We start from the raw sequence: 56,525 nt of genomic DNA, 5'->3' as shown, positions 1-56,525 counted from the left end.
AATATGACGCCATCATCAACGTATACACGTTTTTATCTGGTTCGCCATACTGCAATGCGGCTTCGGCAAAAGGAATCACTTTAGCGAACTCTTTCATCTGGTAATAGGCGTTTGCCATATACAAGAATACTTGAGGATCTTTTTCGCCTGTGAATTGAACCCAGTTACGAAGGTACTCTATCGACTGCTCGTATTTTTCTTCCTGAAGGCTGATTTGACCAACAAGTTTCATCGCTGCAGCCTGATCACTCCAACCGAGAACATCTTGATCAACCGCACTTTTTAAAACGCTCAAGGCGTCTGACATACGCTCGTCAGCAGCATAGAGATTACCAAGGAAGCGACCTAAATACGCGGAATCGTAACCAGGATCTGGCTCTTGCTCTTCCAATACTACAATCGCTTCTTTGATTTTATCCTCTTCGTAAAGCTCGAACGCATCCATAATGGCGCGACCAATACTTTGTGAAGCGGCTTGGTTTTTTCGAGCTTTCTTCTGCGCCTCAACGGTCTCTTTATCCGGAATGCTGAAGCCAAGATCCTGAGCCGAAGCCTGGACCATGGTCAACGACATAGCCGCGACAAAAGCCAGGGCACTAACAAATGTTTTTGTTAAATAATTCATTTCTTAGTTCCCATCCATTGTGAAATCGAGCTGTACAGTCATTCCCGGTTGACGAACCGGCTTGCCGTCAACAACCTTCGGCTTGTACTTCCAGCGCAACAATGCGCGACGAGCTTCACGGTCAAATACTCGACGAGGTTCAGAGTCAATGACTTCAACGTCAGTCACACCACCTTGTTCATCGATAGTGAACCGCAATTGAACCCAACCTTCTGTGCCATTACGCGCCGCTTGAGGCGGGTAGCGTGGTTCGATACGAACGATAGGCGTTGCATCACCATCGCTGCTCAAACCTCCACCTGGACCAGACAGCCCGGTATCAGCTCCACCAACATCCACATCAAAACCCATATTCATATTCAGACTGGAATCTGAAGTATCAGGCTGAGACTGTGGAGTCTCAGGTGGCTGCTCAGGTGGCGGCGGTGGCGGCGGCGGAGTACGCCGACGCTCTTGCACGTCAGACTCAGGTGGCGACGTTACGATGTCAATGACCGGTGTTGGAGGCGGAGCTTCATTGCTTTTCGCCCCCCACCGATTAAGTAAGCCATGAAAGCAAACGTAACGGCCGCACCTAGTAGTAAAGATACTAAAAAGCGCACCATATTAGTTAGTCTCCGCTGCTATGGATATCTTATCGATACCCGCTTCCTTAATTTGGTCCATAACTTCAACGACGCGACCATGTTCAGCTTCTTTATCGGCCTGAATAACCACTAAGTCCGTTGGTTGCTCTGCTAGCATACGTTCTAAGTTTGCTGCAACGCGCTTAACGTCGACTTGGCGTTTATCCATCCAGATTTCGCCTGTATCACGAATTGCGATAAAGATGTTTGCTGAAGGCTCCTTGTTCGCCTGATTAGCTTCAGGTTTATTTACCTGAATACCAGCTTCTTTAACGAATGAAGTCGTTACGATAAAGAAGATCAACATGATGAAGACGATGTCGAGCATCGGCGTCATATCGATAGACGCATCTTCTTCTTCTCGATTACGATTACGTGCCATAGTTTTACTCTCTTAGTGATGTGGCAAACTGTCAACCAGGCCTTCTTTCGCACGACGAACCTTACTTTCCAGTCGAGTTGCGAAAAACATGCCGGATAAAGCTGCAACCATACCCGCCATCGTTGGGATAGTTGCCATCGAAATACCCGATGCCATTAGACGAGGGTTACCCGTCCCTTGTACTGCCATGATTTCGAAGACCGTAATCATACCGGTTACGGTTCCCAACAGTCCGACCAGCGGACATAAGGCAACACAAGTTTTAATTAACAGAATACGAGCATTCAGTTTATCGTTCGCTTCGGAAATCCATGCTTCACGGATTCTATGGGCGTACCATGAGGTGGTGTCCTTACGGGCATCCCACTTCGCAATAATGTCGTTGCGAAGCTTAGGGAATGCGCCGGTAAGGTACCAATAACGCTCAATCATCAGTACCCACATTAGAAAGAGCACCCCCATGACGATGTACAGGACATCGCCACCGGTAGCCAGAAAATCCCTGATAGATTCCCAAAGTTCCATCAGGTAAAGCATGGGTTACTCCTTCTCCGAGTGCGCAGCTACGATTCCCGCTGCCTGCTCGTCCAGAATGTGAACGATAGACTTAGCGCGAGATGCCACAATACTGTGAGCCAAAATCAATGGAATAGCCGCGATAAGACCCATAGCCGTTGTTACCAACGCCATTGAAATATCGCCCGCCATGATCTTCGGATCACCGGTACCAAACAGTGTGATTGACTGGAACGTACCAATCATACCAACAACTGTACCTAATAGACCAAGCAGTGGTGCGATTGCTGCGAAGATCTTGATAACGTTTACGCCGCTGTCAATCTTCGGAGTTTCACGCAGAATCGCTTCGTCCAATTTCAGTTCTAAGTTTTCAGGATCTGCACTCTTGTTCTCCTGATACACTTTCAGGATACGACCTAAAGCGTTGCTGTCTTTAGGGCTTTCAGGATTTTTAAGCTGAGAACGGATTTTGCCTGCCGCGCCAGTTAACGTAATTAACTTATAAAGCGCGATTAATAAGCCAATAATCAGTACAACGGTAATAACATAACCAACTGTACCACCTTGGTGATAGCGCTCAGAAAGCGTTGCTTTTTGAGTTAACAGACCAAGAATCTGACCTTTAGATGGATCAAGGAACACACCTTCATAACCACTTTCAGTATTGAAGAACTCTTGTGCTTGTCCTGTCGCACCACCTTCTGGTTGACGACCTAATGGCTGAACTTGTTCAGTCGTGTCGTTATACACCAAGTATTGGTCACCAGAAATTAGGTTAAAAGTACCTAAGCGAACGACTTCGCGTTGCTCAGTACCACCGTCAAGTAAAGTCACTTCAGTATCAAACTTAACGACTTTACCAGACTGAACCATTTCAGTAAGAAGTGCTTGCCATAGTTCTTCTAGTTCTTCCAGAGTCGGAAGTTCTTTTGCTTCAGACAAGCTCTGAAGAACGTCTTCACGACCTGGGTACTGAGCACTAACTATTGACGTTGCGATGCGACCGATAGTTTCGGTTGCTGCACCACGAACAACACCGAACATTTCACCTAAGGTGCCTTTGGCGTTCTCAAGTTCCTGCTCTTTGTTCGCTAACGCGACTTCGTTTTCAGAGAATTCATTCTGTAAACGTTTACCTCGCGCTTTCTCGTCTTCAAGCTGTTGCTTAGCACGGTTTAGCATAGCTTGCTTGTCAGCGCGCGCAGCTGTGAATTCACGCTCACGCTCAGCATTTAATTCACGAGAAGAAACACGGTTTTTCTCAACTAGCTGTAACAACTCGTCAAGGTTCTTAGCGTCAGATGTATCCTGAGCTTGTGCAGCGAGAGTCGTACCGGCAGAAAGGGTGACTGCTGCTGCAATCATTAACGATTTTACTAATTTATTCATTCTGCACTCTCCGCTGCGAATACTGGAAGTTTCACCAGATCGTAAGCTGTTTGCTTACGTGACATACGAATCGCTTGGGTCAGAGGACGGATAAACTCGTCTTCCAAAGCAGTCCACTCATCAGTTTCGTTGTTGTAAATCCAAGCATTTCTCAAATCGAGAGACTGTGCCAGGAATGCAACACGACCCATGTGGAAATAATCAACAGCCACTTGCTCTCCGTCTACTTCCAAGTTGCCCTGGTAAGAGATCAAGCCTGAACCGTAGTCCATTTCTGTCTGGTACGCTTCAATGATTTGACGGAACTGCTCAGACGTTGAAACGTTAGCGCTGTCCATGATGTCGCGCAGACGCTCAACGCGTTCCATACGCTTTTCACGGTGAATTGGAATATCCAATTTCACAAATTGCTCTAGCGCATCGATCATTTCATACATAAGAGGAACGACGCCCTGCTTAGTACGCTCGATGCCGTCAATTTGCTTTTGCAAAGACGCTAGCGTTGCTTCTTGGTCATTAACCAAGCGCTGAACGTGGTCGTTGTAAACTTTCAAGTTCTCATACTCAGAGATTACTGAGCGATACTCGATAAGAAGATCCTGGCTTTGCTCAAACAGAGAGTTTACTTTCTCTTGAGACTGAGCGGCCGCATTAAGAATCTTTTTCTCTTCGTTTTGTAGCTTAGCTACATCGACTTGCTGTGCAGCGGCAACGCCAGTGCCAGCAAACGCCATCACACCCATCAGGGTTGCAGCGAGTTTGGTTCTTTTGATTACTTTGGTCATAGTTCCCAACCAATTTGACTTAACTTCCGCTTCAACGCCTAAGGCGCGAAACACCAGTTGTTTGAATGACGAAAAGATCTCGTTCTACGGTTTATAGTTATTGTCGACAAAAGTGACAATAACCAAGAATACTCCCACGATGACTATACGCTGTCAACCAAGTTACCTGAGTTAACCGCGCTATAGCTATCGTTTCAATTCTATACTGTAGAACACGGATCTGGACTCGTACAATCTCCAGATTTTAAGACAACATCCTGTCGTCAAATCATTTCATAGCTTCAAAAAAGTAAACGATACCTCTTTTTAGCTACTACTCCTGTCTTGAATAGTATCACTTTTTGATCCACGAACAACACTGCCTTATAAATTTCAACGTTTTTTATACAAGTAATTTTTTAGCCTATGTTTAATAGCTTAACCTCTTTTTCTGATTTGACCGTGTCATAAGAGAAAAATTCTTTTATTATGGGGTTATGAGACCAATAAATGACTTAACGTCAATTCAACATATTGAACGGTTGCTCAATGAGTTTTCCGAACAAGCCCTGCATATTGACGAAGACAATAGACGCCGCTCAAAGAAAGTCACAGAGCAGTGGTTCAGTCCTTCACTGTTCCAAACGCGATCATCCGTCGCTTTAGATTACGTTAAAGAAACAGAGCGTCTGTTAGCTCAACTCTTACAAACAACATCGAAAGAATCGCAACGTTATGTGGCCGAAAAGCTTTGTGCTCAAGTAGAAGCGCTAGCAACTGCACTGCGTTCGGGTAAGCTCCCGGAAAAGGGAGAAGAGCAGCGAGAAGTGAAGGCCAATAATTACCAAAAACTTCATGAACAATTAGTAACTTATAGAGGCTATGAGCGCCGCTTAACTGAAAACCTTGAAAATGCACAAAGCACGGGGGGGCAGGACGTAATTCAAGCCGCTCAAAAGCGATTAAACCGTTGCCAAATGGCAATTGATCAGTTAGAGCGACAGATTCAGCGTTATGACGAAGGTTAATATTCCCTTCATCTACTCTCCAATATACAGCCAACTGTCACTTCCTGAACGGCACCGCTACCCTATTGAAAAATATCGTTTATTGCATGATTGGGCCGTTAGCCGGGGGGCACACGCAAGTCAGTGGAAGGCGCCTGTAGCACTAACCTGGGAACAAGTTGAACAGACACACAGCGCTTCGTATATTGAAAAGCTAAAAGCCAACAGCTTTGAAAAAGCTGAATGGCGCAGAATTGGCTTTCCCTGGTCAGAGCAGCTACTTACGCGTTCTCTAACATCAGCCGGCGGAACGACCTTGGCTTTACAAATAGCACTAGACTCGTCCATTGCTATTCATTTTTCGGGCGGGTATCACCATGCTCATCAAGATTGGGGTAGCGGTTTTTGCTTGATTAACGACTTGGCTATCGCCTGTCATCAGTTACTTTTACAACATCCCAATTTAAAAATTGCTGTGCTGGACACGGACGTGCATCAGGGTGACGGTACAGCGACCATCTTCAAAAATGACCCTCGGGTCTTTACTTGCTCTATTCATGGTGAAAAGAACTTTCCATTCTCAAAATCATTGTCAGATTTAGATGTTCCGTTGCCCAAAGGAACGACTGATAAAAGTTACCTTCAGGCGTTGCAGAATGCACTTACCTCGATTGCGAGAAGCGTAAAGCCCGATATCATCCTTTACGATGCTGGCGTGGATATTTACACAAAAGATGAGCTAGGCCATTTTCACATTAGTTTGAACGGCCTATTCCAGCGTGACATGACGGTGCTTTCATTTTGTCGACAAAATAGCATTCCTGTCGCAGCGGTCATTGGGGGAGGTTATCAACGAAACCTGGAGCGACTGGTGCGGGGACACGCCCAATTACTCAGAGCCGCATATTATGTCTATACTGAAAGTCAGTATCTACCTGACACAGCGCTGAGGAGTCCGGAAAATGAAATTTGACGATGATATTCACAATTATTATGAGCGATTAGTTGCGGACAGAGTTGAGGAGCTAGAGCTCGATAAGCAATACGAGCAAGAGTTTCTAGCTGACTTATGCTGTTTGGTGTTGAACCAACTGCCGCCTCGCTATATTCGTCACGAGGTCGATATGGCCTTTTTCCTTCCGCCGTCAAAAAGACTGGATATGGAAATGCAGGTTCACAAAGCTATTACGGAAGCTTTAGAGTTTTTGAAAAATAGAAAGAGAGATGAAAGCATTTAAATAACAAGGATTGGGTGGCGACTCTACCAGCCACACCCCGGCACACACATCCCCAACTACGGCTGCTCCCTTCCGGGCCTGACCGGGTTCGCTGGTTAGCGTTGCGGGGGGACCCGCAGAGTCACCATTGACGCTTTATTCAAAGCAGGCGCATTATGACTTACTTGCCATGGGTAAACAACCCACCAATGGCCTTTCGCTTACTTTTTCTGCAGTTTACGAGCAATCGCTTGTTTTGCCTCGGGAGAGCTTAACGCTTTAGCAAAATATTCAGCTTCACGGCTTATTCGTGCAGCCGTTGATTCAATTGGGTGTTTAAGTAATTTCTTCGACACCCGCAAAGACTGCCCAGATTGAGCTCGTAGTTTACTCAACACCTCTTCTACTTTGCTTTCCAGCTGCTCGGCAGAAACAACATGATTCACAAAACCAAGCTCGAACGCAGTTTGTGCATCGAAGTTATCACCTAGCAATAATAATTCTGCCGCTTTCTGATAACCACAAATTTGCGGTAACAACAAACTTGAACCGGCTTCTGGTAGAAGACCCAATTGTACAAACGGCAGTGCGTATAGCGCTTCATTACTACTGATAACAATATCGCAGTGAAGTAACAAAGTGGTTCCAATACCGATGGCCAAACCGTTAACTGCAGCAACAACAGGTACTTCCACCTTGTTCAGGGTATGCAGAAAACGGAATGGCGGCGCTGATTCATCGAGATTTTCTATCGCCAGAAAGTCGTTTAAGTCATTACCGGCAGAAAAGCTGTCCCCTTCACTCTCAAATACAACGGCATTAATTGATTTGTCACTATCAGCTTCTTTTAGTGCTTTCTCACACAAGGTATACATTGCTTGCGTAAACGCATTTTTCTTTTCTGGACGGTTCAGGCGAATTCTAACAACACCGTTATCTTTTTTAACTATCACTGACTGTTCAGACATTGGCCCTACTCTCTTTATTGTTGGCGCTTTTTCCAAGCCTTAGCGGTTGCTTCATGCATTGGTACTATAATATCCAACGCTGTCTTATCGCCCGCTGGCAGTTCCATTTGGTTTGGCTTTTTAGGAGTAACGCGCTCCCCCCATTTAATAAGGCCAGCCCCGCACGTTAATCCACCACCAAACACCGCCGACATAATGCTATCGCCGGGCTTGATAATGCCGTTATCTGCCGCTTCCGCAAACGCAATAGGAAGCGTTGCGGAAGAGGTGTTGCCATACTTTTGAATATTGATAACCGTTTTCTCACTCGGCACTTTACACATCTTGCCCAGGAAGTCGATTAGCCGCTTGTTTGCCTGATGCGGTATAAGGGCATCGATGTCTTCCGTTGTCATTCCGGTTTGTTCAAAAACATTCTCAACAGCGGCACTCATACCTTTAACCGCTCGTTTGAAAATTTCCTGACCCACAAAGTCAAATTGCATAATGCCGTCAAAGTTGAATCGATCAAAATTGAGACCAAAATCAAGACTCAACACATCACGCGCATCGGCGTCACAACTAACGTGACTTGCCAACAACCCAACTTCATTGTCTGACGCTTCCAACACCATCGCACCAGCTCCATCTCCAAACAGCACGGCGCTTTCACGCTTTGTCCAGTCTAAAATACGCGTGAGGCACTCTGCACCTATCAACAATACTTTGCTGTGCGCCCCCGTTCTTATCGATTGAGTCGCGAAATGCATGGCATATAAAAAGCTGCTGCATGCGGCGTTCAAATCAAACGCCGCCGCATTTTTTGCGCCAAGACGTTGCTGAACCGCCGAAGCGACATTCGGAATAATTTCGTCTGCGGTACACGTTCCGACAATGATCAAGTCGATTTCATTAGGGTCTAAATCAGCCGCAGCCAATGCGTTGCGTGCAGCCACTGTAGCCAGCTCCGACGTACCCACGTGGCTAACTCGCCTTTCTGAAATACCGGTCCTCGAAACAATCCATTCATCGGAGGTTTCCAGGAAAGTGGCAAGATCATCGTTTGTCATAACGGCCGGCGGAAGGCATTTTCCCCAACCCGTGATTTCTGCATATTTTGTCACGGCAAAACCTTTTACTTCTGTCAGTCAATGCTATCTGCGTGCTAAGCTACGTCAAGACAGCAGTCATTGCTCGTATCATAGCACGAATATTTGTCAGGTGAATGTATCTGAGGAAAAAGGATAATGCTTATGCTTCGTTTAATTCTGGTACTTATTTTGGCTCCGATTTTAGCTGCCTGTTCCAGCCAGCCGGATCCACTTATTATTAGCACAACCCCGGTAAACGATACTTTTTCAATAAAAGTAAACGAGCTGGACGTTATTGATACGCGAACTCACTCCTATTTATACCGACACAAAAAAGGTGATGATAAAGCGACATTTGCCCCAACTCAGCAACCGTTGACCGACATCGTTAAAGAGTCGCTCAAGCCTTTAACCGCAAATGCACCAAAAGGACAAGGTTTAAAATGGTATGTGTCGATAGAAAAAGCGTTAATTGATGCAAAGGTCAGTGCTTTCAAATACGAGTTAGAACATCATGTCCGCATACGAGTGGAAGCCGTTAGAGATAACCGCCGTTATAGCAACTTTTATACCGGCAAAGCACAATCGAGTGGCGCGCTGAAGCCTGCTCAGGCAACTATTGAGCGTCAGTTCCGTGATCTCTTAAATAACGTATTGAACGATATTGCCAACGACCCTAAACTCCGATTGAGTGAGAGAGAGGTTTACTAATGAAGTTTTGGATTTTACTCGCCAGTTTTCTGGCCGCTTCTTTTGTTGCACCCGCCTGTGCCGAAATACAACCTGACAACCCATTTCCCAGAGTGAGAATGATCACTTCTATGGGAGATATCACTGTTGAATTGAATCGCGAAGCGGCGCCGTTAACTATCAAGAACTTTTTTCGTTATGTCAAAAAGGCACAGTACAACGACACGATTTTTCATCGGTTAGTGCCTGACTTTGTCATTCAAGGCGGCGGCTATGATAAAGACTTTCAGGGAAAACCCACTTTTGAACAGGTTGTCAATGAGTCAGGCAATGGTCTGCTCAATGAATACGGTACTATTGCAATGGCCCGAGAGCGAGGTCCACATACAGCAACTCGTCAGTTTTTCTTTAATCTCAACGACAATACATCTTTAAATCCCGACAAAGGCGACTGGGGGTATACCGTTTTTGGACGTATTGTGGGTGGCTTAGATGTGCTGGAAAAAATGGCAAAGCTCGAGTCAAAACCCTTTGATGATGCAACTGGTTGGCGAGATGTCCCTGAAAATCCGCCGGTTTTAAAGCGAATTGAAATAGTTCCTCAAAATTAATGGAAAAGCATATCCCCTTCTGGCAAGACATGGATGTTTATAAACAGTCGCGCGTCTGGGTTATTTTCGTGCTCGGCATCGCCAGCGGGTTTCCCTGGGTGATGATTGGCTCAGCGCTTTCCGCCTGGCTTCAGGAGGAAGGACTGACTCGCTCTGTTATCGGTTATTTCGGCGCCGTTTTTGGGGCTTACTCGATTAACTTTCTGTGGTCACCACTTATCGATAATGTGAGACTCCCCTTACTAACAAGGTGGTTGGGGCAACGTCGAAGTTGGATATTTTTGTGCCAGCTATTGATTGCTACTGGTTGCTTTGCGCTTGCTAGCCTAAATATCACTGACAATCTACACATCGCAGGTTTAACCGCATTAGCCATCGCCATAAGCTCAGCCACGCAAGACATTGCTATTGATGCTTACCGTATCGAATCATTCTCTGAGAGCGAAGGTCGTTTACAAAGTGCGGGAGCTGCCATGGCGACGGCAGGTTGGTGGACAGGTTATAGCGGCTTAGGCGCACTGCCCTTTTTTATCGTCGACGGCGTTAACTGGAACTGGCAACACGCCTATTTCGGTCTTGGTTGTGTCATGCTGTTTCTGGCCGTTATTGTACTGCTTGTTCGCCGCACGACTTATACCGCCGTTTCAGAGACAGCTGAGCCTATATCGAATTGGTTTAGCTTTTTCAAAGAGCGCATAAAGCACACCGTTGTTTCACCCATTGCTGAGTTTTTCACACGAAACGGCATAAAACTCGCGTTGTCACTTTTGGCATTTATTTTCTTGTTCAAAATTGGTGAAGCCTTTTTAGGCCGCATGTCTATTGTGTTTTATAAAGAAATTGGCTTTACCAACACAGAAATTGGCACCTATTCCAAACTTGTCACCTGGTGGGTGACTATTGTTTTTGCAGTGTTAGGCAGCGTTGTTAACCTAAGACTTGGCATTGTGAAAGGGCTGATTATTGGTGGTTTAGCCATGTCCGCTTCAAATCTTATGTTCTCCTGGATTGCATTAGTCGGTCCCAACACCAATTTGTTCTTAAGTGCCGTTCTTATTGATGGTTTTACCAGTGCCTGGTCCACTGTGGCTTTTGTTGCGTTCATTAGCTTGCTTTGCAACCGAACATTCACGGCAACACAGTATGCACTCATGGCGTCACTAGGGACTCTGGGAAAAACTGTGTTGGCGTCGTACAGCGGTGTGTTAGTCGATGCGATGAACGGCAACTGGGCGCTATTTTTCGTTTTAACGGCGATAATGGTCATTCCCAGCCTTTGTTTCCTTTGGTTTATTCGTAAGCCGCTGAAAAAGCTTGAGGAAGCAAGAGATGCAAGCTGACTATCATTGGTACGTGTTAGGTCCTGGTGCCATTAGCGGGCTCATCGCCTCCCATTTGCTTGAAGCTAAGCAGCAATGCTCGGCTTTAACTCGCAAAAAAGAATCTAAGCACGGTCAATTAACTTTAAAAGAAGGCACAATAAACAGCACTTATACATTACCTTTTCTACCGACACAGAAATGTCAGTTGGCCAAAGACGCGGTGTTTATTGTTGCAGTAAAAGCCTTTGATGTCGTAAATGCTTTGGAAAGTATCACTGCAATTCCCGGCTTTGACAAAGACATGCCAATAATTCTGAGTCACAATGGTATGCTTGAGTTGCCTAACTCACTAACCTCATTGAATATTTATCACCTAGTGACCACCCATGGTGCGGTGAAGCTTACTCAAGAGCCAACACATATTGTCATTGAGCACCGAGGAAAAGGTCGAAGCTGGCTGCAGCAGAAAGAAAATAAAGCAGACTTCGAGGCAATTTTAGCAAAGAGTTTTAAGCCCATTCTTTTTGAAAGCGATATTCAAACCCGCCGTTGGTCAAAGCTTTTAATTAATTGCGTAATAAACCCATTAACCGCCATTCATCAGTGTAACAATGGCGAACTGCTTAAAGCTGAGTGGCAGGAAGTTATTCAATCGTTGGTCGACGAAGCGGTCTGCGTTGCTCGCGTCGAACAGGTCAATTTAGATGCCAAGAGTGTTTACGAGGAAATACTAAGAGTCGCTGGCGAAACCCGAAACAACGAGTCTTCAATGAGACAAGATATACGTCATAATCGCCGTACAGAAATTGACTACCTGACGGGTTATATTATCAAAAGAGCGAAAAAAGCCGGCTTAAAAGTGCCGGCTCACGAAAAACTAATGAGCGACTTTATCAGTATCTATCCTCAATAAAGTCGACCACTTCTAAACCAAAGCCGGATAACGCTGAGTAACGCTTCGGCGAACTCATCAAGCGCATTTTATGAATGTTTAAATCCGCCAATATTTGCGAGCCTAAGCCCACATTACGTGACGCATTTGAAGCCGACGCCGTTGGTTTATGCTCACCATGGTCTTGTGCTTCAAACTCTTTTACCTGCGCAATAATATCTTCTGGCGTTTGCTGGCGGCCAATAATCACTAATACACCGTCATTCTCGGCAATGTAAGACATTGCTTTCTGAATTGGCCAACTGCGTTTTGCAGCTCGATCCGTCAGGAAAGTGTCATGGAAAGTGTCCTGTAAGTGCACGCGTACGTTGGTCACTTTATCTTCTGATAGGTCACCGTGCACAAGCGCCTGATGAACCTGTTTATCAATAGTGTCCTGATACGTCACTAAGTGAAATTCGCCAAACGCGGTTGGCAAGGAGCATTCGGCCACTCGCTCAATCGTTCTCTCCTGCGTTGAGCGGTATTCGATTAAATCGGCAATAGTCCCAACTTTAATATCATGCTGTTTTGCGAAGGCCTCAAGATCTGGGCGGCGTGCCATAGTACCGTCTTCATTCAGCACTTCTACAATAACAGAAGCAGGTTCGAACCCTGCTAAGCGCGCTAAGTCGCAGCCCGCTTCGGTATGACCTGCGCGGTTAAGTACACCGCCCGATTTTGCTTTCAATGGAAAAATGTGTCCCGGCATGACTAAATCTTCAGGCTTAGCATCTTTTTTCACCGCATCCAACACTGTTTTCGCGCGGTCGGCTGCCGAAATTCCTGTTGTAACGCCCTCTGCCGCTTCAATAGAAACGGTAAAGTTTGTTGCATAAGGCGCGTTATTTTTGTCCACCATCAGCGGTAAATTCAGTTGCTGGCAACGCTCTTCAGTTAAGGTTAAGCAGATAAGTCCTCGGCCATAACGCGCCATAAAGTTAATCGCTTCTGGCGTCGCGCATTCCGCAGCAATAATAAGGTCACCCTCATTTTCGCGATCTTCATCATCCATCAGGATAACCATTTTTCCCTGACGGATGTCTTCTATAATCTCTTCTGTGCTATGCAATGACATAACGCTTAACCTTTTCCTGTCATAAATTGGGGTACTGCGATAACTCGTTGGTCATCACCAACCTGACGCCTGTCAGTTATTTTAAAGCGTATCGCTTTGTCTAAAGTATTCGGTTCGTCAATATCAAAGAGTGAACGCGCCGCGTTGCCCAGTAGCTGACCTGAGCTATACATTATTAGCCGGTCACAATAACCCGCCTCTATAAGTGCTGCTGCTAAAGAGGCACCACATTCAGTCCAAACTTGATTCACTTCCCGTTTAGCCAGCTCAGTCATCAAAGCGCTCAGCTCAACTTTTCCGCTGGCTGCTTTATCAATTATAACCTCGTGGCAATGGGCATGGCGGATCGGTTTTCCCGGCTCGCATCTAACTAACCATACCGGTGCGGATGATTCAAAGATTTTAGCATCATCAGTCACTCGGTTTTGGCTGTCGATAACAATACGTATCGGCTGTTTTAACGGTTCAGGTAAAGACCTTGTCGCTGGCCACTGGCTCTGCCGAACCGTCAGCATGGGATCGTCTTTTAAAATGGTATCAGCACCAGTAAGGATCGCGTCGGACTGAGCTCGCCAATACTGAACATCGGCACGCGCATGGGAACCTGTTATCCATTGGCTGCGGCCATCCGATAACGCCGTTTTTCCATCCAGCGACGAGGCCATTTTGACAGTAATGAAAGGGCGGTTTTCTCGCATTCTGGACAAGAACCCTGGGTTCAGCTGTTCCGCGGATTTTTCCAACACGCCAACCAACACGTCAATATCCGCTTCGTGCAAACGCTTAATGCCATTACCACTCACCCGAGGGTTCGGATCATGCATAGCGACCACAACACGCGCAATGCCCGCTTCAATTAAAGCGTCCGCACAGGGCGGCGTGCGTCCCATGTGGCTGCACGGCTCTAAAGTCACATAAGCCGTTGCACCTTTTGCGTCAGCACCGGCCTGCTTTAATGCATGAATTTCCGCGTGCGGTTCGCCGGCTCGCTGATGCCAGCCTTCACCAATGACTTTATTGTCTTTGGTTATCACACAACCGACAGCAGGGTTAGGACGCGTTGTCATAATACCGCGCCGAGCCAACTCAATGGCACGATGCATCATTTCGTGATCAACTTTTAGCTGCGACAGTTTAATCATTCAGACGAGCGATTTCTTCGCCAAACTCTCGAATATCTTCGAACGAGCGATAAACGGAAGCAAACCTTACATAGGCCACTTTGTCGATTTGTTTCAGGTTTTCCATAACCAATCCGCCAATAAAATTACTGGTTATTTCACGCTCACCCGTCGCACGGATACTCGATTTAATTTTATTAATAGCCTGTTCCATAAGCTCCAGACTAACTGGCCGCTTTTCAAGTGCTCTTAACAACCCGTTACGTAGCTTATCTTCATTGAACGGTTCTCTCGAGCCATCGGTTTTAATAACCCGAGGCATGATGAGTTCAGCCGTTTCAAACGTCGTAAAACGCTCCTTGCAATGATTACACTCACGCCGGCGACGTACCGAGGCGCCATCCGCAACTAATCGCGAATCAATAACCTTGGTGTCTTGTGTGCCACAAAATGGACAATGCATTGCCTGACTCCTTTAAGTGCGCTTTACGACTCGAGTAACGATAGTGCGTAATTATCCGTATACTGGAAAATTAGCGCATAACGCTTTTACTTGTTCGCGAACTTCGCTGATTTTGCTCTCGTTCGAGATATCATCCAGAACGTCACAAATCCAGTTAGCAACTTGTTCAGCTTCCGCTTCTTTAAATCCACGGCGAGTAATTGCCGGTGTACCTAAACGCAAGCCAGAAGTCACAAAAGGTGAACGTGGGTCATTCGGAACCGCATTCTTATTAACCGTAATAAATGCATCACCTAAAGCCGCATCTGCGTCTTTACCGGTAATGTCTTTGTCAATTAGGTCAACCAGGAACAGGTGGTTCTGAGTGCCATTTGATACGATTTTATATCCGCGCGCCTGCATGGTTTTTACCATGGCGTTGGCGTTCACTAATACCTGCTTTTGATATTCTTTAAATTCCGGCTGCAAAGCTTCCTGGAATGCAACCGCTTTACCAGCAATAACATGGCAGAGTGGGCCACCTTGGTTACCCGGGAATACGGCGCTGTTCAGTTTCTTGTGTAGCTTTTCATCATCACTACCGGAAATAATCAAACCACCACGTGGGCCCGCCAGGGTTTTATGCGTGGTCGTCGTAACAACGTGCGCGTAAGGTACTGGGTTCGGGTATTCCCCCGCGGCAATCAAGCCCGCTACGTGCGCCATATCGACCATTAAGTAGGCGTCAACTTTATCCGCAATTTCACGGAATTTTTTCCAGTCAACGATACCAGAATAGGCTGAGAAGCCGGCAACAATCACTTTCGGCTTGTGTTCCAGCGCCAGCTTTTCAACTTCGGCATAGTCAATTTCACCAGTGGACTCGTCCAGGCCATACGAAACGGCGTTATAAAGCTTTCCTGAGAAGTTAACTCCAGAACCGTGAGTTAAGTGACCACCGTGAGCCAGGCTCATACCGAGGAACGTGTCCCCGGCTTCCATCAGCGCCATAAATGCCGCTGTATTTGCTTGCGAACCAGAATGTGGCTGTACGTTTGCGTATTTTGCACCGAATAACTCTTTGGCGCGCTCAATGGCTAAGTCTTCGACTTTATCGACAAACTCACAACCGCCATAATAGCGCTTATGTGGATAGCCTTCTGCGTACTTGTTGGTTAACTGAGAACCTTGCGCCTGCATGACTCGCGGACTCGTGTAGTTTTCTGATGCAATCAGTTCAATATGTTGTTCCTGACGCTCAACTTCGCCTTGCATTGCTTGCCATAAGTCCGCATCAAAGTCGGCAATGTTCATCTCAGATTTCAGCATTACAGCTCTCCAAATCATTAAATGGTCTTAATTTGTGGGGTATTTTACCTTAAAACACAAATGAGTGCCTAGTTCAGCACAACAAAGTTTGGGGATGTTCGTAAATAACAGTAAACTATGCAGTAACTTTTTTGTCGATAGGAAGGATTTTACGTCGCTATGGCGCAATATATCTATTCAATGTCTCAGGTGAGCAAAGTTGTGCCACCTAAGAAAACCATCTTAAAAGATATTTCTCTGTCGTTTTTTCCGGGGGCCAAAATTGGCGTTTTGGGTGTCAACGGTGCCGGTAAATCGACCCTGCTCCGCATCATGGCGGGTGTTGATACAGAGTACGAAGGCGAAGCTCGCGCATTATCAGGGACTCAAATTGGTTACCTGCCGCAGGAGCCTGAGCTCGATGAAAGCAAAACGGTAAAAGAAACGGTTGAAGAGGCTGTTACAGACGTCAAAGAAGCGCTGGCTCGCCTCGATGAAATTTACGCGGCCTACGCTGATGAGAATGCTGATTTCGATGCACTGTCGAAAGAACAAGGCGAGTTGGAAGCATTATTGCAAGCCAAAGACGGTCACAACATTGAAAATATTCTGGAGCGCGCAGCAGATGCTTTACGCCTTCCTGAATGGGATGCCAAAATCGGCAACTTGTCGGGTGGTGAGCGACGTCGTGTGGCTATTTGTCGCTTGCTGTTATCTAAGCCGGATATGCTGCTGTTAGATGAGCCTACCAACCACCTGGATGCGGAATCTGTCGCTTGGCTCGAACGTTTCCTGCACGATTACACAGGGACCGTCGTTGCCATTACCCACGACCGTTATTTCCTTGATAACGTTGCCGGTTGGATCCTTGAACTTGACCGTGGCTATGGTATTCCATGGGAGGGTAACTACTCGTCCTGGCTGGAACAGAAAGAGAAACGCCTGGAGCAGGAAGAACGTGCCGAGAAAGCTCGCCAGCGGACGATTAAACAAGAGCTTGAGTGGGTACGTACTAACCCGAAAGGTCGCCAGGCGAAAAGCAAAGCGCGTCTTAACCGCTTTGAAGAGCTGCAAAGTGGCGACTACCAGAAACGTAACGAAACCAACGAATTGTTTATTCCGCCTGGTCCTCGCCTGGGTGACAAGGTTATTGAAGTTAATAGTATTAGCAAAGCTTACGAGAAGCGCCAGCTTATCGACAATCTAAGCTTCAGTGTGCCTAAAGGCGCTATTGTCGGTATTATTGGTCCTAACGGTGCGGGTAAATCAACCTTGTTCCGTATGATCAGCGGCGAAGAAAAGCCTGACAGCGGCTCTATCGAATTGGGTGAAACTGTGCAACTGGCCAGTGTTGATCAGTTCCGCGACAACATGGATGACAAGAAAACCGTCTTTGAGGAAATTACAGACGGTAATGACATCCTGAAAATTGGTAACTTTGAAGTGAATGGCCGCGCTTATGTCGGTCGCTTTAACTTCCGCGGTACCGACCAACAAAAACGCATTGGCGAACTGTCGGGTGGTGAACGTAACCGGGTGCATTTGGCTAAGCTGTTAAAAGCCGGCGGTAACGTTCTGTTGCTCGATGAGCCAACCAACGACTTGGACGTTGAAACCTTGCGCGCACTTGAGGAAGCCATTCTGGAGTTCCCGGGCTCTGTCATGGTTATCTCGCACGATCGTTGGTTCCTTGACCGCATTGCTACCCACATTCTGGATTACCGTGACGAAGGCGAAGTGGTCTTCTACGAAGGTAACTACAGTGATTACGAAGCTTATATGAAGGACAAATTCGGTGAGCAGGCGATGGAGCCACACCGTATTAAATATAAGCCTATTGGCTAACAGCCGTTATAAGGGGCGAGGCTGCCAGGCTACGCCCCTTTTATTGCAAATCCAGTCCGCATGGATCCCGAAAGTGGCCGCCAAATTCTCTTTGGTTAACACCTCAAAGGGTTGTCCATGACAAACTAGCCGGCCTTTATCCAACAAGACTAATTCATCACAATACTCAGCCGCCTGTGGGATATCGTGAATGGCCATCATCACTAACCGACCCTGCTCACTTTGTTTTTTAAGTAGCTGCAACACATTCAGTTGATGGTAAATATCCAGAGCATTAGTCGGCTCATCACAAAGTAACAGCTCGGGCTCAGAAACGAGTGCCCTAGCCAGCAAAACCCGCTGTAACTCACCACGCGACAGCCGTTGGATCGAGTGACCAGTAAATTCAGAAAGATTAAGTGTTTCACTTGTTGTTTCAACACGCCGCTGCCGCTCTGAGCGAGAAAGTCGCTTCTTTAAAAGGCCAATATCGATAATATCTTCTATGGTCAAATCCCACTGTGGGGTATCGTCTTGAGCCATATACGACAACGTATTTGCCCTTTCATTATCATTCATGGCGGATAGCGACTGTCTATTCCATAAAAGCTTTCCCGAAGCTGCTTCAACCCCAGCTATTGCCTTTAGCAGAGAGCTTTTACCTGCGCCATTGGGACCTATCAAACCGATTAATTTGCCGCTATCAAGAGACAACCCGACGTTGCTCAGCCTTGGTCGATTAATCCCTTTCAAACTCACATTATCTATGGTTAGCACTGTATTTACCCTACCGCATGCCGAGCTTTCTGCCTTACCAGCAGAAAAATCAGTAAGGGCGCCCCAATAACCGCAGCAACTACCCCCAGTGGTAACTCTCGCCCCACACTCATTAGGCGCACAAAAATATCAATCGATAACACCAGCAAAGCTCCGGTTAACGCGCTCATAGACAAAACGTGTTTGGGGTGGTCAAGTCCCAAGAGCCTTACCACATGGGGTGCAAGCAGGCCCACAAAACCAATAATACCAACACTAACGACGCTACTTCCTGTCAGTAATGCCACAGCAATCAACACCAGATTGCGTCTTATCGGGTAGCTATATCCCATACTGACAACGGTTTCTTCGGAAAAAGTGAGTGCGGTTAAGAAACGCGTTTGAGTCAACACCAAGACTGCACCGACAAAGGCAAGTGGTAGCATCAACATGACGTGTGACCAGCCTCTGTTTGCCAGGCTTCCTAATGTCCACTGACTCCATTCCTGAAAAGCAAATGGGTTAGGGGCTAAATACAACAGCAGCGCCATTGCAGCACCCGCCAATGAGGAAATCGCAACCCCCGCTAAAATGACCCGGTTAACGTCGGCGTAGCCTCCCGCCATCATCACTACGACAATAATAGCGGCCAAGCCACCAGCCAATGCAATAAACGGTAACAACCAGGAAAACGTGGGCAGCAGACCAAAGTACAGTACAGCCACCGTTGTTAAAGCTGCGCCAGACGATACACCTGTCAGTCCAGGCTCTGCCAGTGGGTTTCTGAGTAACAACTGCATGGCTGCCCCTGCCAGCCCAAGCGCTGCGCCGTTGACAAGTGCAAGTACCAACCTTGGCAATCGAATGTCCACTAAAATGGTCTTTTGATAAACCGACAAAGTGCCACTATGCCACCAGTCCAAAAGCGTGATTCCGCTACTACCTTGCGATGCGTGCCACAACGAGAGTGCTATAATCCCGGTAGTGAGCACTAACATCCATTTCATTAACCTACTCACGGTTGCCTCTCCTGTGGCCAAGCGCTTCGACGTACTCAGCTGCATTCACGACCGGGCATGACGATGTTTCATGGGGAATGAAATGGACTTTGTCTTGTTCCTCCATCCATCTGCGTACTACAGGATGATGCCGCCAAATATTGGCCAGAGCGAAGTCAGCTGACTTGGCGTCATCGGCGAAACCTTCCATAATGACCGTGTCCGGCTGCCAGCTTATCAGCTGTTCTAAGTCGATCGATACTAAGTCATAGCCGGCTGTAGAGGCGAGATTTTGCCAGCCCATTTGGCTAAACATGCTATCCGTCCAGCTACCTTCTCCCCAGCTATACTGATTCGGCATAATAACAATTGCCGATCGGCTATCCGCTTGCGAATCAAGCGCAATTTGCAGCTTCGTTTTATGTTGGTCTACTTTTTCAGAATACCCCGTTTGAGCTGACATAATAGACAACCACTGTTCATAAATCTCCCAGCTCCGGGGTTGCGGCAAAACGACAACATCCACATAGTCCTTCAACGCCTCAATCAACCTCCGCTGGTTAAACTCCGTCGCAAAAACCGTCGTTGGTCTTAAGGACAAAATGCTTTCCAGAGTACCGTTGTGCCTTTCGATACCGGACAGTTCATTATCTTTATGCAATTTAGTAATACCGACCAGCTCACCGCGTTCACTCCAACGCGCCAGCGCAATATCGACACACTGGTTGAGGGAAACCCAGCGCTTTTTATTCTCAGCCTGAGCCGGTAGGGTTGTCAACGCAATCAGCAGAGCGCTTATGGTAGTAAATTTAAATAACATCCAACGCCTGCTGTAGATTTTTCACACCAATAACTTCCATACCTTCCGGCGCCATTTTAGGTTTATTGGCAATAGGCACCACGGCTTTTTTGAAGCCATGCTTGGCCGCTTCATTTAATCGCTCCAGCCCGTTTGGCACAGGACGGATTTCGCCAGCTAAGCCGACCTCACCGAAAGCCACCAACTCCCTGGGCAAAGGATCGCCTTTAAAGCTCGATACAATCGCCAGCAGTAACGCCAAATCGGCTGAGGTTTCTGCCACTTTTACCCCACCAACCACATTAACGAACACATCCTGGTCGGACACTTGCAAACCGCCATGACGATGCAAAACAGCGAGCAATAACGCCAACCGCGTTGCTTCTAAGCCCACCGCTACACGCCTTGGATTTGCTAATGCGGAATAGTCGACGAGTGCCTGTATTTCAACGAGTAATGGTCGAGTACCTTCCCAAACCACCATAACCACAGAGCCGTTGCCTTGTTCTTCAGCACGCTGTAAGAATATTGCGGAGGGGTTTGATACCTCTTTCAGGCCTCCTCCCGTCATAGCAAACACGCCTAACTCGTTTACCGCACCGAAGCGGTTTTTAGTGCCTCGGAGCGTTCGATAACGTGAATCTGAAGAGCCATCCAAAATAACGGAACAGTCAATACAGTGCTCCAGTACCTTAGGCCCTGCCAAGGAGCCCTCTTTGGTCACATGACCAACCATAATAATGGCAACATTCTTTTGCTTTGCGTAACGAGTTAAGTAAGCGGCCGCTTCCCGCACTTGAGATACGCTGCCTGGCGCCGACTGAATGTCCGCCAAGTGCATTACCTGTATTGAGTCGATAACCATAATGGCTGGTTTTTCTTTGTCAGCCAGCTGGCAAATGGTTTCCACAGAGGTTTCTGACAACATTCGTAATTTATCAGTCGGCAAGTTCAGGCGCTGTGCTCGCATGGCAACCTGCTGTAACGACTCTTCCCCGGTCACGTATAATGCAGGCATTTTCTCAGCGAGTTGGCAGAGCGTTTGCAATAATAGAGTACTTTTCCCGGCTCCGGGTGAGCCGCCAATTAAAATAGCCGAGCCCGGTACAACCCCACCGCCCAACACCCGATCAAACTCTTTAAAGCCAGAGCTAAAACGCGGCACTTCCTGCAGGTCCACTTCATTAAGCGTTTGCACTTTGCTTTCAGTCATTCCCGCAAACCCCTGGCGCGCGACTGCCGGAGAAGCTGGTTTTGATGCCAGACGAACTTCGGTTAAGGTATTCCATGCTTTACATTCTGTGCACTGCCCTAACCAACGTGGGAAGTCTGCTCCACAGTCGCTGCACACGTATGCCGTTTTTGCTTTTGCCATTAATCTGCTTCTCGTTTTAATATGAGGTAATATTCAAGAATAACGAATAAAAATGGATCTTGATGCCAAACTCTTATTTTGACCAATTAATTGATCAGTTGAAACCCGTTGTTTACGATTCTGATTTCGACGCTATTTTCCAGGCCTTAACCAAAGATCTGGACGGTCCCACTCGTTTCAAATTAAAAATGGAGCTTAACCGACTCGCCGCTCCTTGTCGTCGAACGGTTGACTTACGGAATCAAGTCGATGACAAATGCTTTCCTTATGAGCATCAAGGCCGTCGGCACCAGCTGGACAGCGTTGCTATCGAGATCTTTGAAAAAGGCCTGGAGACCTACAAAGGCGTATTTACTCAAGACACGTTTGAACAAATTCTTGACGCCGATAATCAACTCCGTCGTGCCCAGGAAGAAGAGCGAGCTTATGCACAAAGCCTTGCGTCTCAAAATGCTGAGCCGGTAAGCGGTCAGTCGCCATTTAGAAATGAGTCTAACGAGCCCTATTCCTATTTAGCGGAAACTTTCCATTTTGGTCGTTATCCGTATCGCTCAGAAGAGCGCATGAATTTTACCATAGATGTTCTGTTAACCGACGCTGGCAAGCAGCAGTTTAAAGGGATTACCGCCGACATATCCATTACCGGTATGCGCATAAGGCTGGACGAACCACGAGACATTAAGGCACAAGAACAACTCGAGCTGTCTTTTGTCGGCTTAGCCAAGGAGTTCACAGTCGACCCTGAAATGCGCATTCCCTATGTCGTCGTTGGCGTACAGCAAGTTGATGGAAAGCAGTACATTAATTTAAATCGAGCGTCAGAGTTTCGCTCCGACGAACTTGACCGTTTCTTCCAGCGTTTCATTAATGGCTACAAAAAACGTTACCGCGTTAATATTGATAACACCTATGACAGCGTCATTAATAAAGGACACGAGCAGTTCTTCTTACCGAGAACGCGGCAATTACCCGTTTACTTTTCAGAAGCAAACAAACGGCTCATTGCGGACTATGTGTTAACGACAGACAATAATCGGTTTGTTTTAGATACCTGGTTAAATGAGCTCAATCAAATTAGTTTCGGTTCAATATTTAATGTGCGGCGCAGTCAGCAGATTCTCGAACAATTAGAGTCAGCCGGTACGGCACAGCTGATTATTTTGAGCTTTTCGATAACAGCACGAGGCAAAATTTATCACTATTCAGCTACCGTCGATGAGTTAAAGCGATCCGGGCTTTGGGACACTTATATTGCCTTTGGTCGTCAAAAAGCTTCCTGGCGAGTGTTTCAAGTTGACGTTCGTTCTTGCAATAGCGAACTAGCCTGGCAACCACAAGCGGTTCCGGAGCATATAAAAGTTCCGTTTCGTATCAATCCTCCTTCAGTTGAGGTAAAACAGGCTGTTAAGCCGCTGAAATACCTGGCGGCGGTTTCCGATGTTACGGCTTACGTTAATGACTTAACCGTTGGAGAAGTTACTAAGTCGCAACTGCCTTCTTTAAAGGCCTTTGCTCATCCGCCGGCGGTACCGTTAAGAACCAAAGAAGCGCGGTTAGAGTTCGTTAACCTGCGCAAAGAGCGACGCTTTAACTACCGCAGTCGTTGCCGCGTGAAAGCTGGGAAGTTTGTCAGAGATGCGATGATTATCGATCTCTCAATTAGTGGCTTACAGGTACAAATGGATACTCCCGCTAGTATCTCTGCGGGCGATACCATTTATATTTCTATGACCGGCTTTTTAAAAACGTATAAAAAAGCCAAACTCAGCGAGCTGCCTTACCTTGTCGCATCAACCGACCGCGCAGGAACGACATTAAGGCTAAAAGCGGATACAACTGCGGATCCTCATCGGGGGTCTGACTTTATTCGCTTTCTGATACGTGAACAACGAGATGTATTAAAGCTACAAGTCGAAAACACATCCGTTAACGGTCTGCCGTTATGTTTAAGAAATTTATATTGTTATGCGCCAGCCGCGGTACCGGTGTTTTTTAATCGCTCAAAACAAAAAGCATTATCAACTCGCCGGGTTGGCGTTTCTTCGTGGACCTCCGGTTGGTTAAGTATTCTGAAACGTTTACCGGGTAGCCGCGACACTATTATTAACTTACAACCGCTGTTACGAGGACATTCAGTAACGGAGGTGTTTGAACCTAAGCTTAAGTCCATGGAGCGTGACGCGTTTCCGGAATCACTTCTGCTTCTTATTCGGCTTTATCGTCAAAATGGAGAGTACATTGTTCAGACTCAATGGTGTGAAACTCATGCGACCGACGATATCCATGGCTTTATTGATCAATGTCTGCCGAACTCGGTCTTTCGAGCTATTGCTGTCAATTTATCAAGAGCCGGCAAGCCGGATATCCAATTTATTCAGGCAGAACTCGCGTACATGAGCTACTACGCAGCCTATAAAGCAGAAGACTTAGAAGAAGAACTATGGAAAATTTTCGGCGTTGCCGAAACTATCGATGTTACGTCCAGCTTACTCAGCTTTACGCTGCCGGATTCGGCTTCCGTTAACGAACAAGAAGAGCGACTGGTTTCCTGGTTAGATAAGCTGTGAACTCTCTAAACAGAAAAGAACCTGGCGCAAGTCAGGTTCATCAATACAATAATCCGCAATACGTTTTAACGACGGTTTCGCCTGATAAGCAATACCGACGGCAGCCTGTTCGAGCATCATAGCATCGTTGGCCCCGTCACCGACAGCAACCGTTTTAGACATCGGAATATTCCACTTTTTTGCTAAGGCCTGCAGGGAGCTCGCTTTGATGCTGGCATCGACTATATCACCCAAAACGCGTCCTGTGAGAAGCCCGTCACTCACTTCTAGTTGGTTCGCGATAACGGCATCCGCCTGAAGTTCAGCAGAAAGCCTGTCGGCAAACCAAGTGAAGCCACCTGAAACAATAGCTCGCTGCCATCCTTTTTCTTTTAAGGTGGAGAACAATTCTTTTGCTCCTGGATGCAAAGGAATAGGGTTAAATAGCGCCTGAAGTGACGACTCACTAACGCCCTTAAGACAAGCCACCCTTTGGCGTAGCGACTCACTGAAATCCAGTTTTCCCTCCATCGCCGCTTTTGTTATTTCTGCAACTTTAGTATAACAATCATTGAGTCGAGCAATTTCATCGATACACTCAATACCAATTAAGGTAGAATCCATATCGAAAACGATTAAACCAGACGGATACTTCATGAATCAAAAACTCCTGAATCTGTGTTATGCGTACTCAACAAAATAATCTCTGGCAACCACTTAAAAGCTGGTTGTTGAAGGATACCACTCGCGCTTTTATGCACATTGCGACCAAACGCGCCTTGCGGCTGGGTGCTGCGGCAGGTTTGCTGTTTATTATTATTAACGTCTGGAATATTGCCAGTGTTCAGTCACAGCAGCAACTTTTTAACCAAACCCAGTCAATTACCGAGCTGCTAATGCAGCAAGTTGAGCACGAAGCACACCATTGGGTTGAACAGCAAGAAACCGACAAATTGCAGCAACTGGTTGACTATATAACCAGTCAGCCTCATGTGTTATCTGCGGTTATTCGCGATCGTTTTGGTGAAGATATGGTCGCCTCAGGGGCGGCAACGTCTATCATCGACTGGCCAGCGGCCAGTTTAAAGGCGGATCCCTGGATACTGATTGAAGAAATCAACGAAGAGCAACATATCAGCGGCTATATCCAGGTCGTTTTTGATAAAAGCACTTTGTTAGCCCAAAGCAGGCAGGCACACGACGGATTAATGCAGCAGGGCAAAGTACTGCTATTACTCGCCATGCTAGCGGGCGTGTTTATTATGCTGGGCTTTAACCGAATACGAGACCGCTACTGGCAGAAATAAGCGCTACGCTAGGTATTAACTAAACAACTCGACACTGTTTTTCCATAACTGTGACGCCAGCGCCTCCTTATCAGTGCTTTTTAATTCAGCTAAAGCATCTAACACAAGGGCCACTCGATAAGGCTCATTTCTCTGTCCTTGATACCCAGACAGCGGCATATCCGGTGAATCGGTTTCGAGTACCAGGCTTTCTATCGGTACTTCTTGGATAGCCTGCCTCGTTTTTTGTGCTCGGTCGTAAGTGATCACTCCCCCCACGCCGAGCTTATAGCCTTGTTCAACAAACTTCATCGCCTGTTGGTGGCTGCCGCTGAACGCATGAATAACACCTCGCTCAGGCCCGTACTTCTTAATATCGGCATGAGTACGGTCGAGCGTTTTACGGTGGTGAATAATAACCGGTAGTTTCAACTGCTTTGCCAGCTCAAGCTGGCGAATGAAAAGCGTATGTTGCTTGTCATAGTGCTGAAAGGTTTTATCAAGACCAATTTCTCCTACCGCTTTTACCTGCCCTTTTTGCTGCTCCAACGTCTGCTCAAGCGCTTCGATATCGCTGATGTCGTGCTCTTCAATAAACCAGGGATGCAAACCCAGTGCATAAGACCAACTAGTGTTCTTACTTGCTAAAGATGTCAGCTTCTCCCACTGGTTTCGTGTCACCCCTGGCACCATAAACCCTTCTACGCCGGCTTCATTCGCTCTTTCCAGCACCGCCTCTCTGTCCTTATCAAAGGCATCAAAGTCGAGGTGGCAGTGCGTATCAAAGAGCCGCATAATAAGCTAATGCTCGCGCGTATGGGTAAAGGTGATATCGGGGTAGCGCTCTTCAGCCAAACTTAAATTCACCATGGTCGGCGCTATGTAGGTCAGGTTGTCCCCGCCATCTAACGCTAAATTCGACTCTGCTTTTCGACGGAATTCATCCAGCTTTTTCTCGTCTTTCGACATAACCCAACGTGCTGTAGCGACATTAATGTTCTCGTAGATGGCTTCCACTTTGTATTCGGTTTTCAAGCGATGAACCACAACATCAAACTGCAGCACACCTACCGCCCCAACAATAAGATCATTGCTAATAAGCGGTCGAAATACCTGCACAGCACCTTCCTCTGACAGCTGAACCAAACCTTTTAGAAGTTGCTTTTGCTTAAGCGGATCTTTCAAGCGAATACGGCGGAACAGCTCCGGTGCAAAGTTTGGAATGCCACTAAATTTAAACTCTTCACCGGCGGTGAAGGTATCACCTATTTGGATAGTACCGTGGTTATGTAAACCAATAATATCACCTGGGAACGCTTCCTCAACATGCGAACGGTCGCCGGCCAGAAAGGTCAGTGCATCGCTGATTCTGACATCTTTACCGGTTCGCACTTGCCGCATTTTCATGCCTTTTTCATATTTACCCGACACAATTCGCAAAAACGCCACTCGGTCGCGGTGTTTCGGATCCATATTCGCCTGGATCTTAAAAATAAACCCTGAAAAGTTTTTATTATCAGCCTCGACAAAGCTGCCCTCATCTGTCTCGCGCGATTGCGGTTTAGGCGCCCAGTCCACAAGCCCATCGAGCATATGATCAACACCGAAGTTTCCAAGTGCGGTACCGAAAAACACCGGTGTTAATTCGCCTGCTAAGAACATTTCTAAGTCAAAAGGATTCGATGCTCCCTCAACCAGCTCAATTTGTTCCCGCAATTCTTCAGCCCACACGCCTAGACGTTCATCGAGCTCAGGGTTGTCGAGACCTTTTATAATGTCTTCTTCCTGAATTCGGTGTCCTTGGCCGGTTTTGTAGAGAATGACCTCGTCACGCAGTAAATGGTAAACGCCTTTGAAGTTTTTACCTGAGCCGATTGGCCAGGTGATCGGCGCACACATGATTTTCAGAACATCTTCCACTTCATCCAATAGCTCAAGTGGGTCGCGAATATCGCGGTCAAGCTTGTTCATAAACGTCAAAATAGGCGTATCTCTTAAGCGAGTGACTTCCATCAGCTTAATGGTTCGGTCCTCAACACCCTTCGCACCGTCGATAACCATTAAACAAGAATCCACCGCCGTTAGCGTTCGGTAAGTGTCCTCGGAGAAGTCGGCATGCCCTGGCGTATCCAGAAGGTTGACCAGCGCCTCGTTATACGGAAACTGCATAACCGAAGTCGTGACGGAAATACCCCGCTCCTGCTCCATTTCCATCCAGTCTGATTTTGCGTGCTGTCCGGACTTCTTTCCCTTTACTGTGCCCGCTTTTTGAATTTGATGACCGTGCAGAAGTACTTTTTCCGTAATGGTCGTTTTACCCGCATCGGGGTGAGAGATAATCGCGAATGTACGTCTTTTTTCAACTTCTTCGTGTAACTTTGCGTCAGACATTAACAGCACTCAATTTCAGTTATTAATTAATTGCCCTTATTTTCGCTTATCTGCTGCCGATACACAAATTAAGGATGACTAACACCAACTTAATAAGATTCCACAAACGTCTAACAGATAAGTTGTTTAGCTTGTACTAAACTAGACAAGTTAACGTCATAACCAAGGCTACGAAACTATGAGATTGACCATTAAAGCGAAAGTGTTCTCTCTGGCACTCATTCCACCACTGCTTATAGCCGTTTTCCTGACCTGGTACAACTTGTCGCAGTCGACACAAGTTGCGCAGAACGCAGTGTCAGACTTTAAGTCACAAATGCAAAAAGATGCCCGAGAGGAAGTCCGTAACTATCTGCAATTGGCTATGAGTTCAATTGAACATTTGGTTGAAGACGACTCATTAGGCTCTTTACCAGAGCGCCAAGAGCGTGCGAAACAAATTTTGCGCCAGCTTCGCTTTGATGATTCCGGCGACGTCGGTTACGTCTTTGTTTATGACGATAAAGGAAACAGCATCGCGCACGGTGTGAATCAGTCACTGGAAGGCAAGAACTTATACAACTTTAAAGATCCAAACGGCGTTCTTCTCATCCAAGAGCTGATCGAAGCGGCAGAGAGTGGCGGTGGTTTCGTCGAATACGACTGGGAGAACACCAGTGGTCAGGTCAATCCCAAATTAGGTTACGCGGATATGCTGTCAGAGTGGGGCTGGGTTGTTGGTACCGGCTTTTGGACAGCAGGTCTACAAGAGCAAACACAAGTTATTGAAGGTAATGTTGACGATGCCTTAGCAGAGTCCACTGCGAGTACCATCATCGCATCCATTATTGTGCTGCTTATCATCGCTGCCCTTGCCCTGTTTGTCGTGAAAGGAATTACAGGGCCGTTGAAGCGGGCATTAAATGCAATGGATCAAATAGCTAAGGGCGACGGTGACCTGACCCAACGTTTAGATACCGACAGCAATGACGAAATGTCTGAGCTCGGCCAGGCATTTAATAACTTTGCCGACCAAGTCTCTGATATGGTCGCCAATATACGGACGTCGGCGACATCGGTTACTCACTCGACTCAGCGTTTAGACGGTGTACTTACCGAAGCGCGTAATGGGGTTAACGAGCAGCAGGAAGAAAGCGAACAGATTGCGACCGCTATTAATGAACTGGCGACAGCGTCACAGGAAGTTGCCCGCAGCGCAAGTGAAGCATCAAGCGCTGCAGAGCAAGCAGAAGAGCTTGTGCACTCCGCTAACCATCTGTTAACTAAGGCCGTTAATGTCATCCATGGCCTTGCTGAGAAAGTAGAAGATGGCTCGTCTGAAGTAGAAAAGTTGAACGCGCACTCTGCTGAAATTGGCTCGGTATTGGATGTTATTCGTGCCATTGCTGAGCAAACCAATTTACTGGCTTTAAACGCGGCTATTGAGTCGGCCCGTGCCGGTGAAGCCGGCCGTGGATTCGCGGTTGTTGCTGACGAAGTTCGCACTCTGGCTAAGCGCACGCAAGACAGCACTCATGAAATTGAGAGTATGATTGAACAGCTGCAAAGCGGCAGTAAACAGGTCTCAGAAGTGATGTCAGCCATAAAGCAAGGCAGTGAAACCAGTGTTGCTGAGGCCGCAGAAGTCGAAACAGCGCTGGCTCAGGTACTTGAAGCCGTTAACACAATTAATAGCCAAAATGCCCAAATTGCCACGGCAGCAGAAGAGCAGACGTCGGTTTCAGAAACCATAAACGAAAACATGACAAAAATTGTCGATATCGCTAAGCAGACTGCCAGCGGCACTCAGCAAGCGGGTGAACACATGCGCGAGTTAACAGACACTGCTCACCAACTTGAAGATAACGTAAAACGCTATCGCATTGACTAAATGTCGATAGCTGTGCCCTCGTCCATAGGCGATAACCGAAACCAGCGGCAGAGTGTTTGACCTAAGTCGGCAAAGCTCTGTCGCTCGCCATGACTTTTAGCTGCTACTTTTCTCCCCGACAACAGCAACGGAACATACTCTCGAGTATGATCACTACCCGGCCATGTCGGGTCACAGCCATGATCCGCCGTTAGCACGAGCAAATCATCTTCTCTCATTGCGCTGATGACTTTCGGTAACCATTGGTCAAAATGTTCAAGTTCTTGCGCATACCCTTCTGCGTTTCGCCTGTGCCCATACAGTGTGTCAAAATCGACTAAATTGGTGAAAATAAGGGTATTGTCACCCGCGGTACCCATTGCTTTTAACGTTTTGTCCATTAGCTCAGATAAGTCTTTTCCTTTAAACGACTGACTGATGCCGCTATGTGCAAAGATATCTGAAATTTTACCAATGCCAATGACCTGTCCCCCAGCACTTTCTAATTTATTCAATACCGTCGGCTTAGGAGGCAATACCGAGTAATCTTTACGATTAGCCGTTCTGACATAATCATCGGGCGTTTCCCCGACAAACGGACGCGCTATAACACGGCCAATATTATAGTCGTCCAGCAACCCTCGCACTTGCTCACACAGTTTATAGAGGCGCTCAAGACCAAAATACTCTTCATGTGCGGCTATTTGAAACACTGAGTCTGCGGAGGTGTAAAATATGGGAGCGCCAGTCTCAATATGCTTTTGACCCAGCCGCTGAATAATTTCAGTGCCAGAAGCATGACAATTGCCCAAAATACCCGGTATACCCGATTGCGCTTGAATCCTTTGCAGTAAGTCTTTTGGAAAGCTGTTCTCTTTATCCGTAAAGTATCCCCAGTCAAAGTGGACCGGTACCCCCATCAACTCCCAATGACCTGACGGCGTGTCTTTACCGGATGACACCTCTGCCGCCCACGCAAATGCGCCTTCGGTTTCACATTCATGAATACCATCTGCGTAATGGCCAACAGCGCCTCGGTGAGCCTCACCAAGCCCTAACTTAAGCAAGTTCGGTATACTGAATGCGGCGCCTGATTGCTTACGTTTTTCGGCGATATGACCAAACGTATCGGCTCCTGAGTCACCAAATTTACCAGCGTCCGGAGCCGCTCCGATACCTAAAGAATCTAAAACAATCACGATTGCTCTGGCCATAAAGGTTACCTTGTCAGCCGTTCGTAAATTACTGGGTTCGGCGGCAGTGCAGTCTCAGTAAATGTCATAGCGGATAAAAACATCTCTCTAGCTATGTCGACTTTGCATCTGTCATTACCGCAAATCCAGGCTACCGGCCGCCCTTTACTTAGTTGAGTTCCCAGCGGAGTCATATGCTTAATACCAACACTTAAATCTAATGTATCATCCGCTTTACGACGACCACCTCCTAACTGCACTACCGCCATGCCTATCGACCTCGTATCATACTCGCTTAGGTACATGTCCAAATGTTTATCGGGGCATAAACAGGCTCTATAATTTTTGCCTCAGATAAGTAATGTTCAGGTCTCTCAATAAAATCCGCAGGACCGTTGAGTAACCGCACCATTTCAGCGAATCGCTCAGCTGCAGAGCCTGTATCCAACGCTTTAATGACCCGGTGTTTTGCATCGTCCAGGCTTTTTGCTATCCCCCCGGACAAAAGTGACTCAACAGCCAACGCCTGAGTGACCTCATGAAGCCGCGCATCTCGGTGCCGCCCCGTTAGATAATCAACCGCCAGTTTCACTTCCAGCGCATTGCCTGCCGTCGATGCTAACGGTTCATTCATATCGGTCACCAACGCGGATGTCGATACACCGAGTTGTCCGCCGACGCTGACAATTTTTCTGGCCAACTCCAGCGATTGCGCATGACTTGGCATGAAAGCACCGTTGCCCGACTTTACGTCCATGACCAACCCGTCAAGACCTTCAGATAGCTTCTTTGACAAAATGGAAGCAGTAATTAGCGGAATCGACTCAACGGTGGCCGTTATATCCCGGGTAGCATAAAATCGCCTGTCGGCTGGCGCCAAGTTACCGGTTTGTCCGATAATGGCGACGCCGGCTTTCTTCACGACGTTTTTAAACGTGTCATTATCCGGTGTCGATTGATAGCCCGGTATCGAATCGAGTTTGTCTAACGTGCCGCCGGTATGCCCTAAACCACGCCCCGAAATCATCGGCACATAACCGCCGCAAGCAGCAATAATAGGTCCCAACATTAAGCTGACAACATCACCAATCCCGCCAGTCGAGTGCTTATCCAAAATAGGACCATCAAACTCTGACTTCGGCCAACTCAGAACATCTCCGGAGTCTCGCATAGCCTGAGTCAGGCTTATTGTTTCATCAGCATTCATGCCATTAAAATAAATAGCCATTGCCAGAGCTGCGATTTGCCCTTCACTGACGCTATCGTCGCAAATGCCGTTAACGAACTGGTGAATCTCCCACTCAGTCAATTGAAGAGCATCACGCTTTTTTCGAATACTGTCTTGAGGCAAATACATGGTTAGTGATTATCCACAACCGCCTGGATATCCTTCAGTAGGCTGCTTGCACCAATTCGGAAATGACTCGGTGTCACCCAGTCCTTCCCCATAATTTCTTCAGCCAGATTAATATACTGCATAGCCTCTCCTACCGTGCGTATACCACCAGCCGCTTTAAAACCACAGTCGGTGCCGCTCGCCTTAATAACACCCAGCATCGTTTGAGCCGCCGATAAGGTCGCGTTAGTGTCCACTTTGCCTGTTGAGGTTTTAATAAAATCAGCGCCATTGGCAATAGCAATTTCACTTGCCGCCACAATAGCATCCTGTGTTTTAAGCTCACCCGATTCAATAATAACTTTTAATATTACTTCATCGCCGCAAACGTCCTTGCACTCACGGACTAATTCAGCTGGCGTGCTCTCATCGCCATTTAACAGCGCTCTATATGGCAAGACAACATCAATTTCGCGCGCCCCTGCCGCTATAGCTCGCTCAGTTTCCGAAACAGCTCTCTCAATATTTGTACTTCCGTCTGGAAAGTTAGTGACGGTTGCGATAGGAATGTTGAGGCTCTGCTCTTCGAAGTAAGTTTTCGCTGTCGCCACCCATTCCGGAAAAACACAAATAGCGGCTACCGACTGGCTACCAATTTCTACCTTCGTGCAGAGTGATTCAATAGTGGCTTTATCATCGTCATTGTTCAAAGACGTCAAATCGACATAGGATAATACCTGTAAAGCCTGTGCATGATTTTCCGATGGCATAAACTTCTCCTAATTCTGTTCGCTTTGCCACTTCATGACTAAAGCGTCTTCGTAACCGTTACGGGTTTTATAATAGTCAGCTCGTTTGGCCAACTCTCTAAACCCATACGTTTGATATAAGCTAATGGCTGGTGTATTAGATGCTCGTACTTCAAGGAAGACCAACATACCGTTGTTCGCCGCATAGTTTAAGGTGTCCTGCATTAAGTAATGCGAAAAACCCTGCCCCTGGTGCTTTGGATCAATAGCGATATTAAAAATGGTGAGTTCGTCCAGTACCTGCTGGCAAATAATATAACCGACTGTTTCTTCGTCAACGACTAACTGTCTATTATAGTAAGCTGGCCCATGACTTTGGCAAAAAACCGATAAGCTCCATGGGTGCGCGTGAGCTAGCCGCTCGATTTCATAAGAGCGACTGTCAGGAGTAAAGCATTGAATTTTTATGTCAGGCATGGCTTAGACGTTGCCAAAGCGCTTTTTTAAAGTCAGCCGTTGGTAGATTATCAAACCAGGTATCGTAATTGAGGCAATTATCTGATAGTTCAGTTATTTTAACCGCTACCGGTCGCTCACCGACACATAAGCAAAAGTCGTTAAACCACTGCGGTAACTCAACCGGTAATTGTGCCTCGCCAACTAAATGATAAGAGCCCAGCTTATAAAAATATTGACCTTTTGGCTCAGGCGCTTTTTCCCAAAGTGGGATATTCATAGCGGCTAATGCCTGCATTTGCTGAGAAGTCCACTGAGCATTCATAAAAGTTACCGTATAGCTGAATTACCAAAGTAAGTACTGAAAGATATGAATGTAGTGTAATTGAGCAGAATAAATAAGACTAGTGAAGAGTTGGCAGGGGCGGAGGGATTCGAACCCCCAACCGTCGGTTTTGGAGACCGCTGTTCTGCCAGTTGGAACTACGCCCCTAACTCTTGAGGCATGGATTATACCGACAACAAACCGCGGCACAAGTACTTATTGGCTCTAACTCTTTCGTTTGCAGATAATTTAACCAGCAAAACTAATGATCGGTATCGAACAGTTCTTCGTGAACTAGCTCAATAATTTCTTCCACTTTAAACTCATCGATTTGAAAGTGTTCCAGTACGCCGTCCTGCACTGACTGCCATTCATCTTGCCCTGCCAGGCTACGCGTTCTCAGGTCTATCGCATAACGGGATATTTTTAATATGCCTAATAAATCCAACGCAAGCTCCGACAGCTCACTCGATGTTAAAAAAACAGAGCTGTCATCAAATAAGTAATAAATAACTTCGACGACAATTTTGGGGAGCTTCCACTGCTGAGCGAGTAACGCACCCATTGTTGTGTGGGTCGTATTAAACTTGCGCTGCTCTTGTTCAATAATTTCAGGCCATGGTTGGCTACTTGAAGCATTCAATAGTTCTGAATATTCTTCATCAAACTCTGACAACATGACGGGAATACCAGAACTCTGAAACAGACCAAGCATGTAAGCATGATCACGCAGCTCCGGCTTACCGACAGCTTCGGAAACCATCACACAAGCACTCGCCACCCATTCGTTATAACGCCAAAACTCATTGAGATCATAGTCCGACTTCAGCGCTGACTTTAATGCAACCGCTTTTACAATCGGAAAGACGCGTCGAAAGCCCAGCGTCATGACCGCTTGCTGAATTGAGTCAATTTCTTTTGCACGCCGGTAAGCAGCCGAGTTCACAACTTGTAGAACCGCAGCAGCAATCCCCATATCCGATGCGATAGCATCAGCAATAACAGATACATCGGGTTCCTCTTTTTTGGCTTCACTACTAACAGTTAACAGAGTCTGTGGTCGTGGCGGTATACTAACCTTTTGTAATAGCCGTTTCTCTGCTGTTGTAATTTCTATCGCCATAATGTCTCCAAGTTGAACCCGATGGGTGACACAGAGTCTCAAACAATGAGATTATGTTGTCATCTTTTTTATGGTAAAACACGTCAATGCTTTACATTCGCTGTATTCTAATTGCTGGTAGCTTATTTTTCAGTTGTCTGACTTTTGCTTCTGTCGAAGTAAGAGTATCGGGTGTCGAAGGTAAAGCGTATGACAATGTCATGACGCTACTACAGATAGCCCGACTGAATGGCAGCAACACTTACGCTGATTATCGAATCCAGTATCTACATCGACAAGCGCCCAACGACATTCAAAAAGCATTGCGCCCTTATGGATATTATCAGGTTGAAGTGAATGCTCAACTAGAAAGTGTTGAAGATGGGTGGATAGCGTCTTACGACATTGTCTTAAATGAACCAGTGCGCATTGCCACAAATAAATGGGCGATAAAAGGAGATGCTGAAGACGATGTTCGCTTTCAGTCTTTGTTAGATGGAAGCAAACTAAAGCCTGAACATCGCTTTATTCATCAAGAATATGAGGAATTAAAGTCTCGCTTATTGTCACTAGCAAGCCGCCGCGGTTACCACGATGCCCGATTTGAAAAACACGACGTCATTATTGATGTCGACCAGAATACAGCTAATATCGATGTTGTTTTTGAGTCTGGGCAGCGATATCAGTTTGGTGCTGTTAACTTTGAGCAAGACATTCTCAATGACGAACTACTGCAACGATATGTTCCATTTAAGCAAGGGGAAGGCTACACCAGTCAGGAACTCAGCAATTTGCAGGTCGGGTTACTCGACAGTGGCTACTTTTCTCAAGTGCAAGTCAGTCCTCAGTGGGATGAATCGGAAAATCTGCAGGTGCCTATAGAGGTAAAATCTAGCGCAAATTACAGAAACCAGTATCAATATGGTATCGGTTATGGAACCGATACCGGAGCGCGAGTGAGTGCCAGTCTAAACAGGCGCTGGGTCAACGAAGATGGCCACCAATTTCGGGGATTGACTCAAGTATCTCAAATTGAAAGCCGTGTTAGTGCTAACTACATCGTACCCGGGAAAAAACCGCAGTCTGACTACTATCGATTTAACGCAGAGGTATCGGATAAAAATAATGAGGGTCAAGAAAACCGCTTATACCGCATCGGTGCGTCCAGTACCGTTACAATGAATCAGTGGCAACATGAGTTTGGCTTAAGCTGGCAAAGAGATGACTTTCAGATTGGTGAAACAGAAGGTACCAGTCAATTTCTTATTCCACGATCGAGCTGGACCTACATGACAGCCGACGGGCGCTTGAATATTGATAAAGGATTTCGCTTTGATGCTACGCTTAAAGCGGCAAATGATACGCTTTTATCAGACGCGAACATGGCCAGTTTGAAACTGGGGTTCAAAGCCGTCGTACCGTTAACTGAGCGCGTCAGAATACTCACGCGTGCTGATATAGGCGCCACCTATATTGATAACTTCGATACCCTGCCTCCATCACTGCGCTTTTTCGCTGGTGGCGACCACAGTGTTCGTGGTTATGCCTATGAACAGCTCGGTCCTGAGGACGAAACCGGAACGGTTATTGGGGGTCGTTACTTAGCAACAGCTAGTGCTGAAATTGACTATCGGTTTAAGGAACACTGGCGGATTGCACTGTTTACGGACATCGGGAATGCGATGATCGAACCTAATGAGCCATTAAAGCAAAGTATTGGCTTTGGTGTGCGCTGGATATCGCCTATCGGCTCAATTCGGCTTGACTTAGCTCAAGCAATTGATGAACCCGATAAGCCTTGGAGACTGCACTTAACCCTGGGGCCTGATCTATGACGATTTATCGTTGGTTGGCAAGCATCATATTGGGCATTTTTTTTGTAATACCATCGGTTGCGATCGCATTGTTCGGTACCGAAACGGGCAGCCGTTGGGTAGTCGATAAGGCCATTCATTACTCCCCAATAGATATTCGTTACGATCAGTTTCGAGGCAAGCTACTAACCGAGTTTAGCTTTAATAACTTACGTGTTGAGTCCGAGTCATTTGCTTACCAAACCGAAGCATTAAAAATCCATTGGCAGCCGTTAGCGTTATTATCAGGCTCTATTACGGCAGAGCGTATTAAGAGTGATCACGGCGAAGTCCGGTTACGCTCTACAGAGGCTACCCCCAACAACGATAACCAAGCAAACGCTCTCAATGAGATAAAAATAGAACTTCCGTTATCCATTGATATTCAGAGGCTAACAGTGTCTGACACGTTATTCTTTTTCTTTGAGGCTCCAGCTCAAAAGCTTGATGTAAATCTTTCTGCTAAAGCAAACACGCGTGGTCGAGTCACTCTGAGAAACTTAGATATTTCGCACCAGTATGTAACAGCATCCGTTCGAGGGCAGTCGTTACTGTCATATCCTTTTAAAAGCTCACTGAATACTAAAATTGAGCTGCATTCGCCGGATTATCCCGCTCTCACTATCAACAGCCTATTTAAAGGGGATATAAGAAAGCTCGTCACTGAGACGAAACTTAGTGACAGTCTGAATGCTTCCCTTGAAGCTACTCTGCATCAACCAGCCAAAGCGCTGAGCTGGTCTGTTACCAGTCAATGGAATGAAAGCAACCTTACCCCATGGTTAAAGGCTTTTGACTTAGGAGACCTGAGCCTTGTGTTTAACGGAGCCGTTGCAGGGGAAGGGAGTTTAAACAGCGCCATTCTTAGTCCGGACCTATCGGTTACCGTAAACCAAAGAAATGCAGCAATATCTGGACGCTTAACGTACGAGTCTAATGCATTAACAATTAACTCTCTTAACGTGAGTTCAGATAACGATATTCGTGGTGAATTGCTCATTAGCGGAAGTATTGTTCACCTTGATTCCGTCCCTGTTATTGATGTCACTTCGCAATGGGATACTGTTTTATACAAACCCAGCGATATTATTAGTGAATGCGGTAAATTAACAGTTAGTGGAGCTATCGATAATTTATCCGCTCGTTTATCGAGCGATATTAACGGCTTGTTACCACAACCATTTAAGCTAACCAGTGAGGCTAAGCTTGCTTCCAAGTCGCTCAATCTAACCACATTAAAGCTCAGTCAAAATAACAACATGATAGCTGCAGAGGCAACTATTGATTGGAGCCGTGATATCTCTTTAAATGCCAATGTGACTGGTACTTACGAAGGTCATGACGTCAATAGCAAAGTTTCAATGAGCTACGCCGCCCCCTATCTATTTGTCGAAAGCATGGAAGGAAATTGGGGAGCTCAATCGTTTAACATTAACGGAGCATTGAGCTCAGGCCGAACATTGAACTGGGAGCTTCAATCTGACCAATTAAGCCAGGTATCAGAATTACAAGGAACTGCTTTAGCGCGCGGAACCATTAATGGTGTGTTAAACCAACCCGAGTTTACGATAGGGCTCGATTCCGCCGAATTAAAGCAAACAGGTTATAAGAAAGTTTATTTAACCCAGCCTACCGATTTAACACTCAGTTCTAAAAACGCTAATTTTAGAATACACGACCTGTGCATTGGTTATGCGGAGATCAGCTCCCCTTTATGTATTCAGTTAGACAAAGATAAAAGCTGGCTGTCTTTTAAAGCTAACGCTCAATCTGCTCCTATAAATGCATTGCAAGCTTTAGTCATACCTTCGGCATTGTACAAACTGCAAGGCGATCTGGAGCTCGACATCGAAGGTTCAGTAGATATTGAAACAAAGACATTCAGCCAGTTAAATGCATCAATAAATGCCAATAACACAAAAGTTTCGACTGCAGAAGAAACCGTAACCTTAGAGAAATTACAGTTCGTTGCGAAAACTAAAGAGCAAGGATTACAAGCCAATGTAATCGCTCAAGCTAATGAGCTTGGACTAAACCTAAATGGTTACGTCGAGACAGGCAGCTTGGAAGCAGGTAGTAAGCTATCCGGCACTTTAGACTTTGACTCAGACAGCCTGGAGTTGGCTAACCTATTGCTTCCACAAGTCAGTATTGGTAACGGAAAGGCTTCTGCTCGCATAGCAATAGATGGAACAGTGGATACCCCTCTAGCATCGGGAAAAGTTCAACTCAATGCGAATCAGATAGTGGTGCTGCAATCTGGCACCATGCTAAACGACGTTACTGGGACTCTGCAAGCAGATGCAAACTCAGGTCAGTTTAAGGTGGAGGCTGACGGAAAAGTGGGTTCCGGAAAATTGCAAATTACTGGCCACTTGGATGCATTTAAGCAGCTCGGCAAGTTAGACATTAATGGAAGCAATCTGCTTATTATCGATACGCCGGATTTGCTTATAGAAGCCTCACCGGAACTAACCGTAAGCCTAGATAAAAAGCTGATAAGCTTAAATGGAAAATTAAATATCCCTAAAGCCCGCATAACCCCCATAGAGCTTAACCAAGCCACAACAGAATCTGCTGATGTTCGGTTGAAAAATGAAGAGAAAAAAACGTCTGTATTCAAAACCCAAACTGACTTAACCGTCTCTTTGGGAGAAAACGTAAGAGTTAAGGCGCTTGGCTTTGCTGGTCAGATTCAAGGAAGCCTTAACATTACTCAACAACCTAACTCTCCGGCAAGAGGGAACGGAACTATAGGTGTCACGTCCGGGCAATATGAAATTTATGGACAAAAACTAACGATAGAGCGCGGTGACTTGCTATTTAACGACGTTCCTTTAAGCAGCCCTTCATTAAACCTCAGGGTTACTAGAAATATCAGCTCCTCGACAAGTAATCAAAAACCACCTGAGGAAATAGGGGCACGCGTTACTGGCAGTATTGAGCAGCCCGAGCTTAGCCTATTTTCTACACCACCAATGAGTGATAGCACAATACTGTCCTACCTTCTTTTCGGAAAACCACCTACCAGCCAAGGCGACGTGAACAATCTGGAACTCCAAGCCGCTTTATTGGTAGGCGGCCGTAGTACCGAGTTTTTAACCGATGGATTGAAAGAAACTTTTGACTTAGACGAAGTCTCTCTCGATTCACGAACCAGTGATGTTAACGACACATCTTTGTATATCGGCAAGCATTTATCCCCAGACTTATATATTAAGTACGGAATCGGTTTAATAGAGCCAACCTCAACTTTCATCTTACGTTATAGCCTTACCGACAAATTGATTTTCGAATCTGTTTCTAATGCGGAAGGTCAAGGTGGAGACCTGATATACACCATCGAGAAATAGTTATGGTTTAATGCCATTACATTAATTGAGTTGGTTAAGGTTTTCAGCATGAGCAAGCCATTGGGCTGGCTTAGCATTGCGGGTGAGGTGGTCGCCTCAGGCTACCGAGAGGCAGAGGAGCAGGCATAAAAAAAGCCCCCAGCGTCAGCTGAGGGCTTCTTCGATTTGAAGTCTGGACAAGGTTTCGCAGAGCTCAACCTGTTCAGCGGGGTAAAGCCAAATTGTTGGCTTTACCGGGGACCCGCTTCACCCTACTCTCAGTAGGCCACCACCAGAAATAAAAAACCCCGATGCATCTGCACCGGGGTTATTTATTTGAAGTCTGGCGGTGACCTACTCTCACATGGGGAGACCCCACACTACCATCGGCGCTGGTGTGTTTCACTTCTGAGTTCGGGATGGATTCAGGTGGTGCCACACCGCTATGGCCGCCAGACATAAACTGTCACAACATAAAAAACTGATTCTAACTAATTTGCCACTCTCTTGCCGCTTAGCAGAGTCGCTCGCTTGTGCGTAACGTCTCAAACAACTTCGGTGTTGTATGGTTAAGTCTCACGGGCAATTAGTACGGGTTAGCTCAACGCATTACTACGCTTCCACACCCCGCCTATCAACGTCGTAGTCTTCAACGACCCTTCAGAGCACTCTAAGTGCTAGTGAGAGCTTATCTCGAGGCTCGCTTCCCGCTTAGATGCTTTCAGCGGTTATCGATTCCGAACATAGCTACCGGGCAGTGCCACTGGCGTGACAACCCGAACACCAGAGGTTCGTCCACTCCGGTCCTCTCGTACTAGGAGCAGCTCCTCTCAACTCTCAAACGCCCACGGCAGATAGGGACCGAACTGTCTCACGACGTTCTAAACCCAGCTCGCGTACCACTTTAAATGGCGAACAGCCATACCCTTGGGACCGACTTCAGCCCCAGGATGTGATGAGCCGACATCGAGGTGCCAAACACCGCCGTCGATATGAACTCTTGGGCGGTATCAGCCTGTTATCCCCGGAGTACCTTTTATCCGTTGAGCGATGGCCCTTCCATTCAGAACCACCGGATCACTATGACCTACTTTCGTATCTGCTCGACGTGTCTGTCTCGCAGTTAAGCTGGCTTCTGCCATTGCACTAACCGTACGATGTCCGACCGTACTTAGCCAACCTTCGTGCTCCTCCGTTACTCTTTGGGAGGAGACCGCCCCAGTCAAACTACCCACCAGGCACTGTCCACAACCCCGATAAGGGGCCTATGTTAGAACATCAAACATACAAGGGTGGTATTTCAAGGATGGCTCCACACCAACTAGCGCCAGTGCTTCTAAGCCTCCCACCTATCCTACACATGTAGGTTCAATGTTCAGTGCCAAGCTGTAGTAAAGGTTCACGGGGTCTTTCCGTCTAGCCGCGGGTACACAGCATCTTCACTGCGATTTCAATTTCACTGAGTCTCGGGTGGAGACAGCGTGGCCATGGTTACACCATTCGTGCAGGTCGGAACTTACCCGACAAGGAATTTCGCTACCTTAGGACCGTTATAGTTACGGCCGCCGTTTACCGGGGCTTCGATCAAGAGCTTCGCCTAAGCTAACCCCATCAATTAACCTTCCGGCACCGGGCAGGTGTCACACCCTATACGTCCTCTTTCGAGTTAGCAGAGTGCTGTGTTTTTAATAAACAGTCCCAGCCACCTGGTCACTGCGACCGCCAGCAGCTTATGACGCGAAGTCAATCACCACCAGCGGCGTACCTTCTCCCGAAGTTACGGTACTATTTTGCCTAGTTCCTTCACCCGAGTTCTCTCAAGCGCCTTAGTATTCTCTACCTGACCACCTGTGTCGGTTTCGGGTACGGTCGATGTTCATCTGAAGCTTAGAGGCTTTTCCCGGAAGCAGGGCACCAGCAACTTCACACCCGTAGGTGCTCGTCTCGTGTCTCAGCCTTAGCGACCCGGATTTGCCTAAGTCACCAGCCTACGCACTTTCACGCGGACAACCAACGCCGCGCTTGCCTAGCCTTCTCCGTCCCCCCATCGCAATGAACATCGGTACAGGAATATTAACCTGTTTCCCATCGACTACGCGTTTCCGCCTCGCCTTAGGGGCCGACTTACCCTACCCTGATTAGCATGGGATAGGAAACCTTGGTCTTCCGGCGTGCGGGTTTTTCACCCGCATTATCGTTACTCATGTCAGCATTCGCACTTCTGATACGTCCAGCAAACCTCTCGATTCACCTTCATCCGCTTACAGAACGCTCCCCTACCCAGTAGTAAACTACTGCCGCAGCTTCGGTGTATGGCTTAGCCCCGTTACATCTTCCGCGCAGGCCGACTCGACTAGTGAGCTATTACGCTTTCTTTAAAGGGTGGCTGCTTCTAAGCCAACCTCCTAGCTGTCTGTGCCTTCCCACATCGTTTCCCACTGAGCCATAACTTTGGGACCTTAGCTGGCGGTCTGGGTTGTTTCCCTCTCCACGACGGACGTTAGCACCCGCCGTGTGTCTCCCGGATAGTACTCATTGGTATTCGGAGTTTGCATGGGGTTGGTAAGTCGGGATGACCCCCTAGCCCAAACAGTGCTCTACCCCCAATGGTATTCGTCCGAGGCTCTACCTAAATAGATTTCGGGGAGAACCAGCTATCTCCGGGCTTGATTAGCCTTTCACTCCTAGCCACAAGTCATCCCCTAATTTTTCAACATTAGTGGGTTCGGTCCTCCAATTGATGTTACTCAATCTTCAACCTGCTCATGGTTAGATCGCCCGGTTTCGGGTCTATACCCTGCAACTCAACGCCCAGTTAAGACTCGGTTTCCCTACGGCTACCCTATACGGTTAACCTTGCTACAAAATATAAGTCGCTGACCCATTATACAAAAGGTACGCAGTCACGGAACAAGTCCGCTCCTACTGCTTGTACGTACACGGTTTCAGGTTCTGTTTCACTCCCCTCGCCGGGGTTCTTTTCGCCTTTCCCTCACGGTACTGGTTCACTATCGGTCAGTTGGGAGTATTTAGCCTTGGAGGATGGTCCCCCCATATTCAGTCAAGATAACACGTGTCCCGACCTACTCGTTTTCACTTTTCATGCACCTTCACATACCGGGCTATCACCGTCTATGGCTCTGCTTCCCAACAGATTCTGTTAGCACATGTAAAGCTTAAGGGCTGCTTCCCGTTCGCTCGCCGCTACTAGGGAAATCTCGGTTGATTTCTTTTCCTCCGGGTACTTAGATGTTTCAGTTCTCCGGGTTCGCCTCCTGGCACCTATTTTATTCAGTGCCGGATACTGAGCAAGCTCAGTGGGTTGCCCCATTCGGAAATCCATGACTCAAGTGGCTCTTACTGCCTCGTCATGGCTTATCGCAAGTTAGTACGTCCTTCATCGCCTCCAACTGCCTAGGCATCCACCGTGTACGCTTAGTCACTTAACCATACAACCCGAAGGTGTCTGGAATACATGACCAAGATTGTTTGTTCTCGCTGTACACAAGTTCGATACGCCTCTACCTTACGGTTTGTTCAAGTAGAGTGGCATTTCTTACTTTATTTACAATCAGCTTTCCATGTTGTTAAAGAGCGTGTAACACAAAGTTACCGGTAAACATTCTTAACCAAGAACACTTAACGCTAACGGTTACAAGAGAAGAAGTGGTGGAGCCAAGCGGGATCGAACCGCTGACCTCCTGCGTGCAAGGCAGGCGCTCTCCCAGCTGAGCTATGGCCCCGTTGTGGGCTTTCGACCACCCCCGACAAGGGGTTTTGAGTGACTGGCAAGACGGGAAGGCACGACGCATAGCCTGCTATGCAAGTGGCTTTCCAACGCAGCCCAGACGCTCAAAATGGTGGGTCTGGGCAGACTTGAACTGCCGACCTCACCCTTATCAGGGGTGCGCTCTAACCAGCTGAGCTACAGACCCAGTTTCTTCTCTTTTAATATCAAGCCTGCAAACTGTGTGAGCACTCACGTCCGTTCGCAATAATGTAAGGAGGTGATCCAGCCGCAGGTTCCCCTACGGCTACCTTGTTACGACTTCACCCCAGTCATGAACCACACCGTGGTGATCGTTCTCCCGAAGGTTAAACTAACCACTTCTGGTGCAGCCCACTCCCATGGTGTGACGGGCGGTGTGTACAAGGCCCGGGAACGTATTCACCGTGGCATTCTGATCCACGATTACTAGCGATTCCGACTTCATGGAGTCGAGTTGCAGACTCCAATCCGGACTACGACGCGCTTTATGAGATTCGCTTACCCTCGCAGGTTCGCTGCCCTTTGTACGCGCCATTGTAGCACGTGTGTAGCCCATCCCGTAAGGGCCATGATGACTTGACGTCGTCCCCACCTTCCTCCGGTTTATCACCGGCAGTCTCCCCAGAGTTCCCGGCCGAACCGCTGGCAACTAAGGATAAGGGTTGCGCTCGTTGCGGGACTTAACCCAACATCTCACAACACGAGCTGACGACAGCCATGCAGCACCTGTCTCAGTGTTCCCGAAGGCACTAATCCATCTCTGGAAAATTCACTGGATGTCAAGGGATGGTAAGGTTCTTCGCGTTGCATCGAATTAAACCACATGCTCCACCGCTTGTGCGGGCCCCCGTCAATTCATTTGAGTTTTAACCTTGCGGCCGTACTCCCCAGGCGGTCAACTTAGTGCGTTAGCTGCGTTACTCACGTCTTAATGACACGAACAACTAGTTGACATCGTTTACGGCGTGGACTACCAGGGTATCTAATCCTGTTTGCTCCCCACGCTTTCGTACCTCAGCGTCAGTCTCTGACCAGGTGGCCGCCTTCGCCACCGGTATTCCTTCCAATATCTACGCATTTCACCGCTACACTGGAAATTCTACCACCCTCTTCAGGACTCTAGCGTGCCAGTTCTAAATGCAATTCCCAGGTTGAGCCCGGGGCTTTCACATCTAGCTTAACACACCGCCTACGTACGCTTTACGCCCAGTAATTCCGATTAACGCTTGCACCCTCCGTATTACCGCGGCTGCTGGCACGGAGTTAGCCGGTGCTTCTTCTGTGGCTAACGTCAACTGTGATAGCTATTAACTATCACCCTTTCCTCACCACTGAAAGTGCTTTACAACCCGAAGGCCTTCTTCACACACGCGGCATGGCTGCATCAGGCTTGCGCCCATTGTGCAATATTCCCCACTGCTGCCTCCCGTAGGAGTCTGGGCCGTGTCTCAGTCCCAGTGTGGCTGATCATCCTCTCAGAACAGCTAGGGATCGTCGCCTTGGTGAGCCTTTACCTCACCAACTAGCTAATCCCGCTTGGGCTCATCTTTAGGTGTGAGGCCCGAAGGTCCCCCACTTTGGTCCGTAGACATTATGCGGTATTAGCCACCGTTTCCAGTGGTTGTCCCCCGCCTAAAGGCAAATTCCCAAGTATTACTCACCCGTCCGCCGCTCGTCAGCAGAGAAGCAAGCTTCTCTCTGTTACCGCTCGACTTGCATGTGTTAGGCCTGCCGCCAGCGTTCAATCTGAGCCATGATCAAACTCTTCAATTAAAAGTAGTTCAATCAACTCAATGAATTACGCGTTTTGCTACTTAATGTAGCTGAACACTCATTCAAAAGTTGCAATACATATTTCTGTTTTGCGTAACTTCTGCAAGTGCCCACACAGTTTGCTTGGCTTGATAGTATTGTTAAAGAGCGTTGCTTCTTCCGAAGCAGGGAGGCGTATTCTACACTTCCCGATGATTTCGTCAACCTCTTTTTCTGGACTTTTTGTCCGACTGACAAAACCGCCGTTGCCCGACTCAACTCAGTGAGTATCTCGTGACAACGGCGGCGAATTATAGAGATCTTTTTGGACCTTTCAAGATCTTTTTCACATGAACCGGAAAAAAGATATAAATGGTGTTTTTTTAATCTCTTATGTTAATGATTATTTGAACTATCGCTACGTTTATGATTCAAATGATAGACGTGTTAGTGGATTAGGAGGGGAATAACTAGCTATGCGCCGTAACTACTATAACTATATTCTTGCGCTAAGTATTATGGGGATATCCCTAACCGGCTTTCCGTCATTATCAATTGCCGAACCTAATTCAGAACAGTCATCGACAATAAAAGAAGCTAAGCTTTTAAAAACCTATTCGTCGATAATTGAAAACCATCTTAATAAAAATTTATCGATAATGCGGACGGTACGAATACTCATTAATAACTACCCGGAACACGCCGCCTATATTGTGTCAGCTGCATTTGATACTGAGCCAAACCGGAAAAAGGCTATTATAAAAGCTGCTATTCAAGCTGAACCGGCTGTCACCTATATCGTAGTCGAAACAGCATTGGAATATTTTCCTGAGAGTGTGGAAATGATAGTTCAAACCGCGATCGAAACAGAACCGGCGTATATTGATGATATTCTACCCTTGGCTATGAAACATTCACCGGAAAAAGCCGACAGTTTAATAACCCTAACTCTCCAAAATTATCCTTCTTATTCAGAATCAATAATAAGAACGGCTCACGAGAGTTCATCAGAAAACTTACTCTCATCAGTTATAGGTACACTGAGATTATTACCTGAATCTGCTGACTATGTCCTGGAAGGTATTAAGAACTTTTTTAATAGCTTAGGAAATAATGACGATAAAACGTCTATCTCTAAGGAACAATGGCGATTACTTGCTTTGGAAGCGAAAAGCTCTGGACTTGAACAGGAAAAGTTACAATGGCTTGTTGAAAAAGGACACTTGGATAAAGGGGAATTAACCGCAATCTATAATAATAAGTAGCTACAAGCTTTTTAAAACGAATTAAAAAGAAAAAGGCCAGCTTTAAGCTGGCCTTTTTAATGAGTTTACTCGGCAGTTTCTTCAACTACTTCTTCAACTTCTTCCACTTCTGGTCTATCAACTAACTCAATGTAAGCCATAGGTGCGTTATCACCCGCTCGGAAGCCACACTTCATAATGCGAGTGTAACCACCAGCGCGCTCTTCATAACGCGGGCCTAATTCATTAAACAGTTTACCAACGATTTCTTTGTCACGTGTACGAGCGAAAGCTAATCGACGATTAGCGACGCTGTCTTGTTTTGCCAATGTAATCAATGGCTCTACCACGCGACGTAGCTCTTTAGCTTTTGGCAACGTCGTTTTGATAATTTCATGGCGAACTAGCGAACTTGCCATGTTACGGAACATCGCCTGACGATGGCTACTGTTTCGATTTAGTTGACGACCACTCTTACGATGGCGCATACCTATACCCTTCTCAGTAAATCTATTACTAAGGTGACCTTAGTCGTTCTCAATTAAGCTAGCTGGTGGCCAATTCTCCAGGCGCATACCCAGAGACAAGCCACGTGATGCCAACACATCTTTAATCTCAGTTAACGACTTTTTACCTAGGTTAGGTGTTTTCAACAACTCAACCTCGGTACGTTGTACTAAGTCACCAATGTACTGAATCGCTTCTGCCTTCAAGCAGTTCGCAGACCGAACAGTCAATTCCAAGTCGTCGACCGGACGAAGAAGAATCGGATCAAACTCCGGCTTCTCTTCTTTTTGTTCCGGCTCGCTGATGTCTCGAAGTTCAACGAAAGCGTCTAGCTGCTCTGCTAAAATTGTGGCAGAACGTCTAATCGCTTCTTCTGGATCCAACGTACCATTGGTTTCCATTTCGATAACCAGCTTGTCTAAGTCAGTACGCTGTTCAACCCGAGCTGCGTCAACAGAATATGCGATGCGCTCTACTGGGCTGAACGAAGCGTCTACTAATAGACGACCGATTGGACGCTCATCATCGTCAGCTGACTGACGTGATGCCGCAGGAACGTATCCGCGACCACGCTCGACCTTAACACGCATGTTAAGCTCATAGTCACCGGTTAAGTGACAAATAACGTGCTCTGGATTAACAATTTCTACATCACCATCGTGAGTGAAATCGCCTGCTGTTACAGGACCTGCTCCGGATTTATTCAAGGTCAACGTAGCTTCGTCTTTACCTTCAACGCTGACAGCCAGCCCCTTCAGGTTCAACAAAATTTCGATGACATCTTCTTGAACACCCTCTTTACTGCTGTATTCATGCAGCACGCCGTCGATTTCAACTTCAGTCACTGCGCAACCTGGCATTGACGATAGTAAAATGCGACGTAACGCATTACCCAGTGTATAACCAAAGCCGCGTTCCAGAGGCTCCAGTGTAACCTTGGCATGAGTCGGGCTAATTTGCTCGATGTCGACTAACCTCGGCTTTAGGAATTCGGTAACAGAACCCTGCATTGTGTCCTCTCTCTATGCTTAAGCCTTACTTAGAGTAAAGCTCTACGATCAACTGTTCGTTTATTTCAGCAGACAAGTCACTACGTTCTGGAAGACGTTTAAATTGACCTTCCATTTTGTTGTTGTCTACTTCTATCCAGACTGGCTTCTCACGTTGTTCTGCAAGTTCCAGTGCTGCTCCGATACGTGCCTGCTTTTTCGCTTTTTCGCGAACAGAAACGACATCTTCAGGACGAACCTTGAACGATGGAATATTCACTACCTGGCCATTCACAACAACTGCTTTGTGACTAACCAATTGACGAGCTTCAGCGCGTGTTGACGCGAAACCCATACGATAAACTACGTTATCTAAGCGCTGTTCTAGCAATTGCAACAGGTTCTCACCAGTATTGCCTTTAAGTCGAGCTGCTTCTTTATAGTAGTTACGAAATTGCTTTTCCAGAACGCCGTACATACGACGAACTTTCTGTTTCTCACGCAACTGAACACCGTAGTCTGACAAACGGCCGCGACGCGCGCCGTGTTGTCCTGGTGCAGTTTCGATCTTACATTTAGAATCGATTGCGCGAACGCCGCTTTTAAGGAACAAGTCTGTTCCTTCGCGACGGCTCAGCTTGAGCTTAGGACCCAAATATCTTGCCATGATCTTTCTCCAACTATCGATTCACGCCTTAAACGCGACGTTTCTTAGGCGGACGACAACCGTTGTGAGGAATCGGTGTCACATCGGTAATATTTGTGATTTTGTAACCAACGGCGTTCAGGGCACGAATCGATGATTCACGACCTGGGCCTGGACCATTCACAAATACTTCCAGGTTTTTCAGTCCGTATTCCTTCGCCATTTCACCTGCTCGTTCTGCTGCAACCTGTGCTGCGAACGGCGTTGATTTCCGTGAACCACGGAAACCCGATCCACCTGCGGTAGCCCACGCTAGTGCGTTACCCTGGCGATCAGTAATGGTGATGATGGTGTTGTTGAAAGATGCATGCACGTGAGCCATGCCATCGGCGACTTGCTTTTTAACGCGCTTGCGAGAACGAGTTGGTGTTTTAGCCATTACTCAATCCCCCTATTTCTTAATTGGTTTGCGCGGTCCTTTACGGGTGCGCGCATTTGTTTTAGTGCGCTGTCCACGTAGAGGAAGGCTGCGACGATGACGAAGTCCACGGAAACACCCGAGGTCCATCAAACGTTTAATGTTCATAGATACTTCACGACGCAAGTCACCTTCGACTGCGAATTTCGACACTGCGTCACGAAGCGCGTCCAGTTTGTCTTCTGACAATGAACCAATCGTAGTATCTTCAGCGATACCCGTTGCAGCTAAAATTTGCTGCGAGCGAGTACGCCCAATACCATAGATAGCAGTTAAGGCAATAACTGCATGTTTATTGTCAGGAACGTTAATGCCAGCGATACGGGCCACTAACACGTCTCCTTTAATTTGTAGGCATCAGTTGAAAAGCCCGTTAGGATACTCAACCGATTGCCGAATTGCAAATACTTCAAGGCGGCGACTATTAAGCCGCCGACCTTTCCTTCGAATCAACCTTGTCGTTGTTTGTGTTTCGCATCAGAGCAAATAACGCGAACTACACCGTTACGCTTGATGATTTTACAATTACGACAGATTTTCTTCACGGAAGCACGAACTTTCATTGCTACTCTCCGTTCTACCTAACCTTATCGACCGTAGCCTTTAAGATTAGCTTTTTTAAGCACAGAATCATATTGATGAGACATCATATGAGTCTGTACCTGTGCCATAAAGTCCATGATGACAACCACGATAATCAATAACGATGTACCGCCGAAGTAGAACTGAACGTTCCAAGCAATCATCATAAACTCAGGAACCAAACAGACAAAGGTAATGTACAGAGCACCTGCTAAGGTCAAACGAGTCATTACTTTGTCAATGTAACGCGACGTTTGCTCACCCGGGCGTATGCCTGGGATGAAAGCGCCGGATTTCTTCAAGTTGTCAGCTGTTTCGCGCGGGTTAAATACCAACGCAGTATAGAAGAAACAGAAGAAAATAATTGCAGCCGCGTACAATAACACATAAAGCGGCTGACCGGGAGACAATGTCATCGACACTTGTTGTAAAAAGTCGGCGACAACACCTTCACCTGAACCGAACCAGGTAGCGATAGTTCCCGGAAACAAAATAATACTCGATGCAAAGATTGGAGGAATAACACCAGCCATATTTACTTTCAAAGGCAAGTGCGTGCTTTGGGCAGCAAATACTTTACGACCTTGTTGACGCTTTGCGTAGTTAACGACGATACGACGTTGACCGCGTTCTACGAAAACAACAAAGTAAGTGACTGCTACAACAACAACCCCAATCAATAGCAATAACAGCAAGTGCAAGTCGCCTTGGCGTGCTTGCTCAAATGTTTGACCAATAGCCGAGGGCAACCCTGCTACAATACCCACAAATATCAGGATAGAGATACCGTTACCAATACCTCTCTCAGTGATTTGTTCACCTAGCCACATTAAGAACATTGTCCCTGTAACCAAGCTAACAACAGCAGTAAAGTAAAAGCCGAAGCCAGGGTCGATAACTAACCCAGGCATTAAATTAGGTAAGCCAGTGGCTATACCTATCGACTGAAACGTTGCCAGTATCAAAGTACCCCAACGCGTATATTGGTTAATCTTACGACGACCAGACTCGCCCTCTTTCTTAATTTCAGCTAAGCGCGGGTGAACCACACTAGCCAGCTGCATAATAATAGAGGCCGAAATATACGGCATGATACCCAATGCGAATACTGACGCACGTTCTAAAGCACCACCGCTGAACATGTTAAACATGGCAACGATGGTGTCTTTTTGCTGTTCGAACAACTGAGCGAGTACAGCGGCATCAATACCAGGAATAGGCACAAAGGAGCCCGCTCGGAAAACGATAATCGCTCCTAACACAAACAACAGGCGACGCTTAAGTTCCGACAAGCCACCTTGCGCTCGATTTGATTCCAATCCTGGTTTAGCCATTTGCTCTATCCTTCGATTTTTCCGCCAGCAGCTTCAATAGCTTCGCGAGCGCCTTTGGTGACTTTCAGACCTTTAACAGTCACTTTACGACTGATTTCGCCAGACTTAATGACTTTAGCAGCCAAAATGTTCTTACGAATCAAGCCTGCAGCTTTTAACGTTGCTAAATCAACAACGTCACCTTCGACTTTCGCGATCTCTGCCAAGTTCAATTCTGCAGTGGTCATAGCCTTGCGAGAAGTGAAACCAAATTTAGGCAGACGACGCTGGATTGGCATTTGACCGCCTTCGAAACCTGGCTTCACGCTGCCACCAGAGCGAGATTTCTGCCCTTTGTGACCACGACCACCGGTTTTACCCAGACCTGATCCAATACCGCGCCCAACGCGCTTCTTGCTGCTTTTTGCACCAGGTGCGGGAGAAAGATTATTTAATTCCATCATTTATCCCTCCACCTTAATCATATAATTTACTTGGTTCACCATACCGCGGACTGCAGCAGTGTCTTCCAACTCTACTGTGTGACCAATGCGGCGGAGACCCAAGCCACGTAGTGTAGCTTTATGCTTCGGTAAACGACCGATAGAGCTACGCGTCTGTGTTACTTTGATTGTCTTTTTCGCCATTGTTCACTACCCCAGTATCTCTTCAACGCGCAATCCACGCTTAGCCGCTACTTGTTCAGGCGACTTCATGTCGTTCAGCGCCTTAATAGTGGCACGAACAACGTTGATTGGGTTGGTTGAACCATATGCTTTTGACAGCACGTTATGAACACCTGCAACTTCTAGTACCGCACGCATCGCACCACCGGCGATGATACCTGTACCTTCTGACGCAGGCTGCATGTATACCTGTGAACCTGAGTGACGTCCTTTAACAGGATGCTGTAAAGTTTCGCCTTTCAGTTGAACGGTAACCATGTTGCGACGTGCTTTTTCCATTGCTTTTTGAATAGCGGCAGGAACTTCACGCGCTTTACCATAACCAAAACCGACTTTACCTTTACCGTCGCCAACTACAGTCAGTGCAGTAAAGCTAAAGATACGACCACCTTTAACAACTTTTGCTACACGATTAACTGTAATCAACTTTTCAATCAGTTCACCATTTTGAGCTTCTACATTTGCCATGTTCGTCTCCTAGAACTGAAGTCCGGCTTCACGAGCTGCGTCAGCCAAAGCTGCTACGCGACCGTGGTATTTGAAACCACTACGATCGAAAGAAACGCTTTTAACGCCTTTTTCAATCGCTCGTTCAGCGATAGTTTTGCCCACGACTTTAGCTGCGTCTACGTTACCCGTAGATTTAAGCCCTTCGCGAACACTTTTCTCTGCAGTCGATGCGGCTGCCAGCACTTCAGAACCGTTAGGTGCGATCAACTGTGCGTAAATGTGCCGTGGTGTACGGTGAACGACCAGGCGATTTGCACCCAACTCTTCAATTTGTTTACGTGCGCGAGTAGCACGACGTAAGCGAGCTGCTTTCTTGTCCATCGTATTACCCTACTTTTTCTTGGCTTCTTTACGGCGCACTTGCTCGTCAGCATAACGTACACCTTTACCTTTGTAAGGCTCTGGCTTACGGTATGCGCGAATGTTAGCGGCAACTTGACCGACTAACTGCTTATCTGCACCTTTAACGACGACTTCAGTCTGAGTCGGAGTTTCGATAGTAATTCCTTCTGGAATTTCGAACTCCACAGGATGCGAGAAGCCCAGAGTTAGGTTCAGTTTTTTACCTTGTGCTTGCGCACGGTAACCAACACCCATCAACTGTAACTTACGTTCGAATCCTTTAGTGACTCCGACCACCATGTTTTGTAACAATGCGCGAGCTGTACCAGCTTGAGCCGTTGAATTAGCGACACCCTCACGAGGGTTTGTGCGTAATTCGCTGTCTTCTTTTACCAGTTCAACTGCATCGTTTACAACACGACTCAGTGAGCCTTGAGCACCTTTAATCGTGACTTCCTGGCCATTTAGCGTAACTTCAACGCCAGCAGGAATTTCAATAGGTGCTTTAGCAACACGTGACATTTCCTACCTCCTAATTACGCTACGTAACCAATGATCTCGCCACCAAGACCAGCTTGGCGAGCGGCACGATCGGTCATCAGGCCTTTTGACGTCGAAACAACTGCGATGCCAAGGCCACCCATTACGTTAGGCAGCTCGTTGCGCTTCTTATAGATACGCAAACCAGGGCGACTAACGCGCTCGATTGATTCAATTACTGGCTTGCCTTCGAAATACTTCAATTCGATTTCAAGCTCAGGTTTAGCAGTGCTCTCAGCGCTGTAACCCGTAATAAAACCTTCTTCTTTCAGAACTTGAGCAATCGCCACTTTCTGCTTAGAAGACGGCATTTTAACCGTTACTTTATTAGCACCTTGAGCGTTGCGAATGCGTGTGAACATATCCGCAATTGGATCTTGCATGCTCATATTTGCTTTCTCCCGTGATTCGTGGCTTACCAGCTAGCTTTTTTCAAGCCAGGAATTTCACCGCGCATCGCCATCTCACGGACCTTAATACGGCTCATGCCGAATTTACGAAGGAAACCATGAGGACGACCAGTAATACGACAACGGTTACGTTGACGTGACGGACTGGCATCACGTGGGAGCTTCTGCAATTTCAGAACTGCTTCCCAACGCTCTTCGTCTGATGCATTTACGTCATTAATGACCGCTTTCAGTGCGTTGCGTTTTTCTGCGTATTTTGAAGCGATTTTAGCTCGCTTCACGTCACGCGCTTTCATTGACTGTTTTGCCATAACTCTACACCTTACTTTCTGAACGGGAAGTTAAAGGCAGCTAGCAAAGCACGAGCTTCGTCATCTGTGCCAGCATTAGTGGTAATGGTGATATCCAGACCACGTACCTTGTCGACTTTGTCATAGTCGATTTCCGGAAAGATGATCTGCTCACGAACACCCATGCTGTAGTTACCACGACCGTCAAACGATTTAGGGTTGAGGCCACGGAAGTCACGGATACGTGGGATTGCAATCGAGATTAAACGTTGCAAAAAGTCCCACATGCGCTCGCCGCGCAGAGTTACTTTACAGCCAATCGGGAAGCCTTCACGGATTTTGAAACCGGCGACAGACTTGCGTGCAACAGTACGAACAGGCTTTTGACCAGAAATGGCCTCTAAGTCTGCGACTGCATTATCAAGTACTTTTTTGTCAGCCAGAGCTTCACCAACACCCATGTTAAGGGTGATTTTTTCAATCCGAGGGACTTGCATGACGCTGTTGTAGCTGAACTCTTTCATCAGTCCAGGAACTACCGATTCTCTATAAAAATCATGCAGTTTCGCCATCGTAAAACTCCAAGTTTAAATTAAATGATTGCGTTGTTCGATTTGAAGAAACGGACTTTTTTGCCGTCTTCAACACGAAAACCAACACGATCTGCTTTACCTGTCTCTGGATTAAAGATCGCAACGTTAGAAACATGAATAGGTGCTTCTTGTTCTACGATGCCGCCAGACTCACCTAAAGCCGGATTTGGCTTCTGATGCTTCTTGACTACGTTAACGCCTTCGACGATAACGCGATCTTTATCAGTAAGAACTTTCAGGACTTTGCCTTGCTTGCCCTTGTCCTTACCTGCCAGGACGACTACTTCGTCATCACGTTTAATTTTTGCCGCCATAATTGACTCCTTATAGTACTTCTGGTGCCAGCGAGATAATCTTCATAAACTGCTCTGAACGCAGCTCACGAGTTACCGGACCGAAGATACGAGTGCCAATGGGCTGTTGGTTGCTGTTCAACAACACAGCCGCGTTGCGGTCAAAACGGATGACCGACCCGTCTTGACGACGGACGCCTTTTCTGGTGCGAACGACCACCGCATTCACAACATCACCTTTTTTCACCTTACCGCGCGGAATTGCTTCCTTAACAGTAACTTTGATGATATCGCCGATGTTTGCGTAGCGACGGTGCGAACCACCTAGAACCTTAATACATTGTACGCTGCGCGCGCCGGAGTTATCGGCAACGTCCAGGGTAGTTTGCATTTGGATCATTTCAGTGCCCCGCTTAGTTAAAAAAACAGACCCTCTCGGGTCGTGCTGCCTTTGGTTTTTCCCTTATAAAAAGGGCGGCGAATTGTAACAGATAAAATTTGGATGTGGTAGGGCAATCTCACTTTTTTTCGTAAGACAGGATGAATAACGGATTATAACAGTTGAGATTATATTGGCAGTCATCCGTTACAATGGTAAATTCGTACATCGTTTACAGTTAATTTTCATTTAGTTAGTGGCTACAAAAGCGTTAGCAATGAGACAACGGATGAGCCTATGAATTTACTCATTATCATCATGGCGCCACTGTTTGGTGCGTTATTACCTTTATTACTAAAACAAACGCCACGACTGATAAAAACCGGCGTCACACTCCTGATACCGCTAACTGGCATAGCTATCTTATTAAGCTATGCGCCACAAACACTGTCCGGCAACATTCCTAAACATTTTATTGAGTGGCTACCGTCTATTGGTCTCGACTTTGCTATTCGCCTCGACGGTCTCTCTCTTTTATTTTGTTCGTTGATACTAGGTATCGGTGTCCTTATTATTGGTTATGCCCACTATTACCTATCTTACGAAGACGACGACTCAAGGTTCTATGCCTGCTTACTCCTTTTTATGGCTTCAATGCTCGGCATTGTCATGGCAGACAATATTTTACTTATGTGGGCGTTTTGGGAGCTGACCAGTATTTCTTCATTTCTCCTTATCGGCTATTGGTTTCACAGCAGCGATGCCCGGCGCGGGGCTCGTATGGCATTAGCAACAACAGGCGCAGGCGGGCTGGCTTTGCTAGCTGGTTTACTGATTATCGGGAACATCGCGGGAAGCTATCAATTTGACGATATCGTCGCATCGGCAGACGTTATAAAGAACCACGAGTATTACACCGCAGCGCTTGTCCTTTTATTGCTTGGGGCTTTCACCAAGTCAGC

55 protein-coding genes, 3 tRNA genes, 3 rRNA genes, 1 other RNA gene and 2 pseudogenes (2 of these 64 running past the window's edge) are annotated in these 56,525 nt (G+C 46.9%); 15 read left to right on the top strand and 49 right to left on the bottom strand.

Annotation, left to right across the window (positions count from 1 at the left end):
• From CEW91_RS03850 to CEW91_RS03825, 6 genes and pseudogenes are all read right to left on the bottom strand, one after another.
• On the bottom strand, positions 1–625 hold the 5' end (the start) of the coding sequence (locus CEW91_RS03850; RefSeq protein ID WP_088767743.1) for a tetratricopeptide repeat protein. It extends 668 nt beyond the left edge of the window; the window shows 625 of its 1,293 coding nt (coding positions 1–625); the start codon lies at positions 623–625; its stop codon lies off the left edge, out of view.
• A 3-nt stretch (positions 626–628) separates the two neighbouring features.
• Positions 629–1,230: pseudogene (locus CEW91_RS03845) on the bottom strand (energy transducer TonB).
• 1 nt (position 1,231) lies between these two features.
• Positions 1,232–1,633 carry an ExbD/TolR family protein gene (locus CEW91_RS03840; protein ID WP_053952599.1) on the bottom strand — a complete coding sequence of 134 codons (402 nt, stop codon included), beginning with the start codon at positions 1,631–1,633 and terminating at the stop codon, positions 1,232–1,234.
• Positions 1,634–1,645: 12 nt separating this feature from the next.
• Complete coding sequence (locus CEW91_RS03835; protein ID WP_088767742.1) at positions 1,646–2,170, bottom strand: MotA/TolQ/ExbB proton channel family protein; 525 nt, start codon at positions 2,168–2,170, stop codon at positions 1,646–1,648.
• 3 nt (positions 2,171–2,173) lie between these two features.
• Positions 2,174–3,541 (bottom strand): MotA/TolQ/ExbB proton channel family protein, encoded by a 1,368-nt coding sequence (locus tag CEW91_RS03830; protein ID WP_088767741.1) that lies wholly within the window; start codon positions 3,539–3,541, stop codon positions 2,174–2,176.
• Positions 3,538–4,326, bottom strand: a complete 789-nt coding sequence (locus tag CEW91_RS03825; protein ID WP_198400884.1) for a DUF3450 domain-containing protein — start codon at positions 4,324–4,326, stop codon at positions 3,538–3,540. Before CEW91_RS03825 ends, CEW91_RS03830 begins: the two co-directional genes overlap by 4 nt.
• A gap of 476 nt (positions 4,327–4,802) precedes the next feature.
• Between CEW91_RS03825 and priC the strand changes: the two genes are divergently transcribed.
• Genes priC through CEW91_RS03810 form a run of 3 tightly spaced genes read left to right on the top strand, consistent with a single transcriptional unit; the run spans position 4,803 to position 6,550 of the window.
• The gene (gene priC, locus CEW91_RS03820; RefSeq protein WP_088767739.1) at positions 4,803–5,333 is read left to right on the top strand and encodes a primosomal replication protein PriC; all 531 of its coding nucleotides are present in this window, start codon (positions 4,803–4,805) and stop codon (positions 5,331–5,333) included.
• On the top strand, positions 5,320–6,285 hold the full coding sequence (locus CEW91_RS03815) for a histone deacetylase family protein (RefSeq protein ID WP_088767738.1): 966 nt from the start codon (positions 5,320–5,322) through the stop codon (positions 6,283–6,285). The genes priC and CEW91_RS03815 overlap by 14 nt, the downstream gene beginning before the upstream one ends.
• Positions 6,275–6,550 carry a late competence development ComFB family protein gene (locus CEW91_RS03810; protein ID WP_088767737.1) on the top strand — a complete coding sequence of 92 codons (276 nt, stop codon included), beginning with the start codon at positions 6,275–6,277 and terminating at the stop codon, positions 6,548–6,550. Before CEW91_RS03815 ends, CEW91_RS03810 begins: the two co-directional genes overlap by 11 nt.
• 21 nt (positions 6,551–6,571) lie before the next feature.
• Here the strand turns inward: CEW91_RS03810 and ffs are convergent.
• From ffs to CEW91_RS03795, 3 genes are all read right to left on the bottom strand, one after another.
• Positions 6,572–6,668, bottom strand: an RNA gene (gene ffs / locus CEW91_RS03805) — signal recognition particle sRNA small type.
• Between the two features lie 82 nt (positions 6,669–6,750).
• Positions 6,751–7,497, bottom strand: coding sequence for an enoyl-CoA hydratase (locus CEW91_RS03800; RefSeq protein WP_088767736.1), 747 nt, complete (start codon positions 7,495–7,497; stop codon positions 6,751–6,753).
• A gap of 14 nt (positions 7,498–7,511) precedes the next feature.
• Complete coding sequence (locus CEW91_RS03795) at positions 7,512–8,600, bottom strand: ketoacyl-ACP synthase III (RefSeq protein WP_088767735.1); 1,089 nt, start codon at positions 8,598–8,600, stop codon at positions 7,512–7,514.
• A gap of 129 nt (positions 8,601–8,729) precedes the next feature.
• Here CEW91_RS03795 and CEW91_RS03790 point away from each other — a divergent pair, with 129 nt between their 5' ends.
• Genes CEW91_RS03790 through CEW91_RS03775 form a run of 4 tightly spaced genes read left to right on the top strand, consistent with a single transcriptional unit; the run spans position 8,730 to position 12,103 of the window.
• Positions 8,730–9,278: a YajG family lipoprotein gene (locus tag CEW91_RS03790; protein ID WP_088769346.1), complete on the top strand. Its 549-nt coding sequence runs from the start codon at positions 8,730–8,732 to the stop codon at positions 9,276–9,278.
• On the top strand, positions 9,278–9,868 hold the full coding sequence (locus tag CEW91_RS03785; protein ID WP_088767734.1) for a peptidylprolyl isomerase: 591 nt from the start codon (positions 9,278–9,280) through the stop codon (positions 9,866–9,868). The genes CEW91_RS03790 and CEW91_RS03785 overlap by 1 nt, the downstream gene beginning before the upstream one ends.
• Positions 9,868–11,208, top strand: a complete 1,341-nt coding sequence (locus CEW91_RS03780; RefSeq protein ID WP_088767733.1) for an AmpG family muropeptide MFS transporter — start codon at positions 9,868–9,870, stop codon at positions 11,206–11,208. Before CEW91_RS03785 ends, CEW91_RS03780 begins: the two co-directional genes overlap by 1 nt.
• On the top strand, positions 11,198–12,103 hold the full coding sequence (locus CEW91_RS03775) for a ketopantoate reductase family protein (protein ID WP_088767732.1): 906 nt from the start codon (positions 11,198–11,200) through the stop codon (positions 12,101–12,103). Before CEW91_RS03780 ends, CEW91_RS03775 begins: the two co-directional genes overlap by 11 nt.
• Here CEW91_RS03775 and ribBA read toward each other — a convergent pair.
• Genes ribBA through glyA form a run of 4 tightly spaced genes read right to left on the bottom strand, consistent with a single transcriptional unit; the run spans position 12,084 to position 16,091 of the window.
• A complete protein-coding gene (ribBA, locus tag CEW91_RS03770; RefSeq protein ID WP_088767731.1) occupies positions 12,084–13,199 on the bottom strand; it encodes a bifunctional 3,4-dihydroxy-2-butanone-4-phosphate synthase/GTP cyclohydrolase II in 1,116 nt (371 codons plus the stop codon). The two genes, CEW91_RS03775 and ribBA, sit on opposite strands and share 20 nt — an antisense overlap.
• A gap of 5 nt (positions 13,200–13,204) precedes the next feature.
• Positions 13,205–14,341, bottom strand: coding sequence for a bifunctional diaminohydroxyphosphoribosylaminopyrimidine deaminase/5-amino-6-(5-phosphoribosylamino)uracil reductase RibD (gene ribD, locus CEW91_RS03765; protein WP_088767730.1), 1,137 nt, complete (start codon positions 14,339–14,341; stop codon positions 13,205–13,207).
• Positions 14,334–14,783 carry a transcriptional regulator NrdR gene (nrdR, locus tag CEW91_RS03760; RefSeq protein ID WP_053952613.1) on the bottom strand — a complete coding sequence of 150 codons (450 nt, stop codon included), beginning with the start codon at positions 14,781–14,783 and terminating at the stop codon, positions 14,334–14,336. The genes ribD and nrdR overlap by 8 nt, the downstream gene beginning before the upstream one ends.
• Positions 14,784–14,834: 51 nt before the next feature.
• Entirely contained in the window at positions 14,835–16,091 is a 1,257-nt protein-coding gene (glyA, locus tag CEW91_RS03755) for a serine hydroxymethyltransferase (protein WP_088767729.1), read from the bottom strand.
• Positions 16,092–16,250: 159 nt separating this feature from the next.
• Here glyA and ettA point away from each other — a divergent pair, with 159 nt between their 5' ends.
• Complete coding sequence (gene ettA, locus CEW91_RS03750; protein ID WP_088767728.1) at positions 16,251–17,915, top strand: energy-dependent translational throttle protein EttA; 1,665 nt, start codon at positions 16,251–16,253, stop codon at positions 17,913–17,915.
• 6 nt (positions 17,916–17,921) lie between these two features.
• Here ettA and CEW91_RS03745 read toward each other — a convergent pair whose 3' ends face one another.
• The 4 genes from CEW91_RS03745 to radA are packed head-to-tail and all read right to left on the bottom strand — an operon-like array spanning position 17,922 to position 21,822.
• Positions 17,922–18,671, bottom strand: a complete 750-nt coding sequence (locus tag CEW91_RS03745) for an ABC transporter ATP-binding protein (RefSeq protein ID WP_088767727.1) — start codon at positions 18,669–18,671, stop codon at positions 17,922–17,924.
• A gap of 5 nt (positions 18,672–18,676) precedes the next feature.
• Positions 18,677–19,669 carry a FecCD family ABC transporter permease gene (locus CEW91_RS03740; protein ID WP_157776064.1) on the bottom strand — a complete coding sequence of 331 codons (993 nt, stop codon included), beginning with the start codon at positions 19,667–19,669 and terminating at the stop codon, positions 18,677–18,679.
• Entirely contained in the window at positions 19,662–20,468 is an 807-nt protein-coding gene (locus CEW91_RS03735) for an ABC transporter substrate-binding protein (RefSeq protein WP_088767725.1), read from the bottom strand. Before CEW91_RS03735 ends, CEW91_RS03740 begins: the two co-directional genes overlap by 8 nt.
• On the bottom strand, positions 20,458–21,822 hold the full coding sequence (radA, locus tag CEW91_RS03730) for a DNA repair protein RadA (protein ID WP_088767724.1): 1,365 nt from the start codon (positions 21,820–21,822) through the stop codon (positions 20,458–20,460). Before radA ends, CEW91_RS03735 begins: the two co-directional genes overlap by 11 nt.
• A gap of 62 nt (positions 21,823–21,884) precedes the next feature.
• Here radA and CEW91_RS03725 point away from each other — a divergent pair, with 62 nt between their 5' ends.
• Positions 21,885–24,389 carry a PilZ domain-containing protein gene (locus CEW91_RS03725; RefSeq protein ID WP_088767723.1) on the top strand — a complete coding sequence of 835 codons (2,505 nt, stop codon included), beginning with the start codon at positions 21,885–21,887 and terminating at the stop codon, positions 24,387–24,389.
• Here the strand turns inward: CEW91_RS03725 and serB are convergent.
• Positions 24,375–25,025 carry a phosphoserine phosphatase SerB gene (gene serB, locus CEW91_RS03720; protein ID WP_088767722.1) on the bottom strand — a complete coding sequence of 217 codons (651 nt, stop codon included), beginning with the start codon at positions 25,023–25,025 and terminating at the stop codon, positions 24,375–24,377. The two genes, CEW91_RS03725 and serB, sit on opposite strands and share 15 nt — an antisense overlap.
• A 26-nt stretch (positions 25,026–25,051) precedes the next feature.
• Here serB and CEW91_RS03715 point away from each other — a divergent pair, with 26 nt between their 5' ends.
• The gene (locus CEW91_RS03715; protein WP_232507023.1) at positions 25,052–25,675 is read left to right on the top strand and encodes a YtjB family periplasmic protein; all 624 of its coding nucleotides are present in this window, start codon (positions 25,052–25,054) and stop codon (positions 25,673–25,675) included.
• A 15-nt stretch (positions 25,676–25,690) separates the two neighbouring features.
• Here CEW91_RS03715 and CEW91_RS03710 read toward each other — a convergent pair whose 3' ends face one another.
• Together CEW91_RS03710 and prfC are read right to left on the bottom strand one after the other, a co-directional pair.
• Positions 25,691–26,449, bottom strand: coding sequence for a TatD family hydrolase (locus CEW91_RS03710; RefSeq protein ID WP_232507022.1), 759 nt, complete (start codon positions 26,447–26,449; stop codon positions 25,691–25,693).
• 6 nt (positions 26,450–26,455) lie between these two features.
• Positions 26,456–28,045, bottom strand: coding sequence for a peptide chain release factor 3 (gene prfC, locus CEW91_RS03705; RefSeq protein WP_088767720.1), 1,590 nt, complete (start codon positions 28,043–28,045; stop codon positions 26,456–26,458).
• 178 nt (positions 28,046–28,223) lie between these two features.
• Here prfC and CEW91_RS03700 point away from each other — a divergent pair, with 178 nt between their 5' ends.
• Positions 28,224–29,915 carry a methyl-accepting chemotaxis protein gene (locus CEW91_RS03700; protein WP_088767719.1) on the top strand — a complete coding sequence of 564 codons (1,692 nt, stop codon included), beginning with the start codon at positions 28,224–28,226 and terminating at the stop codon, positions 29,913–29,915.
• Here CEW91_RS03700 and CEW91_RS03695 read toward each other — a convergent pair.
• The 7 genes and pseudogenes from CEW91_RS03695 to CEW91_RS03665 all read right to left on the bottom strand — a co-directional run bounded on the left by CEW91_RS03695 (position 29,912) and on the right by CEW91_RS03665 (position 35,076).
• Positions 29,912–31,108: a phosphopentomutase gene (locus CEW91_RS03695; RefSeq protein ID WP_088767718.1), complete on the bottom strand. Its 1,197-nt coding sequence runs from the start codon at positions 31,106–31,108 to the stop codon at positions 29,912–29,914. The genes CEW91_RS03700 and CEW91_RS03695 overlap by 4 nt on opposite strands.
• Before the next feature lie 5 nt (positions 31,109–31,113).
• Positions 31,114–32,444, bottom strand: a pseudogene (gene deoA, locus CEW91_RS03690) (thymidine phosphorylase).
• Between the two features lie 2 nt (positions 32,445–32,446).
• Positions 32,447–33,193: a deoxyribose-phosphate aldolase gene (gene deoC / locus CEW91_RS03685; protein WP_088767717.1), complete on the bottom strand. Its 747-nt coding sequence runs from the start codon at positions 33,191–33,193 to the stop codon at positions 32,447–32,449.
• 9 nt (positions 33,194–33,202) lie between these two features.
• Positions 33,203–33,649, bottom strand: a complete 447-nt coding sequence (gene rimI, locus CEW91_RS03680) for a ribosomal protein S18-alanine N-acetyltransferase (protein WP_088767716.1) — start codon at positions 33,647–33,649, stop codon at positions 33,203–33,205.
• Positions 33,642–33,953, bottom strand: a complete 312-nt coding sequence (locus CEW91_RS03675) for a hypothetical protein (protein ID WP_088767715.1) — start codon at positions 33,951–33,953, stop codon at positions 33,642–33,644. Before CEW91_RS03675 ends, rimI begins: the two co-directional genes overlap by 8 nt.
• 91 nt (positions 33,954–34,044) lie before the next feature.
• Positions 34,045–34,121 (bottom strand) — tRNA-Trp (locus tag CEW91_RS03670).
• 94 nt (positions 34,122–34,215) lie between these two features.
• Positions 34,216–35,076, bottom strand: a complete 861-nt coding sequence (locus CEW91_RS03665; protein ID WP_088767714.1) for an HDOD domain-containing protein — start codon at positions 35,074–35,076, stop codon at positions 34,216–34,218.
• A gap of 86 nt (positions 35,077–35,162) precedes the next feature.
• Here CEW91_RS03665 and CEW91_RS03660 point away from each other — a divergent pair, with 86 nt between their 5' ends.
• Positions 35,163–36,890: an autotransporter assembly complex protein TamA gene (locus CEW91_RS03660; RefSeq protein WP_088767713.1), complete on the top strand. Its 1,728-nt coding sequence runs from the start codon at positions 35,163–35,165 to the stop codon at positions 36,888–36,890.
• A complete protein-coding gene (locus tag CEW91_RS03655; protein ID WP_088767712.1) occupies positions 36,887–40,261 on the top strand; it encodes a translocation/assembly module TamB domain-containing protein in 3,375 nt (1,124 codons plus the stop codon). The genes CEW91_RS03660 and CEW91_RS03655 overlap by 4 nt, the downstream gene beginning before the upstream one ends.
• A 320-nt stretch (positions 40,262–40,581) precedes the next feature.
• On the opposite strand, the gene rrf is transcribed toward CEW91_RS03655, so the two are convergent.
• The 5 genes from rrf to CEW91_RS03630 form a co-directional block, all read right to left on the bottom strand.
• Positions 40,582–40,697 (bottom strand): 5S ribosomal RNA (gene rrf / locus CEW91_RS03650).
• Positions 40,698–40,805: 108 nt separating this feature from the next.
• Positions 40,806–43,689: ribosomal RNA gene (locus CEW91_RS03645) — 23S ribosomal RNA — on the bottom strand.
• A gap of 218 nt (positions 43,690–43,907) precedes the next feature.
• Positions 43,908–43,983 (bottom strand) — tRNA-Ala (locus CEW91_RS03640).
• Positions 43,984–44,098: 115 nt separating this feature from the next.
• Positions 44,099–44,175, bottom strand: a tRNA-Ile gene (locus CEW91_RS03635).
• A 65-nt stretch (positions 44,176–44,240) separates the two neighbouring features.
• A 16S ribosomal RNA gene (locus CEW91_RS03630) occupies positions 44,241–45,782 on the bottom strand.
• The 16S, 23S and 5S rRNA genes sit together here with 2 tRNA genes alongside, the layout of an rRNA operon.
• A gap of 455 nt (positions 45,783–46,237) precedes the next feature.
• On the opposite strand from CEW91_RS03630, the gene CEW91_RS03625 reads away from it, so the two are divergent.
• Complete coding sequence (locus CEW91_RS03625) at positions 46,238–47,026, top strand: hypothetical protein (protein ID WP_088767711.1); 789 nt, start codon at positions 46,238–46,240, stop codon at positions 47,024–47,026.
• Between the two features lie 65 nt (positions 47,027–47,091).
• Here the strand turns inward: CEW91_RS03625 and rplQ are convergent, their stop codons facing one another.
• The 17 genes from rplQ to rplN all read right to left on the bottom strand — a co-directional run bounded on the left by rplQ (position 47,092) and on the right by rplN (position 55,584).
• The gene (rplQ, locus tag CEW91_RS03620) at positions 47,092–47,493 is read right to left on the bottom strand and encodes a 50S ribosomal protein L17 (RefSeq protein ID WP_088767710.1); all 402 of its coding nucleotides are present in this window, start codon (positions 47,491–47,493) and stop codon (positions 47,092–47,094) included.
• A 39-nt stretch (positions 47,494–47,532) separates the two neighbouring features.
• Complete coding sequence (locus CEW91_RS03615; RefSeq protein WP_088767709.1) at positions 47,533–48,522, bottom strand: DNA-directed RNA polymerase subunit alpha; 990 nt, start codon at positions 48,520–48,522, stop codon at positions 47,533–47,535.
• 25 nt (positions 48,523–48,547) lie between these two features.
• Positions 48,548–49,168: a 30S ribosomal protein S4 gene (gene rpsD, locus CEW91_RS03610; protein ID WP_053954227.1), complete on the bottom strand. Its 621-nt coding sequence runs from the start codon at positions 49,166–49,168 to the stop codon at positions 48,548–48,550.
• Between the two features lie 28 nt (positions 49,169–49,196).
• Positions 49,197–49,586 carry a 30S ribosomal protein S11 gene (gene rpsK / locus CEW91_RS03605; protein WP_011235125.1) on the bottom strand — a complete coding sequence of 130 codons (390 nt, stop codon included), beginning with the start codon at positions 49,584–49,586 and terminating at the stop codon, positions 49,197–49,199.
• Between the two features lie 12 nt (positions 49,587–49,598).
• Positions 49,599–49,955, bottom strand: coding sequence for a 30S ribosomal protein S13 (rpsM, locus tag CEW91_RS03600; RefSeq protein WP_053954225.1), 357 nt, complete (start codon positions 49,953–49,955; stop codon positions 49,599–49,601).
• Between the two features lie 119 nt (positions 49,956–50,074).
• Entirely contained in the window at positions 50,075–50,188 is a 114-nt protein-coding gene (gene rpmJ, locus CEW91_RS03595) for a 50S ribosomal protein L36 (protein WP_074668972.1), read from the bottom strand.
• Positions 50,189–50,212: 24 nt separating this feature from the next.
• Entirely contained in the window at positions 50,213–51,541 is a 1,329-nt protein-coding gene (gene secY, locus CEW91_RS03590; protein WP_088767708.1) for a preprotein translocase subunit SecY, read from the bottom strand.
• Positions 51,542–51,546: 5 nt separating this feature from the next.
• Positions 51,547–51,981 (bottom strand): 50S ribosomal protein L15, encoded by a 435-nt coding sequence (gene rplO / locus CEW91_RS03585; protein ID WP_053954223.1) that lies wholly within the window; start codon positions 51,979–51,981, stop codon positions 51,547–51,549.
• A 3-nt stretch (positions 51,982–51,984) separates the two neighbouring features.
• Positions 51,985–52,167 (bottom strand): 50S ribosomal protein L30, encoded by a 183-nt coding sequence (gene rpmD, locus CEW91_RS03580; RefSeq protein WP_053954222.1) that lies wholly within the window; start codon positions 52,165–52,167, stop codon positions 51,985–51,987.
• Positions 52,168–52,173: 6 nt separating this feature from the next.
• Positions 52,174–52,674, bottom strand: coding sequence for a 30S ribosomal protein S5 (gene rpsE, locus CEW91_RS03575; protein WP_088767707.1), 501 nt, complete (start codon positions 52,672–52,674; stop codon positions 52,174–52,176).
• A 9-nt stretch (positions 52,675–52,683) separates the two neighbouring features.
• A complete protein-coding gene (gene rplR / locus CEW91_RS03570; protein ID WP_053954220.1) occupies positions 52,684–53,037 on the bottom strand; it encodes a 50S ribosomal protein L18 in 354 nt (117 codons plus the stop codon).
• Between the two features lie 9 nt (positions 53,038–53,046).
• Positions 53,047–53,580 (bottom strand): 50S ribosomal protein L6, encoded by a 534-nt coding sequence (rplF, locus tag CEW91_RS03565; protein WP_088767706.1) that lies wholly within the window; start codon positions 53,578–53,580, stop codon positions 53,047–53,049.
• A 14-nt stretch (positions 53,581–53,594) separates the two neighbouring features.
• Positions 53,595–53,987, bottom strand: coding sequence for a 30S ribosomal protein S8 (gene rpsH / locus CEW91_RS03560; protein WP_053954218.1), 393 nt, complete (start codon positions 53,985–53,987; stop codon positions 53,595–53,597).
• Between the two features lie 26 nt (positions 53,988–54,013).
• On the bottom strand, positions 54,014–54,319 hold the full coding sequence (rpsN, locus tag CEW91_RS03555; RefSeq protein WP_053954217.1) for a 30S ribosomal protein S14: 306 nt from the start codon (positions 54,317–54,319) through the stop codon (positions 54,014–54,016).
• A gap of 11 nt (positions 54,320–54,330) precedes the next feature.
• Complete coding sequence (rplE, locus tag CEW91_RS03550) at positions 54,331–54,870, bottom strand: 50S ribosomal protein L5 (protein ID WP_088767705.1); 540 nt, start codon at positions 54,868–54,870, stop codon at positions 54,331–54,333.
• A gap of 20 nt (positions 54,871–54,890) precedes the next feature.
• Complete coding sequence (gene rplX / locus CEW91_RS03545; RefSeq protein WP_088767704.1) at positions 54,891–55,205, bottom strand: 50S ribosomal protein L24; 315 nt, start codon at positions 55,203–55,205, stop codon at positions 54,891–54,893.
• A 10-nt stretch (positions 55,206–55,215) separates the two neighbouring features.
• Positions 55,216–55,584, bottom strand: coding sequence for a 50S ribosomal protein L14 (gene rplN / locus CEW91_RS03540; RefSeq protein WP_053954214.1), 369 nt, complete (start codon positions 55,582–55,584; stop codon positions 55,216–55,218).
• Positions 55,585–55,860: 276 nt separating this feature from the next.
• Between rplN and CEW91_RS03535 the strand changes: the two genes are divergently transcribed.
• Positions 55,861–56,525 carry the 5' end (the start) of a monovalent cation/H+ antiporter subunit A gene (locus CEW91_RS03535; protein WP_088767703.1) on the top strand. Its footprint extends 2,125 nt past the window's final position, so the window shows 665 of its 2,790 coding nt (coding positions 1–665); it begins with the start codon at positions 55,861–55,863; the stop codon falls past the right edge of the window.

The sequence above is a fragment of the Idiomarina piscisalsi genome, from assembly GCF_002211765.1.
Classification (GTDB): domain Bacteria; phylum Pseudomonadota; class Gammaproteobacteria; order Enterobacterales; family Alteromonadaceae; genus Idiomarina; species Idiomarina piscisalsi_A.
Note: the sequence above shows the minus strand (reverse complement) of the source record. Positions and strands in the feature narration are given on the sequence as shown.

Bases quoted from the DNA above. Each gene is read 5' to 3' on its own strand.
- CEW91_RS03655 (WP_088767712.1), top strand. From the start codon at position 36,887: ATGACGATTTATCGTTGGTTGGCAAGCATCATATTGGGCATTTTTTTT.
- rplX (WP_088767704.1), bottom strand. From the start codon at position 55,205: ATGGCGGCAAAAATTAAACGTGATGACGAAGTAGTCGTCCTGGCAGGT.
- CEW91_RS03780 (WP_088767733.1), top strand. From the start codon at position 9,868: ATGGAAAAGCATATCCCCTTCTGGCAAGACATGGATGTTTATAAACAG.
- CEW91_RS03625 (WP_088767711.1), top strand. From the start codon at position 46,238: ATGCGCCGTAACTACTATAACTATATTCTTGCGCTAAGTATTATGGGG.
- CEW91_RS03725 (WP_088767723.1), top strand. From the start codon at position 21,885: ATGCCAAACTCTTATTTTGACCAATTAATTGATCAGTTGAAACCCGTT.
- ettA (WP_088767728.1), top strand. From the start codon at position 16,251: ATGGCGCAATATATCTATTCAATGTCTCAGGTGAGCAAAGTTGTGCCA.
- ribD (WP_088767730.1), bottom strand. From the start codon at position 14,341: ATGATTAAACTGTCGCAGCTAAAAGTTGATCACGAAATGATGCATCGT.
- CEW91_RS03835 (WP_088767742.1), bottom strand. From the start codon at position 2,170: ATGCTTTACCTGATGGAACTTTGGGAATCTATCAGGGATTTTCTGGCT.
- rplF (WP_088767706.1), bottom strand. From the start codon at position 53,580: ATGTCACGTGTTGCTAAAGCACCTATTGAAATTCCTGCTGGCGTTGAA.
- CEW91_RS03700 (WP_088767719.1), top strand. From the start codon at position 28,224: ATGAGATTGACCATTAAAGCGAAAGTGTTCTCTCTGGCACTCATTCCA.
- CEW91_RS03665 (WP_088767714.1), bottom strand. From the start codon at position 35,076: ATGGCGATAGAAATTACAACAGCAGAGAAACGGCTATTACAAAAGGTT.
- rplQ (WP_088767710.1), bottom strand. From the start codon at position 47,493: ATGCGCCATCGTAAGAGTGGTCGTCAACTAAATCGAAACAGTAGCCAT.
- rplR (WP_053954220.1), bottom strand. From the start codon at position 53,037: ATGGACAAGAAAGCAGCTCGCTTACGTCGTGCTACTCGCGCACGTAAA.
- serB (WP_088767722.1), bottom strand. From the start codon at position 25,025: ATGAAGTATCCGTCTGGTTTAATCGTTTTCGATATGGATTCTACCTTA.
- CEW91_RS03840 (WP_053952599.1), bottom strand. From the start codon at position 1,633: ATGGCACGTAATCGTAATCGAGAAGAAGAAGATGCGTCTATCGATATG.
- CEW91_RS03790 (WP_088769346.1), top strand. From the start codon at position 8,730: ATGCTTCGTTTAATTCTGGTACTTATTTTGGCTCCGATTTTAGCTGCC.
- CEW91_RS03710 (WP_232507022.1), bottom strand. From the start codon at position 26,449: ATGCGGCTCTTTGATACGCACTGCCACCTCGACTTTGATGCCTTTGAT.
- glyA (WP_088767729.1), bottom strand. From the start codon at position 16,091: ATGCTGAAATCTGAGATGAACATTGCCGACTTTGATGCGGACTTATGG.
- CEW91_RS03825 (WP_198400884.1), bottom strand. From the start codon at position 4,326: ATGACCAAAGTAATCAAAAGAACCAAACTCGCTGCAACCCTGATGGGT.
- CEW91_RS03800 (WP_088767736.1), bottom strand. From the start codon at position 7,497: ATGTCTGAACAGTCAGTGATAGTTAAAAAAGATAACGGTGTTGTTAGA.
- CEW91_RS03810 (WP_088767737.1), top strand. From the start codon at position 6,275: ATGAAATTTGACGATGATATTCACAATTATTATGAGCGATTAGTTGCG.
- CEW91_RS03675 (WP_088767715.1), bottom strand. From the start codon at position 33,953: ATGAATGCTCAGTGGACTTCTCAGCAAATGCAGGCATTAGCCGCTATG.
- rplO (WP_053954223.1), bottom strand. From the start codon at position 51,981: ATGGAATTAAATAATCTTTCTCCCGCACCTGGTGCAAAAAGCAGCAAG.
- CEW91_RS03815 (WP_088767738.1), top strand. From the start codon at position 5,320: ATGACGAAGGTTAATATTCCCTTCATCTACTCTCCAATATACAGCCAA.
- CEW91_RS03775 (WP_088767732.1), top strand. From the start codon at position 11,198: ATGCAAGCTGACTATCATTGGTACGTGTTAGGTCCTGGTGCCATTAGC.
- deoC (WP_088767717.1), bottom strand. From the start codon at position 33,193: ATGCCATCGGAAAATCATGCACAGGCTTTACAGGTATTATCCTATGTC.
- CEW91_RS03695 (WP_088767718.1), bottom strand. From the start codon at position 31,108: ATGGCCAGAGCAATCGTGATTGTTTTAGATTCTTTAGGTATCGGAGCG.
- CEW91_RS03615 (WP_088767709.1), bottom strand. From the start codon at position 48,522: ATGCAGGGTTCTGTTACCGAATTCCTAAAGCCGAGGTTAGTCGACATC.
- rpsN (WP_053954217.1), bottom strand. From the start codon at position 54,319: ATGGCAAAACAGTCAATGAAAGCGCGTGACGTGAAGCGAGCTAAAATC.
- ribBA (WP_088767731.1), bottom strand. From the start codon at position 13,199: ATGTCATTGCATAGCACAGAAGAGATTATAGAAGACATCCGTCAGGGA.
- rpmD (WP_053954222.1), bottom strand. From the start codon at position 52,167: ATGGCGAAAAAGACAATCAAAGTAACACAGACGCGTAGCTCTATCGGT.
- rpsH (WP_053954218.1), bottom strand. From the start codon at position 53,987: ATGAGCATGCAAGATCCAATTGCGGATATGTTCACACGCATTCGCAAC.
- secY (WP_088767708.1), bottom strand. From the start codon at position 51,541: ATGGCTAAACCAGGATTGGAATCAAATCGAGCGCAAGGTGGCTTGTCG.
- rplN (WP_053954214.1), bottom strand. From the start codon at position 55,584: ATGATCCAAATGCAAACTACCCTGGACGTTGCCGATAACTCCGGCGCG.
- rpsK (WP_011235125.1), bottom strand. From the start codon at position 49,586: ATGGCTAAAACACCAACTCGTTCTCGCAAGCGCGTTAAAAAGCAAGTC.
- CEW91_RS03830 (WP_088767741.1), bottom strand. From the start codon at position 3,541: ATGAATAAATTAGTAAAATCGTTAATGATTGCAGCAGCAGTCACCCTT.
- rpsE (WP_088767707.1), bottom strand. From the start codon at position 52,674: ATGGCAAATGTAGAAGCTCAAAATGGTGAACTGATTGAAAAGTTGATT.
- nrdR (WP_053952613.1), bottom strand. From the start codon at position 14,783: ATGCATTGTCCATTTTGTGGCACACAAGACACCAAGGTTATTGATTCG.
- CEW91_RS03660 (WP_088767713.1), top strand. From the start codon at position 35,163: ATGCTTTACATTCGCTGTATTCTAATTGCTGGTAGCTTATTTTTCAGT.
- rplE (WP_088767705.1), bottom strand. From the start codon at position 54,870: ATGGCGAAACTGCATGATTTTTATAGAGAATCGGTAGTTCCTGGACTG.
- rpsD (WP_053954227.1), bottom strand. From the start codon at position 49,168: ATGGCAAGATATTTGGGTCCTAAGCTCAAGCTGAGCCGTCGCGAAGGA.
- prfC (WP_088767720.1), bottom strand. From the start codon at position 28,045: ATGTCTGACGCAAAGTTACACGAAGAAGTTGAAAAAAGACGTACATTC.
- rpmJ (WP_074668972.1), bottom strand. From the start codon at position 50,188: ATGAAAGTTCGTGCTTCCGTGAAGAAAATCTGTCGTAATTGTAAAATC.
- CEW91_RS03715 (WP_232507023.1), top strand. From the start codon at position 25,052: ATGCGTACTCAACAAAATAATCTCTGGCAACCACTTAAAAGCTGGTTG.
- radA (WP_088767724.1), bottom strand. From the start codon at position 21,822: ATGGCAAAAGCAAAAACGGCATACGTGTGCAGCGACTGTGGAGCAGAC.
- CEW91_RS03785 (WP_088767734.1), top strand. From the start codon at position 9,278: ATGAAGTTTTGGATTTTACTCGCCAGTTTTCTGGCCGCTTCTTTTGTT.
- priC (WP_088767739.1), top strand. From the start codon at position 4,803: ATGAGACCAATAAATGACTTAACGTCAATTCAACATATTGAACGGTTG.
- rimI (WP_088767716.1), bottom strand. From the start codon at position 33,649: ATGCCTGACATAAAAATTCAATGCTTTACTCCTGACAGTCGCTCTTAT.
- CEW91_RS03735 (WP_088767725.1), bottom strand. From the start codon at position 20,468: ATGTTATTTAAATTTACTACCATAAGCGCTCTGCTGATTGCGTTGACA.